Consider the following 57671-nt stretch of genomic DNA (forward strand, 5'->3'; position numbering starts at 1 on the left):
CCATATCGACGGTCATGGCTATGGCAAGGCTGTTGGTGCACGGGTAGCTGGTGCCAGTGCGGCGGCGCAAAAAGGCGCGGTGGCATTTGTCATGCGTTCGGTGGGAACCGACACTAACCGCATTGCTCACACCGGAATGATGCGCTACGAAGATGGCGTTAAAAAAATTCCGGCCGTGGCCCTGTCTAACCCGGATGCTGATTTACTGGAAAATATGCTGCACCGCGAAGAGCCGGTGAAGTTTTCATTAACCACAAACGCCAGCGGACCCACTGGTAAAACCGTGACCATTGCCAATGTTATTGGTGAAGTCACCGGCAGTGAGTCGCCGGACGAACTCATTACGCTGGGGGCACACATCGATAGCTGGGATGTGGGCACCGGTGCAATAGATGACGGTATCGGAATTGGCATTGTGTTGGCGGCCGGACACTACATCGCCAATATGCCAACGCGACCGGCACGGACCATTCGCGTAATCCTATTTGCCGCAGAAGAGATAGGTTTAGTTGGCGTACGCGATTATGTGGCACGGCACAAAGACAATATCAGTAACCATATGATTGGTGCGGAATGGGATTTTGGTAATGGCCGTATTTATCAGTTGGAGCCCGGAGTGGGGCCTTCGGCGTTAAATTCGATCCGCGATTTTGCAACCTATTTAGCACCAATGGGCGTCGCCCTGGCACCAACCAATACCGCCAAAGGTCAGTCAGATATGAGTCTGCTCGGTGCAGCAGGGCAACCGGCTGTGAACTTTGCTCCGGATGGCCTGGATTACTTTGATTATCACCATACTGACAATGACACCCTGGATAAGGTTGATCAGGAAGCACTAAAAGTGAATACCGCCATTTACACACTTTTTGCCTGGTACGCTGCCAGCAGCGAGGTGAATTTTCATCAGTAGCACGGCGTTTACGCAGCACTCACAACCCAGCTGCTAAGCGCCTTTGGCGTTGCTTGCAGTCAGTGAATTTGAACAGATGGTAAAATTCACTGACTGCAATTGCCCAATCGCCTGTCATTACGTAAACTTACGCCCCCAAAGTCAGCCAAAGCAGTGAAACGATGACCCGTATAGCCCTAGGTATTGAATATGATGGTGCCCAGCATTTTGGCTGGCAACGACAGCGTGAAGTGCCCAGTGTGCAGGGCTACCTGGAAAAAGCCCTGTCGACCGTCGCCAATACGCCGGTAGAAGTGCAATGTGCCGGGCGAACGGATGCCGGTGTGCATGCAACCGGTCAGGTGGTGCATTTTAACTGTACTGCAGAGCGCCCGCTCAAAGCCTGGACCATGGGGGTAAATGCAAACCTGCCAGACTCAATTGCGGTAAAATGGTGTACCCCGGTGAGTGATGATTTTCATGCCCGCTTTTCGGCTACCGGCCGGCGCTACCGCTACGTGATTTACAATCATAAAATGCGCCCGGCAATACTGCACCATGGCGTTACCCACGTCCACCGCGACCTTAACGAACAGCGTATGCACGAGGCGGCGCAAGCGTTGCTGGGTGAACAGGATTTTAGTGCGTTCAGAGCGGCATTGTGTCAGTCGAAGAGCCCATTTCGTAATGTCACCCGGGTCACGGTGAGCCGCCAGGGAAACTACGTCGTTGTTGATATTAGTGCCAATGCGTTTTTGCATCATATGGTGCGGAATATTGTTGGCTCTCTGATTGAGGTGGGCAGTGGTCACCAGCCCATTGAATGGATAGCTCAGTTACTGGCCGGGAAAGACCGTACCGTGGCGGCGGCCACATCAAAGCCAAATGGTTTATATCTGGTGGCAGTGGATTATCCTGCTGAGTTTGGCTTGCCTGCACCCACCCTTGGCCCATTGTTTTTACCTGATAACTAAACCGCGTTTAATGGCCGGGTACGGAGGGCTAGGCTAGAGTGGGCAACCCGTCGCCGTATTAACCAAACACAGGTAATTGACCACACGCAGTACAGTGAATAACCAACCTTTGAAGAAACGCTCTAACTCAAGGTTTACAGTTATAAATATTTATACTTCTTAGACCAGTTTTACTTTTCGCTATTACTTTGAATATGCTCTAATATGGGCCACATTGGCAGTCGCCGCAGAACATAATTTTCAATCTTGTTGCCAGCGCACTAACAAACAGTACAAAGCGCTACGGTAAAGATTACTAAAATGAGGATATCTCTGGCATGAGCTGGATTCAAAAAATTCTTCCAAAAAACCAAACGTCTACTAAAGGGAATGTACCTGAAGGGATTTGGACCAAGTGTAACGAATGTCAGGCCATGCTGTATAAGCAAGACCTCGAAAAGCAACTTGAAGTCTGCCCTAAATGCGACAACCATATGCGCATTGGCGCACGTAAACGTCTTGATGCGTTTCTCGACGCCGGGGACCGCCAGGAACTGGCCAGCGAACTGGAACCGCAGGATATACTCAAGTTTAAAGACTCCAAGCGTTATAAAGACCGTATCAGCGCGGCGCAAAAAGCGACTAACGAAAAAGATGCACTGATAGTCATGAAGGGCAAGCTCAAGGGCATGCCGGTTATTGTTGCCAGCTTTGAGTTTGCGTTTATGGGCGGGTCTATGGCATCGGTAGTGGGGGCGCGTTTTGTCGCCGCGGTTAACGCCGCCATTGAGCAAAACTCGCCGCTCATTTGTTTTTCTGCCAGTGGTGGAGCGCGTATGCAGGAAGCGCTGCTGTCGTTAATGCAAATGGCCAAAACCTCTGCCGCCTTGGCAAAACTAACCAAAAAAGGCTTGCCGTATATTTCGGTGATGACCGACCCAACCATGGGCGGCGTGTCAGCCAGCCTGGCGACACTGGGTGACATTAACGTTGCAGAGCCTAAGGCTTTGATTGGCTTTGCCGGCCCACGGGTTATCGAACAAACTGTACGTGAAAAACTGCCGGAAGGTTTCCAGCGCAGTGAGTTTTTACTTGAAAAGGGCGCAATCGATATGATTGTTGACCGCCGCCAAATGCGCGACAAGTTGCACAGCGTGCTGGCCAAACTACACCGCCCTGATTAAATACCAGGGCCAACGGCCTGAATATGTCTAGAAATTTGCAGCAATGGCTCAGTTACCTTGAGTCCATTCACCCCAGTACAATTGATATGGGCCTGGAACGTGTTGCCCGCGTAGCCAGTCAACTCAATATTCACTTTACCAGTCGCGTCATTACGGTTGGCGGCACGAACGGTAAAGGCACCACTTCAGCACTTATTGAAAACGCTTTACTCGCCGAAGGCCTGAGCGTTGGTGTGTATAGCTCGCCACATTTACTTGATTACCGTGAACGAGTGCGGATCAACAATACGCTGCCATCAGAGGCTGTCTTTTGTGCTGCTTTTGAACACGTTGAGACAGCACGCGGTGATACCAGCCTGACGTATTTTGAATTTGGCACCCTGGCAGCTATGTTAATGCTAATGGATGCGGCGGCTGATGTGGTAATTCTGGAAGTGGGGCTGGGAGGCCGGCTGGATGCCACCAACATTATTGCCCCCGATTGCGCTGTTATTACCAGTATTGGTCTTGATCACCAGGATTGGTTAGGCGACACCCGGGAAAAGATCGCCACCGAGAAAGCCGGAATTATCAGGCCCCGAGGTAAAGTAGTGATTGGTGAGCCCGCGCCCCCTGAAACCTTAAACGACGCGGTAAAAAACCTCAATGCCGATGCCCTGTGGGCCGGCCTGCAGTTTAGTATCGCCGCGGCCGCGCAAGGTGTGGTATTTACTCACGGTGATTTCAGTGTTGAACTACCTCACACGGCAATTCCACTGAACAATGTGGCCACTGCAATGGCGGTGCTAAGACATGCTGACTTTGCGGTCAGTGAGGCCAGTATGCAGCGCGCAGTGGCTGCCACCGCGTTACCAGGACGGCGCCAGCTTATTGCCACACAACCGGCTACTTATCTGGATGTGGGGCATAACCCACAGGCGACAGAATCACTGGTGGAATGGCTCAATACCAAAGCGTTTCAACAATTACATATTGTGATTGCTATGCTTAATGATAAAGCGCCGGCGGCATCTCTGGCACCTTTTTTACCCTTTGCCCCACAATGGTATCTGGGCTCTACTCATGGCCCGCGGGGGCTTGGTTCAGAGCATCTGGCAAAAGCGTTGCCAGAGGGTCAGGCAACGCAGTTATTCGCTGATGTCGTCAGTGCTTATGAGACTGCGCGATATGCTGCCAATAACGACGACCTGATTTTAGTGGTTGGCTCTTTTCATACGGTTGCAGATATTCTGGCGTTACCGCACAATACAGAAAACTAACAACGGGAACTCAGACAGTGGCGTCAGCGTTACAAAACAGATTAGTAGGTACGGTTATCCTGGTCGCCGTAGCGGTGATATTTTTACCTGATATGCTCGATGGTAAGAAATCGCGCAGCTCTGATGTGTTCGTTAACGTACCGGCGGCCCCCAATAAGAAACCGATTGTTAATCCGGAGCCCTTTCCGGAGGAGCGGGTTAAAAATACCGCTCAGCGTCCTGTAGAGATTGTTGATGAGCCTGCGTTAGACGATCAGCCCACCGCCAGCGCCGATACCCCGGCTCCTCAGGACGCTGCCGAAGAACAGGACGATCTTGCGTCACAAACAGTAATAGAGGCGCCTGATGAAGCCCGGCAGAGTAATGGCTGGGTAATACAATTAGGTAGCTTTCGGCATTCCAAGAACGTCAAACAGCTGTTAGATAAGCTCGAAAATGCCGGTTACCGGGCATTTAGCCGACCCATTGTGACCAGCTCTGGCCCGCTCACGAAAGTATTTGTAGGGCCTAATCTCAATAAAAATGAGCTGGACGATGCGCTGTCTCACCTGCAGGAAATTACCGGGCTGCGCGGCAAGGTTACGCAGTTCAGTGTGAATGGTTAAGCAGGCACCTGAATAGGTGAGCAATGAATTTTTACAAGGTTTTAATCACCAGGACAGTTAAGTTGACACCAACACACAACACAGGTGTCGAACACTGGTAATCAGTCTGACTTCTGGTAGAATGCGCGCGAATTCCACGCGATGCTGATTTTTTAGCTGTATCGCTAACAGGATGGGTAAGTATCATCAAATGAATTGGCTGGATTACACAATCCTAGGTGTGGTAGCACTTTCCACGCTTATCAGTTTGGTGCGCGGCTTCGTGAAAGAAGCTATATCTCTTGCAGTATGGTTTGCTGCCATGTTTGTCGCCAGTCAATTTTATGCTGACCTCGCTGTTTATTTCACCCGAATCGAAGATGAACTCATACGCAATGGCGCTGCTATCGCCGTGTTGTTTATTGCGACGCTCTTACTGGGTGCATTAATTAGTTACACAATAAGCCAATTAGTTGAGGCAACCGGGTTGTCTGGTACCGACCGTGCCCTTGGGGCCGTTTTTGGCGCATTACGCGGCGTACTTATCGTGAGTGCGCTATTGTTTTTTCTGGATACATTTACACCCTCAGCGTCGTCACAATGGTGGCAGACATCGGTGTTAGTACCAGAGTTTGCAGTAATAATTGAGTGGTTTTTTAGTTATATAAAAGACAGCTCCAGTTTTTTAACTCCCGCTTAAATAGGTAACCTATATGTGTGGTATTGTCGGAATTGTTGGTAAAACACCGGTTGCTCAGTCGCTGTATGACTGTTTAACAGTATTGCAACACCGGGGTCAGGATGCGGCAGGCATAATGACAGTCAATAATGGTGTGTTTAATCTGCGTAAAGACAATGGACTGACCCGGGATGTATTTCATACCCGTCACATGAAACGTCTGACCGGGAATATGGGCATAGGCCATTGCCGGTATCCTACTGCAGGTTCGTCGAGCTCTGCCGAAGCACAGCCGTTTTATGTTAACTCACCGTTTGGTATTGCCTTTGCGCACAATGGTAACCTGACCAACGCCAGTGATTTACAACAAGAAGTGGCGCGTGTTGCCCGTCGTCATATTAATACGACGTCTGACTCAGAAATTCTGATGAATATTTTTGCCCACGAGTTATCGCAGCGCACGTCAGGATTAACCGTGTCACCCAAAGACATTTTTGAAGTGGTTACCAATGTGCATAATAAAGCGCGTGGCGCCTATGCGGTTGTAGCAGCCATCATTGGCTTAGGTATTGTGGCATTTCGTGATCCCAATGGTATTCGTCCGTTGGCGCTGGGTAAGCGCGTTACCGAAATGGGCGAAGAGTACATGGTGGCATCAGAAAGCGTTGCACTGGATGCCGTTGGTTTTCAGTTTATTCGCGATGTGGCACCGGGCGAAGCGGTATTTATCACCGAACAGGGCGAGTTGTTTACCCAGCAATGTTCGCAAAATCCGGTTACTGCACCGTGTATATTTGAGTTTGTTTATTTTGCCCGTCCTGATTCGTTTATCGACGGTATCTCAGTGTATGCCTCGCGCGTTAACATGGGTAAAAAGCTCGGCGCTAAGATAGCCAAAGAGTGGGCCGATTTAGACATCGATGTGGTGATCCCGATCCCCGAAACTTCCATGGATATCGCGCTGCAAATTTCTAATACGCTTAATCTGCCGTATCGTCAGGGCTTTGTGAAGAACCGTTATATTGGTCGTACTTTTATTATGCCGGGTCAAACTCAGCGTAAAAAATCAGTACGCCGGAAACTCAACGCGATTTCCTCTGAGTTTAAAGGTAAAAACGTACTGTTAGTGGATGACTCCATTGTACGCGGTACCACCTCGGGGCAAATCATTGAGATGGCGCGTGAGTCAGGGGCTAAAAAAGTGTATTTTGCCTCGGCGGCACCAGAAATTCGTTTCCCGAATGTGTACGGTATTGATATGCCATCAGCAAACGAACTCATTGCTTACGGACGTGAAATTGACCAAATCTCTGACCTTATTCAGGCAGACGGTCTGATTTTCCAGGATATTGATGATTTGGTCGACGCGGTGCAACAAGAAAACCCGCAGATCAAACGCTTTGAAACGTCGGTATTTGACGGCAACTATATTACCGGCGACGTAGACCAGGCCTACCTGGAACGCATTGATGCAGCGCGCAACGATATGGCACGCCGGGCGCCGGTGGTACAGGCAGAGTTGTCTAATCTGGATATGCACAATTTCGAAGCCTGAGGCAGGCTGCTGATAACGCGCAAGCAAATAAAAAGCCGTGCCCTGTTAAAGTAACAGGTGCACGGCTTTCTGCTTTAAGAATCAACAGTCCCTAACAGGCCTAGTGGCTATAGATAGGGCCTAATCCCATGCTCCATAAAATCACCGAACCGGCCATTAATATCACCAGCAACACCAGACCGCAGGTAACCACTGAGCTTGAATAAATAAAGCCTTTCTCTTCGGGAATGTGCAGCATAATCGGCACACCGGAATACAGCAGATAAACAGAGTACGATAATCCCACCAGGCCTATTGTCATAATAAACCACAGTTCAGGGTAGAGCCCGGCAAATCCAACCATAAACAACGGTGTTGCAGTATAAGCGGCCAGTTCAAGTGACTGCGTGTAAGTGGGCGAGGCGTCGAATGCCTTTGCCAGCTCATTAATCAGTACGGCCAGCGCTACTACGCCGGTCACTAAACCAAAGTACATTGCCAGGCTCATTAATAACGCGCTTTGCTGCGTTAGCCTGATGAGCTCACCTGCACCAATGCTCCAGCCAAGGTGCGCCGCTGAGTAATACCCAACGATCGCCGGAATCAAAGCAATAATCGCGATATGGCTGAACGCATAGAGATAGTTTTCGTGACGCGTATCTATCGTTTGCCATTCTTCTTTAGGATGGGTGTAAATTCCCCACAGGTGGTTCAGGATCATATTGGTTCCTTGAGCATCAAACAGTCAGCAGGATGTTTTTAAATTGTTATTAAATTAACAAATATTAAACAATTTAAGTCTTATCCATCTGCCAGATGAAGTCAATGACTTTTGCATGAAATTTAAACAAAGATACTCATGGCTCAGTTTTGCGTTGCAGGAGGCGCTATTCTCCTTAAGCGATTGATGTCGCGATGCCCGGTAAAGCCGTCTTATTAACTTACTGCCTTTAGGTTTATAACCGAGCAGGTATAATGCCTGCAATTACGCTAACGAGACGCAATTTTGGACGAGTTACTATTGCCTATTCGACAGTTTTTAGGCTGTCAAACCCCCCAGCGCTGGATTGCTGAAGCCATCAAGCCGGAAAATCTGCACGTGGTGCTGCTGGATCACCTGGTGTGTGAGTTGAAGGCAGCCCAGTCAGCCATGTATTTAATTCGTAAATATGCGGTAGATAAACAAAGCGGCGATGCCTTACTGGCATGGCTAAAACCCTTTGAGGATTTTACCTACCGTAAAGTGGGTGACTGGCGGGAGCTGGCTAAGCACGAAAAACTGAATAAAGCCATGCTACCCAAATCCGGCACACCTTACAGCCAGGAGCTTATTGATAAAATGGTGCTGTTGATAAGGGAAGAGCTGCATCATTTTTATCAGGTGCTGGAAATCATGGATGAATATGCCATTGAATACGAATCGGTGGGTTCGAGCCGGTATGCACGCGGTATGCTGCGCCATGTGCGCACTTACGAACCGCAGGCGCTTATCGATAAGCTCATTTGCGGTGCCTATATTGAGGCCCGCTCCTGCGAGCGTTTTGCCGTGCTGGTGCCCTACGTAGATAAACGCCTGTCAGACTTTTATTATTCTCTGTTACGCTCAGAAGCGCGCCATTATCAGGATTATCTCACCCTGGCGGAAAAAATAGCCGGTGAGGATATATCCGCACGCGTCGCATTTTTTTGTGATATCGAAACCGAACTGATATCGTCTCCCGATGAGGACTTTAAGTTTCATAGCGGTATTCCGGCTTAGTGTTTTTGTGACTCATCCAAGGTCAAGAATTTGTAATTATAAAAGTAGACTAAAGGTATATAGCGATTTTTAAATGCTGTGTCATACTTTAGTTGATATTGAACAATTAAAGTACTGTATGTTTTACAAGCAATTAAAAGCCGACTATGCCGAGGCGCTGGCAGAGCTGGCTGAATATAAACAAGCGTATAACGGCCTTAAAAGCGAAATGCTCTATTTTGAGCTGGCTCCGGGTGGCGAGATAGCGAACGTGAGTCAACACGCAGAAAGCGCGCTGAACCTTCGGTCCAATGCCTTAACCGGCAAGCCTTTTACACAATGTGTAGCAGAGAGCATGCGGGCAAGCAGCCATTATAAAGCGCTCGTCGATGCCATTAAAGCGCAGCGACATTGGTCAGGTCTTATCGATTTAAATCAAGGTAATGAGACGTTTTCGCTAATGGTGACATTGCAACCTTTCCTGAATAGCAAAGGGCAGTGTATCCGCTTTGATATCTTCGCTAAAAACCTGACCGCAGAAATGCAAAATTCGCGAAAAAGTGACGATATCATGAAGGCGTTGGATCGCTCTATGGCTATCATAGAGTTTACCCCTACCGGTCACATCATTAATGCGAACACGCCATTTTTGCAGACCATGGGCTATTCACTTAATGAAATAAAAGACAAGCACCACAGTATTTTTTGTACCAGGGCAATGGCAGAAAGTGCTGAGTATAAACACTTTTGGCAAAATCTGGCCCAGGGCAGGTTTTTATCAAACCGGTTTGAACGGGTGGATAAGCACGGCCAGTCTGTGTGGCTGGAAGCAACATACAACCCGGTGTTTGATGGCAAAGGAAAAGTCTACAAGGTGGTTAAGTTCGCCACCAATATTACCGACAAGGTTAAGCAAGAGCAGCGCGTCAATGATGCAGCTAAAATGGCCTCTCAGATGTCTGGCGAAACCGGCATTAATGCGGAGAAAAGCCAGCAGTTGATGAGTAAAATGGTGACAACGCTGGTTGCCCTGACCGAGCAAATGAAACGAGCGTCCAACGAAATTGGCGAGCTGGAACAACAGTCTTCAGCGCTCAATCAAATGGTCAGTGCTATTAGTGCCATTGCTGATCAAACCAACTTACTGGCATTAAACGCTGCTATAGAGGCCGCCCGGGCGGGCGATCAGGGCAGAGGATTCGCGGTGGTGGCCGATGAGGTAAGAGAGTTAGCGTCCAGAACAACGGATTCTACCAAGGAGATCATGACGGTATTTTCGCGTAATGATCAGTCGACCAAAGACGTGGTGGGGACGATAAAGCAGGGCCTGGACATTCTCGACAAGGTCACCACGCAATTAGAAGAAACCAAAATGTCGATTAGTGATATTGAACAAGGATCAGCAAAAGTCATTGCTGCCGTGGAACAACTATCAAATACATAAATGCAGGTCACCAGCAGCCATTGCAGGCTGCTGGTGCTTTACTGGCCGTTAAACATACGCCGTTCCAGGCGGATATCCCCGCTACTTACTCGTAGCACGCTACCCTGGGTATACCAGTCACCCACCACGATACGGTGAGCAGGCTTACCATTTACTACTAACGAATGAATATTAGGGCGGTGTGTATGGCCATGAATTAACTGCTGTACAGTGTGCTTGTTCATGACGTAAACCACTTCCTCCTGTACCACATCCATAATTTCAGCGGTTAGTTGTTGTTGGTTGCTTTGGCTTGTTTTACGGCCTTTGGCGGCGAGTTTGCGGCGCAGCCATAATGGCAGTGCGCCGACTAACCTTGGCCACCACCAGCCACGGGCTTTCTTGCGAAACTTTTGATATTCCACATCCAGCGTGCAGAGCTCGTCGCCGTGCATAATCAAGGTTTTAATACCATATAAATCGATAACATACTGCTCAGGCAGTAATGTCATGCCGGCTTTTTTCGCCCAACCAGAACGAATAGCAAAGTCGCGGTTGCCATGAATAAAATAAACCGGCGTCGTGGCAGACAGTTTCTTAAACGCCCTTGCAACAGTTTCTGATAAGGGGGTTACATCGTCGTCGCCCAGCCAAAACTCAAACAAATCACCAAGCACATACAGGGCTTCTGCTTCGGGCGCGTCGTTGGCAATAAAATCCAGCAGACATTGCGTAATATCTTCTCGCTCAGCGCTTAAATGTATATCTGCAATAAAATAGGTAAATGGCATAGGATACTAGCTAGTGAAGACATGAAAAAGGGAGCCAACGGACTCCCTCCTGAAGCGTGCTGAATGTCTCAACACTGAGTGGTTATTCCGTGATAATCGCTTGCTCAATGACAACCGCCTCAACCGGCACATCCTGGTGATAGCCATAATTACCGGTTTTAACATTCTTGATTTTTTCAACCACGTCCATACCGTCGGTCACTTTACCAAATACGCAGTATCCCCATCCGCTCGCCGATTCGCTTGAGAAGTTCAGGAAATCGTTGTCTTTAACATTAATAAAGAACTGTGCCGTAGCAGAGTGCGGATCGTTAGTACGCGCCATCGCCACAGTGCCTGCTTCATTGGCAACACCGTTATTGGCTTCGTTTTCGATTGGCGCTTTGGTTTCTTTTTGTTCCATGTCTGCGGTCATGCCGCCGCCCTGGATCATAAAGCCATCAATCACTCGGTGAAATATTGTGTTGTCGTAAAAACCGTCTTTCACATAAGACAGAAAATTTTCAACAGTTTTTGGCGCTTTGTCGGCATACAATTCCAGGGTAATGTCGCCGTAGTTAGTTTTAAACGTCACCATAGTGTTTAACCTTCTCTCGATTATTGGCTATCTGAATAAAGCGCCAATAGTAGCCCAAATGAGACAGCGCTAAAACCCCTCAAAACCACCTAATGATGTTTTACTGTAATATCTGACAGATAACTCCGCGCCCGGCGTGGTCAGGATGCATTTACAGTGCTAAACTTCGCCACCGAAAAAGGTTAATGAGGAAATTAGGACTATGTTGCAACTGTTTAACACCAAAACCCGTCAAAAAGAGCGTTTCGAACCGCTGGTCGAAGGGAAGGTGGGACTCTATGTTTGTGGCATAACCGTATACGACCTCAGCCACATGGGTCATGCCCGTACCTATTTAAGCTTTGATGTACTGGTGCGCTATCTACGCCACCTCGACTATGACGTTAACTACGTGCGTAACATCACCGACGTGGACGATAAAATTATTGCCCGCGCCGCACAAAACGGCGAAACCACAGAGGCCCTGACCGAACGCACTATCGCCATGATGCACGAGGATTTTGCCGCGCTTAACCTGATTGAGCCAGACATTGAGCCACGCGTGACCGGTCACATTAACGAAATTATTGATGTTATTCAGCAGCTGATAAACAAAGGCTATGCTTATCAGGCCAGCAGCGGCGATGTATTGTTTGATGTTAGCAAGTTTGCTGACTACGGCAAGTTAAGCCGTCAGAATCTGGAGCAGCTGCAATCCGGCGCCCGGGTCGAAGTTGCGGCAGGCAAAGATGATCCGCTGGATTTTGTGCTATGGAAAATGGCCAAAGCGGGTGAGCCTGCGTGGTCATCTCCCTGGGGCGAGGGCCGTCCGGGCTGGCACATTGAGTGTAGCGCCATGAATCACAAGCACCTTGGTAAACACTTTGATATTCATGGCGGCGGCTCAGATTTAACCTTTCCCCACCACGAAAACGAAGTGGCTCAGTCATGCTGCGCCTTTGACACGCCGTATGTGAATACCTGGATGCACACCGGTATGGTGCAGGTAAACGATGAAAAAATGTCCAAATCATTGGGCAACTTTTTTACCCTGCGCGATGTACTGGCCGAGCATGACGCCGAAATTTTGCGATTTTTCCTGATGTCGGCGCATTACCGCAGCCAGTTAAGCTATTCGCAGGATAACATCGATCAGGCCAAATCAGCGCTGGAACGTTTATATACTGCGTTACGGGGTGTAAAAATCGATAGCGTGACCGATCTCAGCTACGGGGGTTATCTCGAACGCTTCGAGCAAGCCATGAATGATGATCTGAACGTCCCCGAAGCCTACTCAGTATTGTTTGATTTGGCCCGCGATTTAAATAAGTTTAAGTCGCAAGGCGAAGACGGCGCCCTGGAAGCCGGTAAACTGGCGGCTGTGCTCAAGGGGATTGGCGGCATTTTAGGCTTTTTGCAACGCGATCCAGAAGCCTTTTTACAATCAGGCAACGATGGCGAAGTGGCCGAAATCGAAGCGCTCATTAAAGCGCGAAACGATGCCCGTGCAGCCAAAGACTGGAACGCGGCAGACGCGGCCCGCGATAAACTTACGGCAATGGGCATCGTGCTTGAAGACGGAGCTGGTGGCACGAGCTGGCGCCGCCAGTAACGCCATAAGTAATAGTCTCGCAGCAAACAGAAAGTAAAAATACACAAAAAAGCCCCGGCAATGATAAATCCATTGCCGGGGCTTTTTTTTGGCCTTGATGAACTTCGCTGAGACTTTGTCACTGTGTGCAAGGTGGTAAGCCGTTAAACGTCGATAATAAGCAACAAGGTTGCCGCTGTGGCAGCGCCCATGATGAGGTTAAAACCGCGACGTCGGATAGGGTTATTTAGCCAGGTCCGCAATGTGGCGCCGGTACCGGCCCAAACCGAGACAGACGCAAAGCCGATGATGGCAAAGGCCAGCATAATAGTGGCGCCGGACAATGCATAATCCTCGCCGGGCAAACTAAAGGTACTAACGCTGCCCAGCGCCATCATCCAGGCTTTTGGGTTTACAAACTGAAACAGCGCCGCCTGCCACCAGGTCAGAGGTTTACTGTTGCCCTGTTCAGTGGCATCGATAGCCGTTACCGGACCGCTGGCAATTTTATAAGCGAGCCAGAGTAAATAGGCCGCGCCGGCAACATTTAATAGTGAGTACAGGCCCGGGTACAAACTGAATAAGATGCCAAGCCCAAGCAGGACACACAGCATTAGCATGGCCACACCAACCACAATACCAGCAATATGGGGGAGCGTGCGTACATAGCCAAATTGTGCACCGGAGGCCAGTAACATTAAATTGTTTGGCCCGGGAGTCACCGAGGTGATAAATGCAAAGGTCGCAATGCCAAAAAGTAACGAGGTGTCCATTTTATATTCCGTCAGGCTGAGTTATTAGTGTGCCCCAAAAGGCACTGTGTGGTGTCACAGCGATAATATAGGTGATTGCACTGTATGGTTTTAGGGGCAGTGGTTGCAAAAAATTACCATACAGAAATGCCATAGGCTGAACTGTATGGTGATAAATGGCCTTATCTGTATGGTGATGGCGGTACTAATTGTGAGGTATAGTATTTTGTATGGTTGGTGATCGATGGTAGATGGGTGAGTAGCTGATGATTCGATATCTGCATTTGGCCGGGCGGCTTAAGGAACATATTCAGATGGGGCATTTTGCGCCCGGCGATAAACTGCCGTCAGTACGACAGTTAGCTGCTGAGCATGGGGTGAGTTTGTCTACCGTTCAGGAAGCCTACCGTGTGCTAGAGCAGGAAGGCCTGATTGAGGCTCGTGCCCGCTCCGGGTATTTTGTAGCACAGCTACGCGAGCGTATTGCCCGCCCGGCAGAATCGCAGCCGCCGCAACGGCCTATGGATGTGTCGCTGTGGGAAGATGTGCTCGACATGCTAACCGGTTACGGCGGTGAGACGTTTTGTGAGTTTCAGTATGCCATGCCAATTATGACGGCGCCCACATTAAAACCACTGTTAAAGAGCCTGTACGAGCTCAATCGTCATCGTGCCCAGGACGGCATGAGCTACGGCAATATCCAGGGCGATTTGGGCTTACGTGAGCAACTGTCACGTTTAGCCGCCGGGGCAGGGAGTCATCTTGAGGCCGGTGATTTTGTGGTAACCTCCGGTTGTCAGGAGGCCTTGTCGGTGTGTTTACGTTCGGTGGCCGAAAATGGCGATGTTATTGCGGTTGAATCGCCGGGTTTTTATGGTGCCATGCAGGCCATCAAAGCGGCGAATTTAAAAGCGCTGGAGATCCCCACCGATTCGGTTGCCGGCATGAGCATTGAAGCGCTTAAACTGGCCCTTGATCAGTGGCCGGTAAAGGCGATTCTGGTGACACCCACGGTGAATAATCCACAGGGCTATGTGATGCCCCTGGCCAAAAAGCAGGCTCTCTATCAACTTGCCCAGGAGTACGATGTCGCCATCATCGAAGATGACATATACGGTGATATTGCCTTTGATTACCCGCGGCCTAAAACCATAAAATCCTTCGATACGGACGGCCGGGTGCTGTTGTGTTCGTCGTTTTCGAAAAGCCTCGCCCCCGGCTTTCGGGTTGGCTGGATTGCGCCGGGGCGGTACCGGGACAAGGTATTGCATATTAAATACGTGAGCAGTTCAATGTGTCCAACCCTGCCACAATTAGCGATTGCCAGTTTTATTCGCCAGGGCGGTTATGAGCGGCATTTACGCGCCATGCGGGTTTTGTATCGTAAGGCCAGAGACGGCATGCTCAAAGGGATCGAGGCGTGTTTTCCGGAGGGGACGCGGGTAAGCTATCCCGAAGGCGGCTTTGTGTTATGGGTGGCGCTGCCCGACAGGTTTGATGCCACCCGGTTAGCCGAGCAGGCCAAACAACAAGGTATTATTTTAGCGCCGGGCCAGATGTTTTCGGCGACGGGTAAATACCGCAATTGCCTGCGCTTTAACTATATCGATCGTGACCCGGACACGCGCCTGGCCGCATTAAAAACCCTGGGTAATATGATGTCTGCAAACGACACATAGAACCAGGCCCGGCCGCACTTTGCCAGCTGCTTACCTTACTGCTTCAGTCATTACGGCCGTACCAGCGTTTGGTGCGCTGGCAATAGTCGTCAAATTCCTCCCCGAACAACTCCCGCATAGTGCGTTCTTCGGGGATAATCTGAAACCGTTGTAAGTAAATAAAGGTTAGCAAAGCAAAAAGAAAACCGCAGGCTTCACGCAGAATAAAGGCAAAGCCTACAATCGCCACAACTAACCCGAGATACATAGGGTTGCGGCTATAGGCAAAAATGCCACTGTCGACCAAACGACTGGCTTTGTGCGGTGAATAGGGGTTAACCGTGGTGTGATGTTGACGAAAGGCAACCACACCCGTGATACCAATAGCGCCCCCTGCGATAAACAAAACAAAACCCAGCGGTCTCAACGGATGAGGCAGGGGCAGGATATCTAACCAGGCGGCACCGCTGGTTAGCATCAGGGCAATAGTGAATACCACCACCGGTGGAATTTTGAGTTCAAAGCTGGCTAACATCGGTATCGTCTATCACTTGCTTGCGTTTGGCTTTGGCTGCTTTCTTTTGCATTTGTTTTTCAACTAATTGAGATTTCCAGCGTTGTTGGGAAACATGGCCTTTAATGGCTTCGATACATTCATTAACGACCAGTAAAAACTCCTGATCGAGATTTTGCTCCTGCGGGGTAAAATCTTTCAGGCCTGATGATACAAAGTCCTCTACGTCTTTAGCTTCCAGATCGGTGAGTAAATTAACGATAGAGGCGGTAACAATGTCGGTAACCGCGTTTTCCAGGGTAGTTTCAATTGTGCGGCCCACAACCGGCACGTAGGACAGGGTAGAGACCTGAGCATTTTCGCGCACCGCTTTACCCACGCTGTCTTTCACATGGCGGCGAATAACATCGCCATGCTGGCTATCGTTGATGGACTGGCCTAAATGATTGACCATGTTGGATAACCACGAACTGATAACCGGGCGACGCGGGGCCAGTACGTTTTCGGTGATGTCTTCGATTAACGGTGAGCCAGCGGCAATGTCCTGCTGCGCATCGGAGAGTACTTTAACCACAATACGGTCGCTGAGCTCTTCCACAAACACATCGTAGTAAAACGCGAAAAAACGGTAAATGCCAGTATCATTTAAGTCGATGATTTGGTTTTTGTGAAGCCGGTACAAAATGGAAAATATGCGCAAAAACCTGAAAATCCGCGTACCGCCAAGGGGAATACAGCCCACTAAATCATACCAGCGAATAAACGGAAAAAAGTACCAGCGCAGGTATTCTTCGGTTTTTATTGCGACTGCCCAGCGCACAAAAAACTCGGTTAAAAAGATACAAATAAATACAAAGTCGACGAGGATGAAGTTTTTATGAATGGGCTCATAAAACGTCACAAACGCGGGTGACCAGGCGCTGAGTGTGTCGCGGATAAACGCAGTGCCGTACAGGCCGTCAAACAGCAAAAATGCCAGATTCAGCAGTAGCAGGCCCAACATAACCATGTCGAGCAGTAACCAGGGGCCTTCATGACTGTTGCGCAGATTCGTCCGGTTGATTCTGAACATAGGGCCCCTTAGTGATTAGCCGACATTGCGCAGGCGGGTAACATCAACATGCAATGTAAGCTTTTGTCCGGGTTGCAGGTATTTCTTAGGGTTAAGATTATTCCACTTGGTAATGTCGCTGGTGCGCAAGTTAAATTTTTGCGCAATGCGTGCCAGTGAATCGCCCCGTCTTACCGTGTAGGTGAGCGTACGCATAATGGCATCGCGCTTTTGCTCATCGCTGGCTTCATTTACCCATATCACCAGAGTTTTCCCCGGCATCAGCGGATCGGTGGGCGCCATGCCATTCCACTTTGCCAGTGAACGGCTGTTGATTTTGTATTTGCGGCTAATATCCCACAGCGTGTCGCCTGACTTTACTTCATGGGTGAGCTGGTAACTGCCACGCTTTTTATTCTGAGTGGAGGCCAGGCGCTGATCCTGCGACAACGAATAGGCGTCCAGCTTTTTAAGCGCCACCGGTACCATCAGGTGATCGCCCACGCGGATCATGTTGCCTTTGATGTCATTAATGCGCTGAATGACGTCAACGGTGGTGTGGTAATCTTTAGCCAGTTTAAGCAGGCTATCACCGGATTTGACTTCGTGGCGAACCCAGTTGAGCCGCTTTTGGGTGTCGAGGCTGGCCAGTTGGGTGCTGAATAACTCCGCTTTATCTAAGGGTAAGACTAATCGGTGCGGGCCGTCGGGATCGGTAGCCCAGCGATTATAGCCAGGATTAAGCGCATGCAGCGATTGTAAATCCATACCAGCCAGGTCAGCTGCCAGCGCCAGATCGAGCTGTGAGCCTGTATCGACGGTGGCAATAACCGGTGCGTTGTCAATTTCGGGCCACTCAAAAGCATACTGCTCATGATTTTTTAAGATATCGGCCAGGGCTAACAGCTTAGGTACGTAAGCGCGTGTCTCGCGCGGTAGATCCAATGACCAAAAGTCAGTGGGCTTGCCGGCTTTTTGATTGCGTTTAATGGCTTTACCGACACGACCTTCGCCACTGTTATAGGCGGCCAGTGCATGGAGCCAATTGCCGTCAAACATATCATGGAGATAAGTCAGATAGTCGAGGGCGCCTTTGGTTGAGGCTATAACGTCGCGGCGACCGTCGTACCACCAGGTTTGCCCGATGCCAAAGCGTTTAGCGGTTCCCGGAATAAACTGCCACATACCCGCTGCGCGACCATGTGAATAAGCGAAGGGATCAAATGCACTCTCTACAATCGGTAATAATACCAGTTCGAGGGGCATATCCCGGGCTTCGATTTGCTGCACGATATGGTACAAAAATGGTCTGGCGCGTTTTGATACCCGGGCCATATATGCCGGATGCTTAAGATACCAGTTACGCTGCGCTTCGACGCGTCGGTTGTCGGGGATCTCAAAGGTAAACTGATTGCTGGCACGTAACCATAAATTCTCAATAACCACCGGCTCAACGGCTTCTTCGGCCGGGGTAATTTCTACCTCTACCTCTTCGGTAGGGTGCATGACTTCGATGACTCCCTCGTTGGCGAGTTCGCAGTCGGCCTGATCGTTAATATCAGTGTGGGCGATTTCGCAGGTGGAGCGAGTGTCTGCGCGATTTTCAGCAATTTGGGGCTGGGCCTGCTCTGCTGTGTCGGTTAACTGACAACCCGTAAGTAACGTTACTACGAGCAAGGGGAGAGCAGACAACGTAAATTTCATGTAACAACGAACCCTTAGATAATTCAAAAGCCAGTACAGTGTACGCAAATTAGTGCGTTAATGCATCCTGTTGACGCTAATACTGCGGTCGACTTAGCGATAACCGCTGCTCTCTGTGCAGACTAAAAGTTATCTTTCCACTGCCTGAGATGAGTAAAGACGGCAATTTCGTCAGAAAGTTCAGTGCCTGCGTGCGAAATAACCGATGCTTTTACCGCCGCGCTGGTACAGCGTAAAAACGGGTTAATCTCGAGTTGGGTGGAAAGCTGGGTGGGCAGGGTAGGCAACTGCTGCTCGCGAGTGTTTTTTACCCACTGGTTGTATTGCAATAACGCCTGGTTTTCGGGCTCCACCGCCAGCGCAAAGTTAACGTTGGCCTGGGTATATTCGTGGGTACAGTAAATAACGGTAGACGCTGGCAAGCGCTTTATTTTGTTGAGTGAGCGGTGCATTTGCCCGGGCGTGCCCTCGAACAACCGGCCGCAGCCGACAGAAAACAAGGTATCACCACAAAACAGCGCGTTGTGCCCGACAAACGCAATATGATCGAGGGTATGGCCGGGTACCTCCAATACGCTGAACTCACAGTTAATTAAGGCCAGTTTTACCATATCGCCCTGGGCCACAGACTTAGTAATGCCGCTAATGTGGCCGCCGCGCGGGCCAATCACCGGCAGATCGTTGACCGAACTGGTCAGGGTGGAAATGCCACCGGTGTGATCGTGATGGTGATGGGTAATTAATATTGCCGCCAGTTGCAGATTATGGCGCTCACAAAATGCCTGCACCGGCTCGGCCTTCCCAGGGTCGACAACGACCGCATACTGCTCATTATGTAAACACCAAATATAGTTGTCATCGAATGCGGGAATAGGTGTGACCGTTAATTCTGCTGGAAAGCTATTGGTGGGCATTATGTAGTCCGTGAGTTATAGTGAGTTGCTTAGATACTATAAAAGATGTATTGCTGCATGCAACACATGCAGGTCAGTTAATCGATAACAGGCACCTATGAGATCAGCGTTTAATCCGAAACCATTAGCTTACCCTAAAACCTGGTCAGAGTTACCCGGTGGCGAAGAGTTGCAGCAGGCCATTGCGGGGGTGTGCGACGATCTCAGTCAGCGCGTGTTCGGCTACCATATGGTAAAGCTGGGCAGTTTAAGTAGCCAGATTGAACTGCCGTCATGTGCCATTCGTTTGCAGGTACACCAGTCTCCCCTGCAGTCGCCCTTTACCACGCTGATATCGCGTTCGGATAATCTGCCTTATGTAGAAAACAGTATAGACGGTTTTTTACTGGCCAATGAGCTGGATTTTGCCCAGGATCCCCACGAAATTTTACGCGAGATAGACCGCACGATTACCTCTAATGGTTACGTGATCATCAGTGGGTTTAATCCATACAGCTTAACCGGGCTGGCCAAATACCTGCCAATAAAGCGTGGTAACGTGCTGCACCAGGCGCGCTTTTTTTCTGCCGGCAGAATAAAGGACTGGTTACAATTGTTGGGCTTTGAAATTGTCGAGCACCGGCATATTTTGTTTTCGATGCTCTTTAATAGTCATACCGGTGGCCAACCGGCCGCATGGCAACAATGGTGCAGCAAATACTGCCCGTGGTGTTCGTCGGTATACGTCCTGCTGGCTCGCAAGCGCACCCTCAATATGACTACCGTAAAACCCAAATGGAAAATGAAACCGCGATTTTCCACCGTGGGTGCCACGTCGTACTCGTCGTATCAACGTAACCGAAAATCTGATACCTAGCCCGGCACTGGCCAGACAGGGTATCAAACGGACTTAACCTTACCTGCCAGCGCAAATTATTGGTTATTCGAGGCGCAAAAAAGAGGGCGCTAAAAAGGTCGGTAGCATCACGCTTACAAGATAATGCCGGGTATAACACAGGCTGTTGTCACCGGTTCTTCAGGGGACTTTGGTGGCCTGCCAGGCGATGGCTTTCCACTTGCCGCTACGTTTTTGAAAAGTGCCGGTATTTAAGTAAGTGGCAAATACCTTGCCTGCTTGATTGGCAATTAATTTAAACGCCACGATTGCCATGTCGTCATAAAGCCGAATATCCACATCGGTGCCCGAAAACGTCATGCTTGGCGTGTCTTCAGTTTGTTGCGCGTTTTGCTCTTCGCTTGACTTAAAGCCAGCCATAATTTCTGCTTTACCAAATCGCGTGCCATTTGACGAGGTGTACACCAGATCGTCTGCCCAGAATTGCTCATGCAGTGCTTGTGTTTGTCCGGTCAGAAACTCATCCAAAAGGTGTTGCAAATCTGCTTTATCGTCTGCCCGGGCGACCGTCGGTGTTGCCAATACTGCAAAGAGTATTGAGCTTATGAGTATTCTATTGAGCATGGATTTACCTTTTTTGTTTTGCATGTGAATTTACTATATCGTATTGCCAATATTTTGCGCTAATTTCAGGGACGTTAATGAAGCTCTTATCTGTTTTTATTTTTATGCTGTTTTCGCCATGGGTGTTTGCCGAACCCCCCACGCTAACGGGCACAATGGTTGTCTCTGTTAAGCAGGGCACCATCGATGCTGATTTTAAGCTAAGCCACCTGCCCAAGCTGAATAACTACGTTATCCTTATTAATTCGGGGATGAACATCCAGTATTTCAGAAACGAGCAAGATAACGTTAATTATGCTTACCGAAAAAGTTATAACCGCCAATTTTCATTTGAAAGCTTTGGCTACTATCTGCCAGAGGAAACAGGTAAAGGCATGTTTTTGCCTGACACGCTGAATGTAAAATATACCGGTAAATTTCCCGTTATATCCGACATGCAAAAAGCCAGTGATTATGGTGATTGGAAGGGCAATATTGCCTTTAATGGCAAAACCGTAAGAGCCGATGGTTTTCAAGCCGCATGGTATCCGGTGTTGTATGACGTGGAAAATGATAAGTACTACGACTCGTTAACCTATGACATCAATATAAGCTGTGCTGATTGTCAATCTATCTATGTTAACGGCAGTTCGCCAGTGTCGGGTACATCAGGCAATTTTACCAGCCAAACATCAGTACAACTGATGTTGTTTGCCGGCGACTTCGACATTGCTGAATCGAATGGTAGCTTCTTTTTGAATGCAGGCCTCTCTGAGCAGCAGATGGTGGAGTTTGGTAAGTTGACTTCCTCTTTTGAACATTTTTATCAGGACAGGCTTGGCATTCCCTATGGCGAAAACGTTGTTTTTATTCACACCACACCGATCTCAAAAAAGAATAACTGGGCATTTGTCACTTATCCTACCATTGTGACGATAAACCATACCGAGGGAGGGCTGGGAGCTATCATCAGTGATGAAAAGGCAGATTGGTTTAAGCCTTACATCGCCCATGAATTTGGCCATTATTACTTTGGTACTTACCGGGTATTTAACTCTGAGCTGGGGGATATGCTAACAGAGTCCTTTGCCGAATATTTAGCGCTTAAACTTACCAAAGCGCTGATAGGCGAAAGTATTTTTAAAGCGAATGTTGAAAAAAAATTAGCCGCACTGAAGGATACAAGGTTAACGCCTGTTAGCGCGATTACGTCGGCAACAGATTACGGCAACAGGAACCTGTATGTATACACCTATGCGCCGCTTATCTGGTTGCTGGTAGAGCAGAAAATCGGTGAGGAAAAAATGTATTTATGGATGCAACAGTTACTGACAACCGATGCACCGACGACTAACTACGACTTTGTTATAAGTACCTTAGACAGTGTGCTTATGGATAACTCCTTGCTGCATGACATAAAAACGAATGTGTTGGCTAAACTTGACATTATGGAGTCAGCGGAATTGTTTTGATGGGTTAATGCTGAGTGTTGAAAACGGTATGCTGAGAGCTGGCAAAGCGCTGGCACCTTCGGCACAAAAAAAGCGCCAGTCCGGCGCTTTTTATTGTTAACGACAATTATTTGCGCCGCTTTACTTCACCCGCATGCCTGGCTTGGCACCGTCGTGGGGCTCCAGAATGAAAATATCTTTTCCACCCGGACCGGCGGCAATCACCATGCCTTCTGACATACCAAAACGCATTTTACGCGGCGCTAAGTTAGCGACCATTACCGTGTGTTTGCCAATTAAATCTTCTGGCGCATAGGCCGATTTAATACCGGCAAATACCTGGCGGGTTTCACCGCCTAAATCAAGCTCCAGACGCAGCAGTTTATCGGCTTTTTCCACATGCTCTGCCTTGGCGATTCTGGCGACACGGAAGTCGACTTTTGCGAAATCTTCAAAGGTGATTTCCGGGCTAATGGGATCTTGTGCCAGCGGGCTGTTGGGATCGAGCTTAGGCTCGGCCGACAGGCTTTCTTTTGAGTCATCTATCATGGCGTTAATTTTATCCATTTCTACCCGTTGCATCATGGGCTTAAACTTATTGATGGCATGACCGGTTAACACGGTTTGCGCACTGCTCCAGGTGAGTTCGTCATTGAGGAACGCTTCGGTTTTCTCGGCCAGTACCGGCAGTACCGGCTTCAGGTAAACCACCAGAAGGCGGAACATATTAATACCCAGCGAGCACACGTCGTGAGTAAATTGCTGTTTATCTTCCTGTTTTATGGTTACCCAGGGCGCATTGGTATCAATAAACTGATTGGCTTTGTCGGCCAGTGCCATAATTTCGCGAATGGCCTGATGGTATTTACGCTTTTCAAAGAGCTCGGCGATGGGCTCGGCGGCGTTTTGAAACTGCGCCACTAACTCAGGCTCTAATACGTTGTCCGACAACTTGCCGTCGAAGCGCTTGGTAATAAAGCTGGCACAGCGGCTGGCAATGTTGACCACTTTACCCACCAGATCAGAATTCACTTTTTGCGCAAAGTCTTCGAAGTTCAGATCGATATCGTACACACCGTCGCCCAGCTTGGAGGCAAAGTAATAGCGCAGATATTCCGGATCCAGGTGATCCAGGTAGGTACGGCCCTTAATAAAGGTACCGCGCGACTTTGACATTTTTGCGCCATTAACGGTAACAAACCCGTGAATGTTAACCCCTGTTGGCTTACGGTAACCTGCGCCTTCGAGCATGGCCGGCCAAAACAGACAGTGGAAATAAGTAATGTCTTTACCGATAAAGTGGTACAACTCGGCATCGGAATCGGCATTCCAGTAGCTGTCAAAATCCACATCGTTGTTGTCGCAGAAGTTTTTAAAGCTGGCCATGTAACCAACCGGCGCATCTACCCATACATAGAAAAACTTATTGGGCGCCCCCGGAATTTCGAAACCAAAATAGGGCGCATCACGGCTGATATCCCACTGTTGCAGGCCGTCTTCAAACCATTCCTGCAGTTTATTGGCCATTTCTTCCTGAATGGCGCCAGAGCGGATCCAGCTTTTGAGCATGCCTTCAAACTGTGGCAAATCAAAAAAGAAATGTTCAGATTCTTTTAATACCGGGGTAGCGCCCGAGACCACACTGCGGGGGTTTTTAACTTCGGTCGGGCTATAGGTGGCACCACACACATCACAGCTATCGCCGTTTTGATCTTCTGCGTTACAGCTCGGGCAGGTGCCTTTTACAAAGCGATCCGGCAGGAACATTTGCTTTTCAGGGTCGAACAACTGGTTAATGGTGCGCTTGCTGATATAGCCGGCTTTGTCCAGGCGATTATAGATCTCTTCGCAATACTGCTTGTTTTCTGGCGAGTGCGTGACATAGTAATTGTTATAATCAACAAAAAAGTCCTGCAGATCCTGATGATGCTCAGCGCGGGTTCTGGCAACCATCTCTTCTGGCGTAATACCCAGCTCCTGCGCTTTAAGCATTACCGGGGTACCGTGTGCATCATCGGCGCAAACACTGTAACATTCATGACCGCGTAAACGCTGGAAACGGGTCCAGATATCGGTTTGAATATGTTCAAGCAAGTGACCCAGGTGAATAGATCCGTTGGCATAGGGTAACGCGCTGGTTACCAAAATACGGCGCTTGCCGTTAGTCAGCTGACTCTGTTCAGACATAGAATAATTCGTTCGGCTTTTTGCTATTGGAAATGGCGCAAATACTAGCGGATATGCGCATTTTTTGCATTGTTTTTTGCATAAGTTAATCACTCACAAGCGGTAAATTGGCAGGTAAAGTATGTTTTTTTCGCGAAAGTCTCCTAAACCTTCGGCTGCATGGCAGGCCGTTGTCGATTATCTGGCCGATTATTTTGTATTGCCTAAAGACGAGGTTACGCTCTGGTGTAGCGACCATAACACAGATGGCAGTGCATCCGGCATTAGCATTACCTTTCCTTTTGCTAACCAAACTCAGTGGCCGTTTATACAGGCAGGCATCGCCCGCGCGCTTCAAAGCGCCAAGGCTGAAGTTGATGTCACCCTCAAACAACAAATTAATGCCGGGCAAACCGCAAAACCTCCGGTCACCAATATTCGCAATATTATTGCCGTGGCATCGGGTAAAGGCGGTGTGGGGAAGTCGACCACCAGTATTAATATGGCGTTTGCCCTCATGCAGGAAGGGGCCCGGGTAGGTATTTTGGATGCGGACATTTATGGCCCGTCGGTGCCCATTATGCTGGGCAACACCAGCGAACGGCCGTCTACCACCGATAACAAGCATATGCAGCCGCTTGAGGCGCATGGTTTGGTTGCCAACTCTATTGGCTATTTGGTGCCCGCCGACGATGCGGCGGTTTGGCGTGGGCCGATGGCCAGTAAAGCGTTATCGCAGCTGCTAAACGAAACGCGCTGGCCGGTGCTTGATTACCTTATTGTGGATATGCCGCCGGGCACCGGCGATATTCAGCTGACCATGGCCCAGCAAGTACCGCTGACCGCGGCGCTGGTTGTTACCACACCGCAGGATTTAGCCATTGCCGATGCGCAAAAGGGCATTGCCATGTTCAACAAGGTAAATATCCCGGTGCTGGGGCTGGTAGAGAACATGAGTTATTACCAGTGCACCGCCTGCGGCCACAAAGACTATATTTTTGCTAAAGATGGCGGCAACGTGTTAGCTGAGCGCTATGGCCTGCCGTTGCTGGGGGCACTGCCGCTGGATATTCAAATCCGCGAACATGCCGGGAGCGGCAAGCCCTTACTACTTAGTGCGCCAGACGGGCCATTGGCCGAGGCATATCGCGATATGGCAAGGGCGGTGTCGCTTGAACTGGCTACCACAGTGCCGGTTGCCGAGGCGCAAAGTAAGCATATTAAGGGCGACCCTATCGCTTTTAACCCTCTGAAAGACAATTAATTAAAAGATAAATAGTTCATAAACGCGTTGCCTGGCTATGGCTGGCAACGCATAATACGCGCAGCTAAAATTGACACGCGCAGTTAAAAAGAGAAGCCTACCATGCGTTTATGTGACCGCGATATTTACGAATACCTGCAGCAAGGCAAAATTAAAATCGAGCCACAACCGGACTACGATCAAATCAGTGGTTTAACGGTAGATATTCGACTGGGTAATAAATTCCGGGTGTTTGAAGATCACGCCGCGCCTTATATTGATTTAAGCGGGCCGAAAGCCCAGGTGCAGGAAGCGCTGGAATCGGTAATGAGCGACGAAATCGAACTGCCCGACGGCAAAGCGTTTTTCTTACACCCTAAAGAGCTGGCGCTGGCGATTACCCAGGAGTCGGTGACCTTGCCAGACAACATTGTGGGCTGGCTGGACGGGCGCTCGTCACTGGCGCGCTTAGGCTTAATGGTGCACGTGACAGCCCATCGCATCGATCCGGGCTGGTCGGGCAATATTGTGCTGGAGTTTTATAACAGCGGGAAGCTGCCGCTGGCACTGCGGCCCAATATGAAAATTGGCGCACTCAGTTTTGAAGTGCTGAGCCAATCGGCCGAAAAACCGTACAACGCACGTCTGGATGCCAAGTACAAAGGGCAGGACGGTGCAGTTGCCAGCCGTATAAGTGCCGACGGTAAAGACGACGAGTAGCCAGTAAACTGGCTACAGAATCAGCAATTAAACTATTTACGACTATTAAGCGTTGCATTGACTTAAAAAATAAGTACACTTGTCCGCTCTTTCGGTCGGTGTGTAGCGCAGCCTGGTAGCGCACTGTCATGGGGTGTCAGGGGTCGGAGGTTCAAATCCTCTCACACCGACCAACTTCTCTTCCTGATACCTTGAACATTTTCCATTCATACCGAGTTAATTACTCGTTCCCGGGCATCTTCAGATATGCTTACAGAGCCAACTTTCCACCTGTTAAGCTGCTGCTTTATCGGTCAAAAACTCTTTTTATTTTTCTGATTAGTCGCTTTACAACCGCTGGCTTTGTCAATTTCACCAGAACCTTATTGTGTGCCGCTAATGAGGTTTGGATAGAGTTGATCATTCCTGGGGCCTTTCCAAGCTCCTTTTCTACTCTCGTCCTGTCTCTTTCTATTTGGCTAACGTAGGCTTTAAGTGCATCAACCTCAACCCTGTAGTTGGCGTTAGCTTTATTAACCTTAAACTGTTCTTCCCAGTTTCGTCCGCTGCTATAGCAGTTATGGATCAATTCCAGCAGGGCCAGTTGGCATGACTCTGCTATCTCGCTTTCACTGTATGGCGTATAGACAGGGGGCGCCTCATCGCACCTTTGGTTTTCATCGAGTAATCGGTTAAGTTTTTCTCTGTCTTTTTTTCATATGCAATGCCTTTAGCACGCAGTATTGCCATGCTACGCAGACTACAACTGAAATGAATTCTTTGTGCTGCTAACGTACCGTTAACGACCTTATGCACATAATGATTAGTGCACGTCTACGAAGAATAAACGACAACGTTGCGCTATCCAACTAATGCGGCGTCGCGGCTTTGTGATTGGGTTTATCTTAATGCAGTACTCGTTGGCTGCGCAGAATATTACTCAGCTCACGGCTGTTTTTATGTTGGTAAATCAAGGATAAGGAGCAGCGCGGGCCTGTTAGTTTACAACTGGTGATGACCTTGAAGCAGATTAAATGCTGTTTATTTTTGATACAGCGGATGTGTGTTTTATAGGCTAATCAGGCGGTATCGCATCGATAATATTGAAGGAATAATACAATGAAAAAGGTTTTAACATCTCTTGGTTTAAGTGTCTCTGCTCTATTGGCCAGTGCGTCGGTGAGTGCTCAGGAGCTTGATATATATCGCTAATGACACTTACACGATCACCGTTGGTTTGCCTGACGATCCACGCTATGCCAATGCGGGCGAGAATTTGCGCAATGGCGTCGGCGCTATTTTTATTGGCTTTGGTGAGCGAGGGTTTTCTTGTACTGCCACGGCCATTTCTAAAACGCATGTGCTCACTGCTGCGCATTGCGTGAGAGATGGCGAAAACCCGCTGGATACGCTGTTGTTTGTGTTTAGTGCAGGGTTAGAAGTGCCTTTTATTGCCGAAGCAACAGGATTTGTTGTGCATCCTTACTACGATACCTTTTTACCTTCTTATGGCGCGTTTGCACATGGTGACATGGCCGTGCTGGAGCTTGCACAAGCACTGCCTGATAGTGTTGAACCCTATGAGCTCTATCGCGGTAGCGACGAATTTGAAAAGGCTGTCCGCCATAACGGCCATGGGGCATTTGGTACTGGCAATAAAGGCGCTACGGGTGGCTCAGACTTCTTTTACGCGCGTACCGGGCTGAATATGTACGAGTCAACCATGGCACCTTTCTTAGGGGATGGTTTCCCGGATCAGCTGGTCATGGATTTTGACAGCAACGGAACCAAACATAACGCCATGCAGTGGTGGTTCTCCAGTGCATTCGTGAACGGCAATACCGATAATCCCGTAGTGGCACAAAAGAAGCCTCACGTAAAACGGGATCAGTCGGTATTTGCTGATCGCGGCTATGGAAAGCTAGAGGTGGGTACGGCCCGCGGTGACTCAGGAGGCCCTTCATTTATCGATGGCAAAATCGCCGGTGTGCACTCATTTGGCTTTACGCACGGATGTGATACCTATGCTAACGGTACCGACTTTACCTGTGGTCTAGACTCTTCATATGGTGAGATGTCTGGCGATGCCAGGGTGTCATTTTATGCAAGCTGGTGACGCCGCTACCAGCGGGTTGTTAACCATGACGCCCGTTCCTGCGCCCATACCCATGCCAGCGACAGCCACAGCAGAATCGACCGGCGTGAACACTGAGATAGCCGAACAGTTTGAATCGCAGGTGTTGTCGTCGACCTTAAAAATCACCCTGGAGTAAATAATAAAGCGAACAATAGGAGAGCCGCGCGCCAACCGCGTTGGCTCTCACTGAGGCCGCTAAAGGCTTGTTCTCAACCGGTAACGGCGGCCAGTTATCAATAGCGGCGTAACACGGGTGCATGCTTAAAAATATTGGAAGGTTGTTGCTTTATTTGCTGCAGGGTAGTGTCAGTGATGCCTGGATCAAGGGAGGTTACCCCCAGCCAGGTATTGCGATTGTTATTTTTAGCACCATAAAGTGCCGCATCGGCAATGGCAATGGTCGTCTGCCAGCTCAGTGCATCCACTCGTTGCTTGTCGAGCGGGTAGGCCGCAAAGCCCACCGAGCAGGTGACGTCAATTTCGGTGGTTTCATTAATGCTCATTTCACAGGCATTCATTACCTCCACAATGCGCTCAGCCAGCGCTTCGGCCTCTTCTCTGGGGGTTTCGTGAGTAACCACTAAAAACTCTTCTCCGCCCCAGCGGATCAAATAATCCGTCTCACGAAAAATATGCGCTAAACGTTGCTTGGTTTCTACCAGTACGGCATCGCCTGCCTGATGTCCGAAGGTGTCATTGATCACCTTAAAATGGTCCAGATCGATGATAAAAAACAGTATGTCGGCGGTGTCTTTGGGCGCAGTTTGGTGTTGCCGGCAATCGCTGTAGTAACGCTGCAGACGGGTAATGTCACGCTCAATGTTTTGATCTAAAAATCGTCGGTTGTTCAATCCGGTTAACGGATCGGTGAGACTGGCTTGTTTTAGCGCTACCGCTTGTTGGCTCAATTTAATATTGGCGGCCTCAAGCTCGGCGGTGCGGGCTGCAACACGTCGTTCCAATACCGCCTGACGGTAGCGATAATGGCGCAGACCAAGTTGATGCAATGCAAAAATAATAACAAGTACCAACACCACGATGGCCACTTTCGCTGTGTTGGTTTGATACCACGCCGGTTGTACATTAAAGGTTTGCAAGCGAGTGTCTGCCGACCAGTTCTTACCATCAAGAGAATACTGCACCGCCAGGGTATAGTCGCCTGGATCCGGCGTAGTAAGCGTAATAACGCGGTGTTCGGCATCGGTATAAGTCCAGTTTTCGTCTCGCCCCTGTAACCTGTAGCGATACACTACCTGTTCCGGATTGATGTACTGTAATGCCGTAAACTCGAAAGTGATACGTTTGGGAAGGGGCTCTACACTGAAAGGCTGGTTGTGGTTAATCAGTGGCGAATACTGCAGCCCTTCGGCAGTCACAGCATTGATGCGGGTAAACACCAGAGGCAGTGGCTGGTTAACATTTGTGTTATCAATAATTTCGGGGTGAATAATGGTTAACCCGGCACTGCCACCAAAAATAATTGTACCTCGTGGCGTTTGGGTGGCAGCGGCACCTGAATACGGGCTGTTGACCGCTTGCTGCCCGGTCACAACCGAATTTACCTGATGATTGATTGCATGAATGGCCGCGATACCGCGCGACGTACCCACCCAAATAAGCCCGGTACTTTCTCCGCCAATGGCCTTTACCGCATCGCCCGGCAGACCATCGGCACTGGTGAGTTGCTGCCAGTTGCCTGAACGGTCGAGCACAAACAGGCCAGCGCCGCTGGTACTTACCCACAATTGGTTATGTTTATCAACAAATAAATCAGAAATATACTGCTGGCGTAATACCGGCTGGTTAACAAGCGTAATGGAGCGGGTAACCAACTGCCCGGTACTATCAATGTCGCCTCTCATCAGGCCCTGCCAGGTACCAATCCATAAGACTTTGTCGGCCGCCAGCAACGAAGCAATACGACGTTCACCCGACACGTTGGCAAATATTTCGGTGGTGGTTTGCTCGGCTCTGGATATTTGCCACAGGCCATCGGTGCCTCCCAGCCACAAGGTTTGAGAGGTGTCGGCAAAGGCAGAGGTAAACGCATTTGGGGGGCGTCCGGTTATTTGCAATGGCGTTGCTGTGTAGTGGGGCGGGCTCATCTTTACCGTTGCAAAGTTAGCGGAGGCATACAGTGTGGCATTGTGGCCCGCGTATAAAGTTTCGACCGGATCAACCGAGTCGGGCCACAGGTTGCCAATATTGCCATCTTGCGCCGTGAGCACTTCTATACCCTGGGTACCCGATCCCACCACAATTTGGTTGTTGAAGGCCTGTACTGACAAAACCTTACGACGTTGTAAGCTACCAGGCTGCCCGCTACCAGCCAGCACATGTTGCACCCCTGTATTCCCTGCATCGAGTAAGTTGAGGGCTCCGCCTGCACCAATCCATACGCGGCCCCGGGAGTCGGTAAATAAGATCCAGATATTGTTGTCAGTGAGCCGCGCTGGTTGCTGACGATTATGGCGGTAGTATCGCAGCGATGGCTGCGTGGGATCAGCGCTTAAGTTAACTTCAATCAGGCCGTCACCAAAGGTACCAAGCAGCAGCACGTCAGGGCGAATTTCGGTGGTGGCGAATATCCATACCGGCGTTGCAGTATTTAACGCAACGTTTTTAAACGACTGTCCTGGTGGTTTAACAAATAATCCGTCGGCGGCAGTACCTACGGTGAGTAACCCGCTGGTGGTGGTGGAGATTGTGCTAACCCGTGTAGTTGCCGGAAAACCTGATTCTAATTGCAATGGCCCAAACTTAGTATTGTTGGCCCGGGCGCGGTATAAGCCGTGCGAGGTGCCAACCCAAAGCGTATTGGCCGTATCAATATGTATTGCATGAATGCGCTCGCCAGCGGGCAACTCAATAGGCAACATTTGTTGTTGTTTTATATCAAACTGATAAAGCGCCCGGTCGGCGGCAATCACCATTATTTGATGGTTGTTGATGGTGGCGGCTATCCCGCGTTTCACCGAAATTCCGCCTAAAAGTTCAGGCGCCACCGGGCGAAACAACATACTGCCGTGTTGTAGCTGGTATAAACCTTGATTCGTGCCCAGCCAAACCTCACCCTCTGTGCCGGTAAATACCACCTTAGCCTGCGGTGTGGTGTTAAAAAAGGTGTAGGGTTCAATGTTAGCTTTAACCAACGTATGGGAATCCCATCGCCACAACCCATTCGCAGCTACCAGCCAAATGAATCCGCTGTTGTCTTCTGTTACTGAGCCAATCGGCCCCTCGGCTAAGGGGGAGGCTCCCAGGGGCACGTGAAACACAGGCTGGCTAAACTTATGCCAGTCAGGCTCTGCAGCTTGCACACGCCATCCTGCGGTTAGGGAAATACTTAACCACGTTAAACCAATGATCAAACGTATAAACGAAACCGCATTAGTGAACAACGCCGAATACCACTCTTAAAAAACGTATCTGTGGGTAAAATACATTGGCGTAGCCGTTGCAGAACGCTGTTGCAAGTAGCTGTTGCATGCACTGGCAACCAATGAGATACCAAGAGCCCTAAGTATACGATTTAACCCTCACCAGTGCCAATAGGGTAATACAGTGACCCGGCGTTTCCTTTGGGTAAGTCATTGCAATATCTGCAAGGTTTACCGTCTGTCATCGAAGTGATCAGAAAAGGCCACGCCGCTGTACAAATGTTCGTGTTACAAATCAATAAGGTATTGCATGACGAATCAATCTAATTTGGATGAGTTCAACGAATGGATAGAAAACCGCTATCCGCATCAAACTGAATATTTGCAGGCAACCCGCGAGTTAGCCGCAGATGTGATGCCCATTTACAATGCCCATAAAGAATATAAACGCTTAAATGTGCTCAAGCGTCTGGCCGAGCCGGAGCGGGTTGTGCATTTTGCAGTACATTGGATGAATGATAAGGGTGAAGTCGAAGTGAATCGCGGCTGGCGGGTACAGCATAATGGCCTGATTGGTCCTTATAAGGGCGGCTTGCGTTTTCATCCTACGGTCAACGAGTCGGTGCTGAAGTTTTTAGCCTTTGAGCAATCCTTTAAAAATGCCCTGACCGGTCTGCCCATGGGCGGCGCCAAGGGTGGTTCGGAGTTTAATCCCAGAGGGCGCAGCGACAACGAAATTATGCGTTTTTGTCAGGCGTTTATGCAGGAATTGCAGCGCCACATTGGCCCGCGTACCGACGTACCGGCCGGTGACATTAACGTTGGGGCGCGCGAAATTGGTTATTTATACGGCCAGTACCGGCGCATGCACAATGAGTTCGGCGGCAGTCTCACCGGTAAGGATATCGATTTCGGTGGCAGCCATGTGCGTACCGAAGCCACAGGCTTTGGTCTTATTTATATGCTTGAATGTGTACTGGTGCATCACAACGATGACTTCATCGACAAACGAATCGCCATTTCCGGCGCTGGGAATGTGGCGCTTCACGCGGCCCTTAAAGCCATCGAAAAAGGGGCTACCGTCACCAGTTTGTCTAACAGTCGTGGCTGCTTAATTAACGAACAGGGCTTTAGTGAGGCAGCTATCCGCTGGGCCATTGATACCCGCCAGCAACACGAAAATGTGCTTACGGCATTGGGTGATGAACACGGCGGTAGCTGGTTTAAGGGTGAAAAGCCCTGGGGCCAGGTCTGTGATATTGCCTTACCCTGTGCTACCCAAAATGAGCTCGGCGAAGATTCCGCCAAACAACTGAAAGAGAACAACTGCCGCTATGTGCTGGAAGGCGCTAATATGCCCACAACCAGTGAGGCTAAACAGGTGTTGGATGACGCGGGAATCGTGTTTGTACCGGGCAAGGCGGCTAACGCCGGAGGCGTGGCACTGTCGGGCATGGAAATGTCACAAAATGCCTCGTTTCAGAGTAAAACCTTTGCGCACCTGGACGATGAGCTTAAATCGGTAATGGCATATATACATAAGCGCTGTGCTGAAGAGGGCAAACAGGATAATGGCCACGTCAATTATGCCAAAGGTGCCAATATTACTGCCTTCAGGCAACTTGCCAACGCCATGGTGTCGCAGGGCGTTTAATACGCTTAGCCACCGGCAGATACAATAAACCAGCCTCGGTTACCCACCGCAGGCTGGTTTTTTATTTACAGCCGTAACAAGCAGCGCCTTAGCGGCTTGGTACGCGCAGCGGTTATTCAACGCTGAGTGATTGCATATCAATCACATAGCGGTGTGCGAGGTCGCCTTCCGCCAGCTTTTTAAAGGCGTCGTTTATGTCGCTCATTTTAATCATTTCGCATTCGGGATAAATGTTGTGCTCAGCACAAAAATCCACCACCTCCTGGGTTTGCTCAATACCGCCGATCAGGGAGCCGGCAACGCGACGACGACCCACAACTAATGGCACACTCATTAGCTCTTCCAGCGGTCCTACCTGACCGACCACTACCAATGTACCGTCGATATCGAGTAACGGTGTATAAATACTGAGATCGTGTTTTACCGGTGCCGTATCAATAATTAAGTCAAAGGCGTTGGCACTGTCTGCCATGGCGTCTTCGTCGGTAGAGATCAGAATGCCTTTTGCCCCCATCGCCTGGGCTTCTTTTTCTTTCTTGTTGGAACGGCTAATGGCAGTCACTTCCGCGCCCATTGCCACGGCCAGTTTAACGGCCATGTGGCCAAGACCGCCCAGGCCAATTACCCCAACGCGGGTACCTTCCTTCACGCCCCAGGTGCGCAATGGAGAATAGGTGGTAATACCTGCGCATAAAATGGGCGCTGTTTTTGCCAAATCCATGCCGTCGGGAATGTTGAGTACAAACTCTTCGCGCACAACAATGTGTTTGGAATATCCGCCTTGTGTGGTTTCACCGTTGATCCTGTCTTTTGAACCGTATGTCATGGTCATGCCGTTGCGGCAGAACTGTTCTTCATGATTGTGGCACTGATCGCACTCCTGGCAGCTGTCGACCATACAGCCCACTGCCACGTTCTGACCCACTTTGTAGTTTTTCACGTCGTCGCCAATAGCGGTTACCACGCCAACAATTTCGTGGCCTGGAATCAACGGGTACGGCTGCTCGCCCCAGTCGCCATTAACCGTGTGCAGGTCAGAGTGACACACGCCGCAATATAAAATTTCAATGGCAACGTCGTTGTCGCGCAGGCTGCGACGTTCAAAATGATAAGGTTGCATGTGTGCATCGGATGAATGTGCGGCGTAACCGACTGTTTGCATAAAGTATCCTCTGTCTAAAATATTGAAATAATGTATTTTTTGTTTATGAATATTATGCATCAGGCAAAACCGGTTGCGGATGCCTAATCCTATTTTTAGGTTGCCTGATCGTATAAGAATAGTAATGTTGCAGTAATGAATACTCTGAGGGGCTGGGTTTTGATCAGTTGTTTTTCATAGGCGCTTTGGTGTAATTCTGGTTTAATAGCGAGCCTCAAACGCAGTGATACATTTAACCTATTTACCGGAGTGACGATGGCCTTAACCCGCTTAGATGCATTAACCGCCCAGCTTGATAGTGCGCCAGCCACGATAGAATTTAGCCATGTGATTGAGTTAATTGATGCTCATTTTAAGTTCACGCCAACCGCTTTTACCAATGGCAGCGCAGTGAATAAGGCCAACCAGAATAACGGCTCCTGCAAGCTGCTGGCACTAGGTCAGTACCTTAAGTTAACCAACGAACAAACCCTGGCGTTATTCGGAACATTTTACCGCGAGGATGTGCTTGGTCATCCACATGGTAGCGACCACGCCAATATTCGTAATTTTATGCAGAGCGGTCATGCCGGGGTACATTTTGACGTGTTTCCTTTAGCCCTGAAATAATTCAATTAATATAAAAGCTTACCGCTGACACCGCCAACCATTAAAAAATGTTCCGGCGCTCACTTATCATAACCCGCTCTTACAGGTGTTGCCTGCTTAAACCGGGTTACATGATGTCTTGGGAGCTTGCTTTTTTAGACGTGTGCGCACAGTTTTTACCTGCATTACGGTGAGCAACATTAGCGGTAGCATTAGCAGCGCAAACATTAACTCTATGCCCCAAACGGCAGCTTCTAAAATAGTAGCGGCCTCAAGCAGACTGAGCACTAGCAGCTTGGTGTCACAATGTTTCATGATAGTTTCAGATACGTAATTTCGACGGTGAAATTATATACCGGTGAGCCTGGGTGAAAATTATCCGATTAGCCAAACTCCTTGACCCTTCGTCCACGGTAATGGCAGCGGTCCCTGCGTGTCACACTTACCTGACGACATGATCCAGCTCATCCGCGAGTTGTGCAATGTCGTTAACGTTGAAATCAGGCGCATTGGCCAGAGGGTAAAGTGACTGTCCTGGTCGGGCTACAAATGCGGTTTGCATCCCAGCTGCGCTGGCTCCGGCAATGTCCCAGCCGTGGGCGGCCACCATGAGTGCTTCTGCTGGTTTAACATTTAACTGTTCCAGCGCCCAGGCGTAGGCACGTTGATCGGGTTTGTATATTTGCAAGGGTTCAATGCTTAATCGTGCGTCAAAATATTTGGTTAACCCGGCATATTCCAACTGGGTTTTTACGCCCTGTGTAGAGGAGTTCGTCAGGCATGCCAGGGTAAAGCCCTGTTGTTTAAGCGTGGCCAGCGCCGGCTTTACGTCAGGGTGCGCTGGCAGGTTCAGCAGGGCAGGGATAATGGCTTTATGAGCGTCCTCTTTACTCATTGTTATACCATTACTGTGCGCAACCATTTGCAGTGCAGCGACGCCAATGGCACCAAAGTGCGCAAAGCGGCCCGATACAGTACTGACCAGCGAATAATGCAACAGCGTGGAGAACCACAGTGTCAATAAGGCCTGATTACCGTTTAATGCCTTACCCACTGTCTCACGCATGGGCGACAAATCGAGCAGTGTTTCGTTGACATCGAATATGATGACTTTCGGCATTGTTGCTGTAGTCGTAGCGGCAGAGCCGCCCTTACCAGAGAGCTGAGAGTCATGGGCCTGGAGAAGTTGCGGTAAGGTAAACAAAATAATACGCCTCAAAAGAGAATGTAGTTGTAGTATAAGCATTTAATCCGGTTGTACCAATTTACCCACGGCTTAACAGGCCCGCAGCGCTGACTGTGTTACCTTTTAAAGTCACTAAATATGCCAGATAGTCAGGGACTTATAAATTAACAAAAAAATTACACTTGCCAATTCAATGCGAATATCCGATTATTAACTTAATCGATTAAGTTGTTATCAATATTGTGTTTAAGAGTGTATTTATGAGTAGTGCAAAAGGTGTTCAGTTAATTACCTATGTTGATCGGTTGGGCCGGGGCAATATTTCGGGGTTACGTGAGTTGCTTAACGAGCAACTTAAAGACGTTTTTGATGGTGTGCACCTGCTACCGTTTTTTTACCCTATCGATGGCGAAGATGCCGGATTTGATCCTATTGATCACACCATGGTCGACAATCGACTGGGTAACTGGGCCGACATTGGCGCGCTGGGTGCGAATATGGCAATCATGGCCGACATGATTGTTAATCATATGTCGGCGCAAAGCCCGCAGTTTCAGGACGTACTGGCTAAAGGCGAAGCGTCTGAATTCTGGCCTTTGTTCTTAACCCGCGACAAAGTGTTTGCCCCGGACCAGTTAAATCAAATACCTAACATTTACCGGCCGCGTCCAACGCCGTGTTTCAGTGACATCACCTTAAAAAATGGTGATACTGTACCATTCTGGACTACTTTTACCTCCAATCAAATTGATATTGATGTGACCTCAGGGCAGGGGCAGGCATACCTGGAAAAAATACTCAGCGCCTTTGCGCAGAATAATGTCGATCTTATTCGCCTCGATGCCGCGGGTTATGCCATTAAAAAGCCGGGCACCAACTGCTTCATGATTGAAGAAACCTTCGATTTTATTGAGCAGTTGAGTCAGGAGGCGCACCGGCGCAACATGCAATGCCTGGTAGAAATTCACAGCTACTATAAAACCCAGATTGACATCGCTAAACGCTGCGACATGGTGTACGACTTTGCACTGCCTCCTTTGGTGCTGCACAGCCTGTTTACGCAAAACCCCACAGCTCTGGCCAAATGGCTGGCAATAGCACCGCGCAATTGTGTCACGGTACTGGACACCCACGATGGTATTGGCATTGTTGATGTAGGGCCAGAAGGTGACAAACCAGGCCTGCTCAGCGCCGCTGAGATTGATGCCCTTGTTGAGCAAATTCATATCAATAGTAATGGTCAAAGCCGTGAGGCAACTGGCGCGGCCGCCAGTAACGTTGATTTATATCAGGTAAATTGTACCTACTATGATGCGCTGGGGGCCAACGATCAGGCCTATTTGATTGCCCGCGCCATACAGTTTTTCTCGCCCGGCATTCCGCAGGTCTATTACGGAGGCTTGTTTGCTGCGCAAAATGATATGGCACTGCTTAACCAAACCAATGTGGGGCGCGACATTAACCGGCCGTATCTGAGCGACAGCGATATCAATCATGCGCTGCAAAAGCCGGTGGTGAAAGCGCTGATCGCGCTCATTCGGTTACGAAATACCCTTGAGGCGCTGGAAGGTAAGTTTATGGTGTCGGCGACCGGGCAACTCATCACCCTCGAATGGGTCGGGTCTGGTTGTAGAGCAGCATTAGAAATCGACTTCAGCACCCTGTCAGCGGTGATTAATTACAGTCAGCAGGATGCTCAACACAGTGTTGACGTGTCGGTGGCAGGCCTCGCCGGCTAACTGTCTATTGTTGGTTAAATTGGTTGGTTAAATTGCTGTTTTAAGCAAAGTCAGCGCAGGGACCGGTGCTCTGCGCGTTGTTTACTTTCGTGACTATACACGGCCTAGCGTTGCGCGTTTAACTAACGCGTTCATCTGTGCGCAGACGGGTACTCGCTTTTTTGATCTGTTTTTAAGCTCTGGTGGTACAAAATTACAATGTAATGTTGCGTATCGGCTCAACTGCTGCCTAACTTGCGCATCGTTTAACCGCAATGTTAGAGCGAGTGCTTGGCAGGTAAACGCAGCAAAATTTAGTGTAATGGAATGTCACGGAGGCTAAATGCCGGGTTATTTTGCTGTGTTAGTAAACGCGATGTTAGTCACATCACTGTGCGTAGCGATCCCAGGCGTTGCCCAGGAAAACCCCGTCACTGTGAGTGTGGCCTACCCGGTGGCAACGCAGCAGTACCAGTCAGTTACGCTGAGCGGTTCGGTTGAGTCGGCTTTTGACGCCGTGTTAGCGCCCCTTGAAGCCGGCGTTGTGGCTAAGTTGCATGTTGAGGTCGGCGATACTGTCAGCCAGGGACAGCCGCTACTGGAACTAAACAGCCGCCTTGCTGAACTGGCGCAGCAGCAGGCGGAGGCAGAGTTGCAGGTGGGCAAAGTGGCCCTCAGCGAAGCCCGGCGATTACTCGACGAAGTGGATGCGCTCACCCAGCAACAGCTTGCCGCCAAAACCCTGTATCAGCAACGCAGTGCGGCGGTTGCGAATGCTGAAGCACAGTTATCTCAGCTATCATCGACCCTGGCTTTACGTAAAGAGATCGTCTCCAGGCACACCCTGACCGCGCCCTTTGATGGGGTCATTTATCAGCGCAGTGTGGATGTTGGGGAATGGATAGAGCCAACAACCCCTGCGCTGGCGCTGGTTTCGCAAAAACACAAGCGCCTCAGCATAGAAGTACCTCAGGAATATTACCGCTATTTTAATACCCTCGACTCGGCGATTACGGTAACGCCTGATAACACCCGCTTTACCAGTGTTGAGGGGCGTCTTACCCGGCTGGTGGCTGCCTCCGGCAATCAGGGGCGTACCTTTACGGCACATATCAGCTTGCCGGCAGACACCGAACTGCTGGTGGGTATGTCTGCCAGTGCTGAGGTAAACCTGCCCAATGTGGTTAGCAATCAGGCCTGGTTACCCGCCAGTGCCATAAAACAACATCCCGACGGTGGTGCCAGTGTGTTTGCGGTGAAAAACAACCGCGCTGAACGGGTGCTGGTGAATATTGTGCGGCGTCAGGGCGACACCGTACTGCTGGAGAACGTCAGCGAGCAACAACTGTATGTTGCCAAGGGCATATCGCGGCTATCAAATAACACACAAGTAACCATTACCGACGGACCACAGCAATGATTGAGTCTACCGTAAAGCGCGGCATACTGGTTGCTGTGGTAGTCAGTATCAGTTGCATACTGGGGATTGTAGCGGCGCTGAGTATACCGGTACAGATGATCCCCGATCTTGAGGTGCGCACGATTACCGTACAAACCGGCTGGCCGGGGGCAACGCCGCAGGATATCGAAAAAGAAATTCTTATAGAGCAGGAGCGCTACCTGCGCAATGTCACCGGCTTAAAACGGATGATTTCCTTCGCCGAAATGGGCAGTGGCTCGGTGGAACTGGAATTTCCTTTTGGGGTAGATGTAAACCAGGCACTTATCCGCGTTAGCAATGCGCTTAATCAGGTGCCGGATTACCCCGAAAATGTTGATCAGCCGCAGTTGTTCTCAGACTCCTTCTCCAGCAATGCATTTATGTATTTTCAGCTTATCCCTTTGGAAGGCAATCCCATGTCGCTGGATATTGACATGCTCTACGACTTTGCAGACGAGGTTATTCGCCCGCAAATGGAGAGTGTGCCCGGGGTGTCACAAATTGAAATTAGCGGCGGCACTGCGCGGCAGATTCAAATTGACGTGGAGCCTGCCAAGCTGGCCCAGCGTGGTATTAGCTTAATCGACGTGCGCGATGCCATACGCCAGCGAAATCAGGACTCCTCGGCTGGCGATATCGAGTCGGGCAAGAGCCGCTATTTACTGCGAGTGGTAGGGCGCTTTGAGCAGTTGAGCGAACTTGAAAATCTTATTATTAAACGCTTTGAAAACGCGAATGTGTATTTAAAGGACGTTGCCAAGGTGCGCCTTGATCACTTTGAGCGTCGCCAGCTTTCCTATGCCAATGGCGATCGCAATTTAGGGCTGTCGGTGCGGCGCGAAACCGGGTCCAACGTGATTAACATCAAACAGCAAATATTGCCTATAGTGGCCGAGCTGAATGAACAGGTACTGGCCGATAATGGCTTAAAAATGGAGTTGTTCAGCGACGACGTGGTGTATGTGTCGAGCTCACTGCGTAACGTGATGATTAATCTGGCGCTGGGTGCCGGGCTGGCCACACTGGTGATGTTTTATTTTTTGCGTTCGGTGCGCTCTACGCTGATTGGCGTAATGGGCATTCCCTTGTGCACAATCGCCGCGTTCATTGCGCTGCTGGCCTTTGGCCGCACCATCAATGTGATTTCCATGGCAGGGGTAGCCTTTGCCATCGGTATGACAGTTGATAATACCATTGTGGTACTTGAGTCCATTGTGCAGTTTCGCCGTAAGGGCTTAAGCCGTTTTGATGCCGCCGTTGAAGGCGTTAAAGACGTGTGGTCGGCGGTGTTGGCCTCAACCGTTACCACTATTTTGGTGTTTGCGCCCATTTTGTTTATTGAGCAGGAAGCCGGGCAGTTGTATTCCGATGTCGCCATTGCCATTTCCGGTGCCATCTTCGCCTCCATGCTGGCGGCAATTTTTGTGGTGCCGGTGGCCATGGCGCGGCTAAAAAATGTTGGTCCGGCCGATGCCAGCATGCAGCAACGTTTAGCTGACCGTTGTCTGAATATGGTGGCGGCCATCACCCGTTCCAGACCGCGGGCGCTTGGCATCGTCATTGGTGGTGCGGTGCTCATTCTGGGGGCGGCCTGGGCCCTGATGCCGGCAGCCGAATATTTGCCAGAGGGCGAAGAGCCTAAATCCTTTTCTACCATGACGGCGCCGCCGGATTATAACCTCAGCCAGATGCAAAAAATTGGTGACGAACTTCGGGCGTTTTTTACCCCGTTTGTGCAGGCCGATCCTGATGCCTATAGCCGCGGTGAGGCTGAGATGCCAGCGCTGGCGTTTTATAATATGCGCGTGAGTATTGGTAGTATCTGGATGGTCACTATGCCGGTTAATCCCGACGAAGTAGAAGACATGATGGCGGTGATTAATCAAAAGTTTGAAAGTTACGAAGGCATGCGCGCGTTTTCCAGCAAGGGCTCGATTATCTCCAGTAACGATGGCGGCACGCGCGCGGTAGCGGTGGACTTTTCGGGCAGTAATATCCGCGAGTTATATCGCGCTGCCAACGCCTTGTACCGCAAAGCTGAAGCTTATTTTGACAATCCGCAAATCAACTCCGATCCCGGCTCACTCACACTGGAACAGCCGTTTATAGAAATACGCCCCAAATGGCAGCGTCTGGCAGAGCTGGGCATGAGTGCCGATGATTTTGGCTATTCAGTGGCGGCGGTAAGCGATGGGGCCTTTGTGGATGAGTTTTTACTCAACGACGATAAAGTGGATATCTTTTTATTCAGCAGCGCCGGTAACGAGCAAACGATTGGTCAGCTGGCGACTACGCCTATCCTTACGCCACCGGGAACAATTTTACCGTTAAATGCCATTGCCACCCTGCTGGAAAGTAAACGTAGCGACACCGTCCGGCGTATCGACGGTGAGCGAACGGTATCCGTGTATGTGATAGCGCCCAAAGAAATAGCGCTGGAAACCGCGGTGAATACCGTTAAAAACCAGTTATTGCCAGAGCTTCGCGAGGCCGGGGACATTGCTCAGAGTGTCAGCGTGCGTATTACCGGCGCGGCCGATCAGTTAGCGGCTACCCAGGATGCGCTGTCGGTAAACTTTTTGATTGCCGTGGCGCTGTGTTATTTATTGCTGGTGGCGATATTCAGTCACTGGGGATACCCGCTGTTTATTCTTACCATGATCCCACTGGGTATGGCGGGGGGCCTGTTGGGGTTAATTGTTCTTAATGGGGTTAACCAGGTGTTAGGCGGGGCTTATCAGCCCTTTGATATGATCACCATGCTGGGCTTTTTAATTTTGCTTGGTACGGTGGTGAATAATCCCATCCTCATTGTCGATCAGACCCGGCGCCTGCTGGACAAGGGGGAGGCGCTGGCCGATGCGGTGAAACACGCTGTCGAGGTGCGATTACGGCCCATTATGATGTCGACCTGTACAACTTTGTTTGGCCTGGCACCCTTGGTGTTAATTCCCGGTGAGGGCACTGAGCTGTACCGTGGCGTAGGGATTATCGTACTAAGTGGTATCTTTGTGTCAACGGTATTGAGCCTGACGTTTTTGCCAGCCTTGTTAGTATCGGTACTGAGTAGTAAGCACGATGTGAATAACGAGCAGGCAGCATAATGTTTCGTTGCCAGGGCTTATGGAACGGCTGCGGCCTAAGGGCGATGGAGCGGGCGTCGGCCAGGGGATGCCTGGCTCGGCATTGTGGGGCGTTTAAGCGCCCCAACGATATTGTACAATAACCTGGCACAACAAGGTTGCACCAGCAGTTATTAGAGTCCTAAATGGGCCTGAAACTCTTCGTAAGTACCGTCGAAATGAGTGAGCTTTTGATCTTTAATCTCGATGACCTGGGTAGCCAGAGACTCAACAAACTCGCGGTCGTGGCTGACAAAAATCACCGTGCCTTCAAACGCCAGCAGGGCGTTGTTCAGCGCTTCGATAGATTCCATGTCCAGGTGGTTGGTAGGTTCGTCCATGACCAGCACGTTGATGTCCTGCAACATGATTTTGCCGAACAACAAACGGTTTTTCTCACCCCCTGAACACACGCTGACCTTCTTGTTAAAGTCGTCAGAGCCAAACAACAGGCGCCCCAGCATGGCTTTAATTTGCAGATCGTCGTGGCGCGGCTGACGCCATTGTGACATCCATTCAAACAGGGTCAGATCATTAGCAAAATCGGCAGAGCTGTCTTGCGGAACATAGCCCACCGCGGCGTTTTCGGCCCATTTTACGCTGCCCTGATTAGCACTTTGGTTAATCAAGCATTTAAGCAGGGTGGTTTTACCGGCACCGTTCTCGCCAATAATGGCCAGCTTTGAGCCTGCTTCGAGCAGCAGATTGCCGCCACTGAAAAGAGGTTCATCGTAACCATGACCCAGATCTTCAAGGGTAATGGCAAGGCGGTGCAACTTTTTATGCTGTTTAAACTGTATGTAGGGCTTACGACGGCTCGACGCTTTAATATCATTGAGTTCGATTTTTTCCAGCCGCTTGGCCCGCGAAGTCGCCTGTTTGGCTTTAGACGCGTTGGCAGAAAAGCGCGCCACAAAGCTTTGCAGTTCTTCTATTTCGGCACTCTTTTTGGCGTTTTCGGTGTGCAACTGCTCCTGCACCAGGCTTGAAGCCTCAATAAAGGCTTCGTAGTTACCCGGGTAAATACGCAGTTCACCGTAATCTATGTCGGCCATGTGCGTGCATACCTGGTTTAAAAAGTGGCGATCGTGAGAAATGATGATCATGGTAGACTTACGCTTGTTAAGCTCTTCAGCCAGCCAGTGAATAGTGTAAATATCCAGGTTGTTGGTGGGCTCATCGAGCAGCAACACGTCGGGTTCGGCAAACAGCGCCTGTGCCAGTAACACCCGTACTTTGCGGCCGGGGGCAACTTCGCGCATTAAACCAAAATGATAACGCTCTTCAATGCTGGCCGAGCTGAGAATGTCACCGGCACGCGACTCGGCGGTGTAACCGTCCATTTCGGCAAACTGCACTTCCAGTTCGGCGACTTCCATGCCTTCGGCTTCGGTCATTTCAGCTTTGGCGTAAATTTCGTCACGGCGCTGTTTTACTTCCCAGAGCTCGCGATCGCCCATGATGACTGCATCCACTACGCTCATGTCTTCAAAGGCAAACTGATCCTGATTCAGGATACCCAGTTTGGTGCCGGGTGCTAAGGACACATTGCCTGCCGTAGGAGTGAGTTTGCCGCTGAGAATTTTCATTAGCGTGGACTTACCACAACCGTTGGCACCAATCAGGCCATAGCGGTTGCCGTTACCAAATTTGGCTGAAATATTTTCGAACAATGGCTCAGAGCCAAATTGCATAGTGATATTGGCGGTAGTAATCAAAACAGTTCCCGGGAAGTCATAAAAGTAGGCAAACAGCCCATTGCTAAATGCGAGCTGCATAAAAGCGGCGTAAGCGCGCGCAATATAAAGAATGAAAGCCGCTGTGTAAAGCAAAGCAGCTCGAAGGGCCATGTTTCGCGACGCATAGCGCCTAATTGGAAGGGGTTTCTTACACTTTAGCCGATTTGTTTACGTTGTCGTCACAATTATACAGGTTACCTGCCGCCAGCAATGAAACCGTGAGCCGGGCTTTACGTTAAACGTGAGGGGGAGCATCGGCGGCCAGTGCCAGCTGTACAGATTGCTTTATCAGCGCAAGCGCATGGGTTTCAAACCAGGGGTTACGGGCTTGCCAGCGATTATTGCGTCCGGAAGGGTGTGGCAGCACATAGCGCCGGTTCGGGGCCGCTGTGGTGGCCTTCACCGCGTCAGTAAGCGTGCGGTATTCGGGCAGGTAATATTGCTGTGAATACCTGCCTATGTGCAGGATGAGCGCCGGCTCCAATAGATTAATCACCTTGGCGTGCCAGGTTGGCGCGCAGATTTTTGGCGGCGGTGCATCAGCGCCGTTTTTATAGCCGGGAAAACACAGAGCCATGGGCAGATGGGCAAATACCGGAGAATAAAACTGCGCGCGGCTAACGGCTAACCAACTGCGCAGTTTATCGCCACTGGCATCGTTCCATGGCGTGGCACTGTCGTGGGCTTTTATGCCCGGAGCCTGGCCAATAATGAGTATCCGCGCTGCACTGCTAGCGTGCACGACCGGTCTTGGCGGCTGGGGCAAATGACCAGCACACAGGCGGCAGGCGCGGATATCTGTCAGTAAGGTGGGTAACTCATCGCTGGGTGAGTTGTTGTCGTTGGTGCTCATCATGCAGCCTTGCTGTTGCCCGGTGGGCGTTGCTTTTAATTATTGCGATTGGCCAGGCCCAGTGTACTGACTTTGCGTACCACGCAAAAGCGGTATTTTGCAGACTGGCAGTTGGCCGGTACGGCAATCTGCACGCTTTACAACCGAGTTAAAATAAACCATATTGGTGCTTTAGGGTATGGAGTTCAGGAATGCAATTAGACAGTATCAGTTTTGCCCAGCGCCAGCGTTTGGCTTATATCGATTTTTGTTTGCTGTTTAAAGGGGCTATACATCGACAGGATCTTATCAACCGTTTTGAGGTAGGGTTATCGGCCGGCTCGCGGGACTTTAATTTGTATAAAGATCTGGTGCCCGCCAACCTCGAATACGACGCCCGCGAAAAGCGCTATTTTCAAACCGCGCAGTTTAAACCCTTATTTGAGCACGACGCTCAACGCACCCTGACCAAACTGGCCAACGACATCTCCGACGGTTTTGATGCGATCGGCGATATTCACTTTCCGGTAGAGGCACCGTCGAGCCTGAATATTCCTGACATCTTTATCGTGGCACGTCTGGTACAGGCGATACTCAACAACAAAGCGGTGAGCGTGATTTATACGTCATTGAGCAGCGGGTCGGGGGCGCGTGAGTTAGTACCTCATTCCATTGTCGATAACGGCCTGCGCTGGCACGTTCGGGCGTTCGACCGAAAAAGCCAGAGCTTTCGGGATTTTGTACTCACCCGCATGAGCAAGGTCACCATCAAAACCAGTCCTGATACTCACGAATTGGCCGCGCAAGATGCCGAATGGCACCGGCTTATTCCACTGCAACTGGTGCCGCACCCCAAAAATGTCAGTTTTCCCACCGCTATCGAAATGGACTACGGCATGGAAAACAGTCAGTTGCTCATTAATGTGCGCGCCGCTATGGCCGGTTATCTGCTGCGCCGCTGGAACGTAGATTGTACTGAGCGGGGCACGCTGAAAGGGGCAGAGTACCAATTATGGTTACAAAACCGCTTTACTCTGCGCAACGTAGACAACCTGGCGATAGCGCCGGGGTATGATAACGTCTAATGCAGGGGGACTTTGTAGAGGCTCGGTTTTTTATCGTGTAAATGACGGTCCATGCTTTGTATCTGCAACTCCTGCCGCCCCTCAGAAATCTGCTTTATCATGGCGCGAATGAAGTAGTCTATGGCATAGGAAGTTTAATGTTATCGAGCAAATAACGAACCCGTAGCACGGCCGTTGGAGTTCTTATAACAAGAGCGTTTTTATTCGCTAAGCCATCAGAGAGGTGGCAGGTCAACGTCTTCACAGCAGTCATTATTCGGCGCTTGGGATTTACTATGGCTAACCTTCGGCCGAGGAGATCATGGGAAGGCCCTCTAACTTTGCAAGTATTTACATGACAATGACCTACTACTCTCATCGTATGTCGGCGGCGATGTCCAGCAAACCGGGTTGCGTTGAGCAAGTTGAGAATGACATTGAAGACTTACACGATGTTTGCTTACAAGGTGCCGACGCTCTGACAGGCGCGTGGACGGTTTATTTCGGCCTTTATGTCGGCGCAACTGCTGGACTAATCTCATCAGCAGCATGTATTTACGGAAGTAGGGATTCTTTATCTCAGGATGATAGTTTTTGCGAAGCCGCCGTTGATGAACTGCGTGACGAATGTAATGATAAATACTACGGAAGTTAACTGGATGCTCATGGAGGCCGGGGCAGTGTCCCGGAAAATGATATGAATACTAAATTGATAGCATATTGTGTGTTTTGTGTCGTACTACTTGCCAGTAAGTTGTTTTTAGAACCCAAAGAATTTGATTATATTGTAATCATTGCCTTAATTTATTTAGCGGGCACAAATTATCATGAACAGAAAAAGGATTCAGATGACTGAATATTGAGCAATAAAACGATTTATTGCGATATGCGTCATCGTGCTGACAATATTACTGTTGCACGTTTTTAAAATTACCGCCGCGCAGCGCTGTTTTGCTATTTTGAACTATTCAATGTAAACCGCTAACTGGCTATTTCTTATTTTCATTGTACTGTTTCATTTGCTCTTCGGCATAGCCTTTAGGCGGCGGGGTCCAGCCGCGACGCTTGGAATGGTTATCATGTAAATCAGTATTCAGTGCCTCTTCGATGAGTTGTTCTAATTCCATCAGTAAGTCGAGGTAATTGTTGTCTACCCGCTCGCCGCTGGCGTTGTCTTTCCAGGCGTTGTAGAGCACGTCGTTTTGCTGCGCTTCGATATCTTTGTAGGCATGCTTTTGCCGTTCAGCCTGGAAGGGGTGAACGCCTAGCGAGCGTAATGCTTCGGCACCCATTTCTAACGCTGAATGGTAGGTTTCCGAGATAATGTAGTCAGCACCGGCCTGACGTAACCGGTAGCCATGGCCGCGATCAAATGCCCTGGCCAGCACTTTGAGGTGCGGGTGGGCGTGTTTGGCAAACTTAACCATATCGATGGCCGTTTCACGATCGTCGATGGCAATCACCATCAGGTTAGCATCGGCAATGCCGGCGGTATCGAGCATGGCCGGTTTCGACGCATCGCCAAAGTAAGCTTTGGTGCCAATCCGGCGCATCAAATCGACCTGCGCCGAGCGGATATCAAGAATTACGGTGGTGATATCATTGGCAATCAGCAGGCGGTTAACGATTTGCCCGAAGCGGCCAATGCCGGCAATCACCACATTGCCTTTATGCTCGACGTTATCGGGCTGGCGGTGGTGTGAGCCGCGCATATAGCGTGGCATGATAAGTTTATCAAATGCAATAAACAGCCCCGGTGTCAGGAACATCGACAGCGCTACCACCAACTGCAAAATGGCAATCAGATCGCCCGGCAGTACGTTGTTTTGCGTGGCAAAGCTAATCAGTACAAAACCAAATTCACCGGCCTGAGCCAGGCTTAATGTGAGTAACCAGCGGTTGCTGCCGCTAAGACCAAATACTAACGCGACGCCAAGCAGTACCGCAGCCTTTAACACCATTACCGCAAGGGTAATCAGAACAATAAGACTGGCATTGCTGAGTAAGGTGTCAAAGTGAATGCCCGCTCCAACGGTTATAAAAAACAGCCCCAGCAATAAGCCTTTAAAGGGTTCAATATTCGCTTTGAGTTCGTGTCTGAACTCACTGTTGGCCATTACCACACCGGCTAAAAAGGCACCGAGCGCGGGTGATAACCCCACCATACCCATTAATGCGGCAATCCCTATCACCAGCATCAATGCAGTGGCAGTAAAAATCTCCCGCAATCCGGAGGCAGCAACAAACCTAAACAGTGGCCTGCTCAGGTAATGACCGCCAACCGTTACCACAGCAATAGAGCCCATAATGACCATGGCGTGCAGCCAGCCGGGCAGGCTACTGATAAAATCCTCGCTGTCATGCTGTGCAGTGATGGTGTGCGCCGACGCCGTATCTGCTAATTCGGGCAGTGCCAGCAGGGGGATCAGCGCTAACATCGGGATAACCGCGATATCCTGAAACAACAGCACCGAGAAAGCGCTTTTAGCCCCTTCGGTTTGCTGCAGACCCTTTTCCTGAAAAGTCTGCAGCACAATTGCCGTGGACGATAAGCCCAAAATTAACCCCACGGTGAGGGCGACACTCCAGCTCAACCCACAGGCCATAGCAATAGCAAAAATGGCGGTCACGGTGAGGGTAAGCTGCATTCCGCCCAGGCCCAGCAGGCGTATTTTCATATTCCACAGCGCTTGGGGCTCCAGTTCCATGCCGACTAAAAACAGCATCATGACCACGCCAAACTCAGCAAAATGCTGAATAGCTGTGGTTTCTTCGCCTACCAGGCCAAGCAGCGGACCAATAATTAAGCCGGCAAGCAGATAGCCCAGCACGGAGCCGAGCCCCAGTCTTTTGGCTATGGGGACAGCCACCACCGCGGCCAGTAAATACACAAATGCCTGTAAAAAATAACCGGTCATGGCGTGTCATCCGCAGTGGAAAAATAGCTGGTAAGATTCTCAAGCTCAGCGGCGCGCTGAATATCAATCTCACCGTCGGCCAGACTATCGAGCAACTGTGACCACAGCGCCGTATGCCGGGTAACGCGATGTTCTTCTTTAGCCGTTCGCGAGCCAAACAACGCAAAGGGCGCTAAGTAAACCATGCGGGTTATATCAGCCATTTGCTCCAGGGGCTGCAGGAGTTCGCGCAACGTAAAGTGATTAAAACCGTCACTCTGAAAGGCTTCCTCGCGACCGCCGGCCGACAGTGCGCATAAAAACCGTTTGCCGGCTAAGGCGGTGCCATCGGTGCCGTAGGCAAAGCCATATTCGAGCACCAGATCCTGCCATTCTTTGAGGATTGATGGAGTGGAGTACCAGTACATGGGAAACTGAAACACAATAATATCGTGGGCTAATAAGCGTTCCTGCTCTTTGCCGATATTAATATTGAAGTCAGGGTACTCAGCGTATAAATCGATAGCCGTAACGGCATCGTGTTGTTGCGCCGCGGCGAACATGGCGACGTTGACTTCCGACTGTGCCTGGGAAGGATGGGCGAACAGCACCAGTATTTTGTGTTGCGAATTTTTTTGTTGCTCTGCAGGCATTAATCCTATCCGAAAAAAATAATTCGATATGCGTTACTCTATCGACACTTGCATGTTATTCAAGGGCGCAGCTCTACTAAACGGCGACAACGCAATCGTGTTAGCCCGAGGCTGGCAAACAGTCTGACACACTCGGCGGTTAATTTCGTTAATAAAATGCCAATGTGTTGGTAAACGAAGTTGTAAGATTTGGTTAATAGCTGGTAACGCTGGCAAATTTGCTTGCCGCACTGTCTGCAAGGAGGTGTGTTACGCAGTACAACAAGGCTGACATAGCGTATAATCGCTTTTCAATATTTTGCTTATACACACTGAGAGGGGATCGGGTTCACGATAACCCCGATCATGTTTTAAAGGATGTTTATGTCTGCAACACCCACTAATCAGCGCGCGTCTGCCTGGGCTATTTTAGTCATGGCGCTTGGCACCTTTGTACTGGGACTCACTGAGTTTTCGTCTATGTCGATGCTGCCGCTGATTGCCGAAACCTATAATGTGACGCCCGCACTGGCCGGCAATGCCATTAGTGGTTACGCCATTGGTGTTGTGATTGGTGCGCCGCTGTTTATGCTGCTCACTAATAAAACCAATCGACGGACATCCTTGATGTTGTTTGTGGTGATGATGTTTGTTGCCAATGCCTTAAGTGCAATTGCCTCAAGCTTACCGGAACTGGTGTTTTATCGCGTGTTGTCGGGCTTGCCTCATGGCGCTTATTTTGGCACAGCGTTATTAGTTGCCGCCAATATGGCGCCCAAAGGCAAGCGCGCCAGCTATATGGCTAAAGTGTTTGCCGGGCTCACCATCGCCACTATCGTAGGCGTGCCCATGGCCACCCTCATTGGCCAGAACATGAGCTGGCGCGTGTGCATGGCTATTGTTGCGGTGCTGGCTTTGATTACCATTGTACTGATTTATTTGCTGGTACCGAGCAGCCCGGTAACTAACCCAACGCGTCTGAGAGAAGAGTTTGGCGTGCTCAAAAACAAACTGGTGTGGTCAATTTCGGGGATCATTTTCGTGGGGTTTGGCGGCGTGTTTTGTATTTACACCTACCTCGCTGACACCATATTAACCGTGACCAAAACCCCGGAAGTTACCATTTCTGTGGCCATGATGATGTTTGGTATAGGCACCACTATCGGCAACTGGTTTATCAGTAAAATGGCGGATCATTCGCCCATTAGTACCACCGGGATTGCCCTGTTGTGCAGTATTGGTATTGCCATAATGTATGTGTTTGCCGCCACGAATATCTGGTGGTTATACATTACGGTATTCCTGCTTGGCGCCAGTGTTGGCATTGCCGCAGTCATACAGTCGATGTTGCTGGATGTGTCACCTACCGGCCATGCCATGATTGGTGCGCTGGTGCAGTGCGCCTTTAATACGGCCAACGCCATTGGCCCGATGGTAGGCGGTGCCATGCTGGCCTCGGGAGCGAGCTTTAATCAAACCGGTTACGCTGCGGCACTGCTGTTTTTAGGCGGTCTCGTTATGTGGGCGGTGAGTTATTTTCAAATGCGTCAACGTGACCTGCTGCCTGCAACGAGTTAAGTGATAAACGTTTTTCAATAGAAATAAGAAAGAAAATTGTCATTGGAAAGTCAGTGTGATTGTTGAATTGCACAAATGCACAGCGGGAATACAGTCTAAAACAACTCCCGATAGCTTTGATAAACGTATGACTGCTCATGGAAACACACTGCGTATACACTACCCACACGAAGTGAAGTGGTGTATAGCAGCGTTATGATTAAGAGATTGATCAAGCTTTAGTACAACAGATTAGCTTTGAGTTGTCCGGGTTGAGCTTCAGAAACACCCAGTTCCTCGCGGGTAAAGGCATCAATTGACCCCGATTGCGCAATCATTTCTTCACACGCGGCATTGAGGTAACTCTCCCGTATGCCCATCAGTGCGCCACTAGCAGACTTTGGCAGTCTGGCCAGCATTAAATAGCTGATATCAAGGCTATCGATAGCGATTTGGTGCGAGTTAAGGTTTTGTAACGGCAATAAATAATGGGTGTGGGTAAGCGGATCCTTTACCAGGCCAATTCGGCGGGTGTTAAGCGTACTAAAGTCGATAGGACTGCATAACAGACCGCACAGTCCGCTGCGGTTTACTTAACCTCACGGCCTGTGAGTGACAGCCGGTTAGAAGGCGCTGGGGTTTAATCCGCCATCCAACAGGATATTCTGGCCGGTAATGTAGCCGCCGTACTGGCTGCACAAAAAAGCGCAGGTATTACCAAATTCTTGTGGATCGCCAAACCGGTTGGCCGGTATTTTAGCCGTCAACTCGCGGGTGACTGTGTCTTTGTCGTTGCCGGTGCGGGCCATGCCGGCACTAATGACGCCATCCAGGCGGTCGGTGCTAAAGTAGCCGGGCAGAATATTATTGATAGTGACGTTTTTATCGGCCACGGTACGCGCAATACCGGCTAAAAATGCGGTTAAGCCAGCCCGCGCACCGCTGGATAAATCAAGCCCCGCAACGGGCATTTTGACGGTCATGGAAGTAATGTTAATGATCCGGCCAAAGCCTCGCTCTGCCATGCCATCGATTACCCGCTGTACCAGATTGATAGGGGTTAGCATATTCATATTGATGCCATCGACCATGGCGTGGTTATCCAACTCGCGAAAATCCCTGAGTGGCGGGCCGCCATTATTATTAACTAAAATATCCGGTGCAGGGCAGGCGGCAAGTAACGCGGCCTGGCCTTCGGCGGTGCTGACATCGCAAGCCACCGGCGTTACCTTAATGCCGTAGGTTGCCGCGATGTCACTGGCCACCGCTGCGAGCCGCTCAGCATTCAAGCCGTTGATAACGAGGTTGACACCCGCCTTGGCAAGCGCTTCAGCGCACGCCCGGCCTAACCCGCGGCCAGACGCGCAAACAATGGCTTGCTTACCGTTGAGTCCTAAATCCATGTTCATTCCTGTATTCTTATAATGCGCAGACAGATGACAGTTATACTAAAAAATAAACAGCGCCAGAGCCAGTGAACTGCCTGGGCAGGCCGGCGTTTTTAGTGGTTAATTAGAGGCGCTGATCAATTGTTATCATCACCCTGCCGGGTTAACAACCACTGGTAGTCGAACCACGTAGGGCCATTTTGCATTGCTACTATCGGCTTGGCAGCTTCTGGCGTTGTGACAGATGCGTATAACAATGGGTAAATTTGATGTTGAAGGGCAGTATCGGGCGCTATTTGCGCAAACTGCGTCATGCTTTTTTGCCACTTCAACTGTTCGACCGGCGGCTGTGGCAGAGCAAGTAGTGCAGCTGCCAGGTGATGGTTGTGTATGGTTACCATTGTGGCAGGACCATGTTGCAATCGCGTTGTAAAAAACGCCTGTGCCGCGTCAGTATTGCCAAGCTGTAAATAGGTGTTAAACAACACGGGCACCAGACTGAAAATGGTATTGTCCAGCGACGGCAAATTAACTAACAGTTGCTGGGCTATGTCGGCAGCTTGCCGGTCCAGAGTAAAGCGTTGAAAGCCTTGCCAGAAGCGCGCGTGAGGCGTGTCGCCAAGCAAGCGTGCGGTGCGCTGAAACCACTTATCGGCTTCTTCAGGTTGACCAGACTCAAAATAAAGTAAACCCAAATAAGCGTTGTTCACGGGTGAGGCCGTATCAATGCGGTTGGACGCGAGCATTGTCTCGATGGCGGCAGCTAACTCACCGCGGCGGTGATGTATTTTGGCCCGCCACACATAGGCCCAGGTATAGCTGTCGTCGATTTCAATAGCCTGCTGCGCCGCTTGCAAGGCGGCCTTATAGTCACCCCGCCAAAACTGCACAATAGCAAGGTTAACGTTGATCCAGGGGGATAAGGGATCCTGCTTATGCGCCTGGCGGGCGAACGAGAGGGCTGCGTCAAACTGATTTGTTGCCAGCGCCAGTTCAGAGAATATGTACAACGCCGTCGCATCCTGCGGGTTGCGTTCAAGCACATCGTTAAGGGTGGCCTCGGCGCGGTTAAAATCGCCGCTGTCAATGGCTAAAATGGTGCGCGCCAGCAGTGCATTTTGCTCGGTTGGATCATGCTGTAACGCAGTCGTAATGGCTTGCTGGGCTTTTTGGTGAGCGATATCGCGTGGTAAATAGGTATCGTGAAAATTATAGCGGGCATAGATAAAGGCCAATTTGCCATGGGCGGCGGCAAAATCGGGAGCCAGGCTGACGGCCTTTTGTAATGCTGTCTCAGTCTGATAATACCATTCGCTGGTTTTACCGTTCATCAGCCAGTAGTTACCTTTAAGGTAATATTGATAGGCTTCAACGTTGCTGACTGACCCGGTTTGTTGGGTTGTGCTATTCACAGTGCGCTGCGGCAGCAATACCTGCTTTATGGCTGCTGCAATACTTTGCTGGATAGCATAAAGGCTGCTGGCCGAATTGGTATAGCTTTGCGACCACTCCACGCGATCACTTTTGGCATCAATAAGGCGCACAGATATTTTAAACTCGTCATTAATTCGCCGCACACTGCCTTCTACCAGGTAGCGCACATCCAGTTCGGCTGCAACCTGGGTCAGGGATTTATCGGCAGTGTTAACTGCCAGTGTGGAGTAACGCGACGGGACATTGAGTTCAGCGGTGCTGGCCAGCGCATCAATGAGTTCTTCTGTCATACCCTCCGCCAGGTAGAGGGTAGACTCATCTTTGCTTAATTGCCGTAATGGCATGACTGCCACGGAGGTACTTAACGCTGCAGGAGTGTCTGATGCTGTGGGCTGACCTGTGCTGACATAGCGCCATATACCAAGCCCCATCGCTAACATTGCCAGCAGGGTAAAAGTGAATAACCATCGCCCTTTTATTGCCCGGTATGGCGATGCTGGCGGGTGAGCTTCATCCCGGGCAACATTTTGTGGTGTCGATGACGCTGGTTGTGGTGCCGGTGCAGGCGGTGTTGCTAATGTGGGCTGTTCGGCGCTTACCGTGTCTGCGCCATCTGTGTGAGAGGATGTCGCTGCTGGCTTTTCCTGCCAGACGACCTGACCGCGTAATCGATACCCTTTTTTCGGTACGGTCTGAATCAACCGGCGCTGGCTGCTGTCATCAAGGACCTGACGCAACTGCGAAATAATTCTGGTCAGTGCCTCCTCAACCACGATACGGCCGTGCCAGACCTCGCGCAGCAGGGCCTGACGCTCTACCGTATCTCCGGCGTCACAGGCCAGAATGTATAATACGTGCATCGCTTTGGGTTCGACACGCTTTACCGATTTGCCACGACTAACGGTGTGATCGCCAATATCGACAACAAAATCATTGATGGTAAAACACCCTCTGCCGGGCGGCGGATTAAAAGACAACCTTATTTGCTCCGAGGATTCATTAGGTTTTTCTATAACTAATTATAAAGTAAAGAATTAGTTTATCTATTAGTAATTCGTTAGGTTTTAATTACTTGTTCATCAGGCGCATTTACGCTTAATGGCACATACTCGGTCTCAACAAAAATTTTAACAAGTAGTGGCTTTTTGTTAACAAGTCTCTTGTGAACGGCAAAGCCTAACAGAAAACATGTTCGTTGAGGAAAATACTATGTCTTTTACACGTCACATTACAAAATCACTTGTCGCTGCTGCTTGCTGTACGTTAACGCTCGGTAGCGCCATAGCAGGTAGCACTGCAAGTCCTGTTACTGCCGACACCTATCGCCTTAAAACCAGCATTGATGATGTAAACGGAGTGCGCGAAATCGAGTCTGGTGATTATGCTAAAGGTATTGCACGTTCTAAAGCGGCCCTGGCAAAAACTTCAGTCAGTGGCCAGCGCAGCCCGTTACATAACAACCTGTGCGTGGCCTATGTCGCTACCGGCGAGTTAGACGCCGCTAAACAACATTGTGATGCCGCTGTTGAAACCAGCAAAAATAACGTGTTTGCGTTAAACAACCGCGCAGTGATGCACTGCCTGACTGACAACCACTCGGCCTGCATTGCGGATTTGACCTGGGCACAGCAAAAGTCGAAAAGTCAGCGCATCGTAAAACAAAATCTGTCTCTTGCTAAACAGCACGACTTACTGAGTAAAAACTAAGTCTGAGACGGCGCTTTAGCTTCGTAATAGTAGCTAAAGCGCTGATGTTTTGAGCTGTAACCCTTGCTATAAGGGTCTTTTAGCCCCGATTATTTCGGGGCTTATTTTTTTCTCAGAAAATACCAGTTGCGCCGCTGATGGCAGTGACTTACCCGTTTGAGCGCGGCATCGCCATCGGAATGTCGATAGCGTGGCACTGGCGGCAGGTGTGCTGGCATGCAAGCCTGACGCCCTGATTTATAGCCTGCTCTGACAGATGCGCAGACTCCACGGGTGTCACCGGTAGTGACGTATCGGTAACAATCTGGCATTTACCACAGGTGCCTGCGCCATGACATTCTGAGGGCAGACTGACGTTGTGAGCAAGTAACGCATGGTACAGGCTGTCATTCAGGTGCTGAGTAAACGTCAGCGAATGAGTATCACCCTGATTGTCACGTATTGTAAGGGTGTGTTCAGCCAGTGGGGCTTTCTCTGCTGTTGCAGAGCGGGCTAACACATGCCTGCAAAACAACAAATACGCGCCACTGAAGCTCAGCAGACAAGTCGCAATGGCAAAAACAATAATGATCCAATGATTAAAGCTACCGGTGCCTGCATAGTCCATGAAATGCAGGGTAAACATGAGTACTTTTAAGCGCGTATCGTCATTCACAAAGGTAACAACGTGGCCCGTGAGGGCGTCCAGATAAATGCTGGTGTTTAACGCATCGTCAACATTTACCCGCCACAGGGGGTTTTGCTGTTTGTTAATATCACTGAAGGGCGGCGATAGTAAAACCGGTTGTGACATGACGGTATCCGTGGCATTGCGGTAGGCTCGTTGAGCAATGCTGGCTACCTGTGAGGCACCGATCTGCCATGGCTGACCAGTCCGGGCATCATAAACTCGACGTTGTAAGGGAAAATAACGGTGCGCCGGCTCGTTATACCACAGCACATAGTAGGGGTTGCCCAGACTCCAGATAAGTTCAACTTTGCGCGGGGCCGGTGCCTTCAGCTGTGCCAGGGGAAACAGGGTAACGCTGGCAACATCACCACCATGGCTGACCGGCTGGCGCACCTCACGAACAGTCTCTGTGCTGCCTTCCGTGAAATTAAAATACAGCCCGGTGCCCAGCCAGATAAGCACTTGCACTGCAACCAGTAGCGCCAGCCATTTATGCCAGAATGAAAATAAAACACGCTGCTTCATTCGCTTGCCCGCCATTTTGCGGTTAAACGAAACGCCAGCAGCAACACTCCGCTGAGCGCTGCCAGCA

The 57671-nt window shown here is 49.9% G+C and carries 48 protein-coding genes and 1 tRNA gene (2 of these 49 running past the window's edge); 27 read left to right on the forward strand and 22 right to left on the reverse strand.

All coding sequences use genetic code 11. The annotated features are described in order from the left end of the window. From OIK42_RS07680 to purF, 7 genes are all read left to right on the forward strand, one after another. Positions 1–910: the 3' portion of a M28 family peptidase gene (locus OIK42_RS07680; protein WP_273639560.1), read on the forward strand. The gene continues 521 nt to the left of window position 1, outside the view; only the last 910 of its 1431 coding nucleotides appear in the window; its start codon lies off the left edge, out of view; the stop codon is at positions 908–910. A 161-nt stretch (positions 911–1071) separates the two neighbouring features. Then, positions 1072–1863 carry a tRNA pseudouridine(38-40) synthase TruA gene (gene truA / locus OIK42_RS07685; RefSeq protein WP_273639561.1) on the forward strand — a complete coding sequence of 264 codons (792 nt, stop codon included), beginning with the start codon at positions 1072–1074 and terminating at the stop codon, positions 1861–1863. A gap of 317 nt (positions 1864–2180) precedes the next feature. Further along, positions 2181–3026 carry an acetyl-CoA carboxylase, carboxyltransferase subunit beta gene (gene accD, locus OIK42_RS07690; protein ID WP_273639562.1) on the forward strand — a complete coding sequence of 282 codons (846 nt, stop codon included), beginning with the start codon at positions 2181–2183 and terminating at the stop codon, positions 3024–3026. A gap of 23 nt (positions 3027–3049) precedes the next feature. Next, positions 3050–4285: a bifunctional tetrahydrofolate synthase/dihydrofolate synthase gene (gene folC / locus OIK42_RS07695; protein ID WP_273639564.1), complete on the forward strand. Its 1236-nt coding sequence runs from the start codon at positions 3050–3052 to the stop codon at positions 4283–4285. A 17-nt stretch (positions 4286–4302) separates the two neighbouring features. Continuing rightward, a complete protein-coding gene (locus OIK42_RS07700) occupies positions 4303–4890 on the forward strand; it encodes an SPOR domain-containing protein (RefSeq protein WP_273639565.1) in 588 nt (195 codons plus the stop codon). A gap of 190 nt (positions 4891–5080) precedes the next feature. Further along, positions 5081–5569 carry a CvpA family protein gene (locus tag OIK42_RS07705; RefSeq protein WP_273639566.1) on the forward strand — a complete coding sequence of 163 codons (489 nt, stop codon included), beginning with the start codon at positions 5081–5083 and terminating at the stop codon, positions 5567–5569. Positions 5570–5582: 13 nt separating this feature from the next. Next, positions 5583–7103, forward strand: a complete 1521-nt coding sequence (gene purF / locus OIK42_RS07710) for an amidophosphoribosyltransferase (RefSeq protein WP_273639567.1) — start codon at positions 5583–5585, stop codon at positions 7101–7103. 100 nt (positions 7104–7203) lie between these two features. Here purF and OIK42_RS07715 read toward each other — a convergent pair whose 3' ends face one another. Then, positions 7204–7803, reverse strand: coding sequence for a Yip1 family protein (locus OIK42_RS07715; RefSeq protein WP_273639568.1), 600 nt, complete (start codon positions 7801–7803; stop codon positions 7204–7206). A 285-nt stretch (positions 7804–8088) separates the two neighbouring features. On the opposite strand from OIK42_RS07715, the gene miaE reads away from it, so the two are divergent. Both miaE and OIK42_RS07725 read left to right on the forward strand, forming a co-directional pair. Next, the gene (gene miaE, locus OIK42_RS07720; protein WP_273639569.1) at positions 8089–8841 is read left to right on the forward strand and encodes a tRNA isopentenyl-2-thiomethyl-A-37 hydroxylase MiaE; all 753 of its coding nucleotides are present in this window, start codon (positions 8089–8091) and stop codon (positions 8839–8841) included. Positions 8842–8959: 118 nt separating this feature from the next. Beyond that, on the forward strand, positions 8960–10264 hold the full coding sequence (locus OIK42_RS07725; protein WP_273639570.1) for a methyl-accepting chemotaxis protein: 1305 nt from the start codon (positions 8960–8962) through the stop codon (positions 10262–10264). A 38-nt stretch (positions 10265–10302) separates the two neighbouring features. On the opposite strand, the gene lpxH is transcribed toward OIK42_RS07725, so the two are convergent. Beyond that, complete coding sequence (gene lpxH, locus OIK42_RS07730) at positions 10303–11034, reverse strand: UDP-2,3-diacylglucosamine diphosphatase (RefSeq protein ID WP_273639571.1); 732 nt, start codon at positions 11032–11034, stop codon at positions 10303–10305. Between the two features lie 82 nt (positions 11035–11116). Further along, a complete protein-coding gene (locus OIK42_RS07735) occupies positions 11117–11611 on the reverse strand; it encodes a peptidylprolyl isomerase (protein WP_273639572.1) in 495 nt (164 codons plus the stop codon). Between the two features lie 202 nt (positions 11612–11813). On the opposite strand from OIK42_RS07735, the gene cysS reads away from it, so the two are divergent. Then, entirely contained in the window at positions 11814–13202 is a 1389-nt protein-coding gene (gene cysS, locus OIK42_RS07740; protein WP_273639573.1) for a cysteine--tRNA ligase, read from the forward strand. Between the two features lie 143 nt (positions 13203–13345). Here cysS and OIK42_RS07745 read toward each other — a convergent pair whose 3' ends face one another. Then, positions 13346–13954, reverse strand: coding sequence for a LysE family translocator (locus tag OIK42_RS07745; protein WP_273639574.1), 609 nt, complete (start codon positions 13952–13954; stop codon positions 13346–13348). A gap of 245 nt (positions 13955–14199) precedes the next feature. Here OIK42_RS07745 and OIK42_RS07750 point away from each other — a divergent pair, with 245 nt between their 5' ends. After that, a complete protein-coding gene (locus tag OIK42_RS07750) occupies positions 14200–15612 on the forward strand; it encodes an aminotransferase-like domain-containing protein (RefSeq protein WP_273639575.1) in 1413 nt (470 codons plus the stop codon). A gap of 43 nt (positions 15613–15655) precedes the next feature. Here OIK42_RS07750 and OIK42_RS07755 read toward each other — a convergent pair whose 3' ends face one another. The 4 genes from OIK42_RS07755 to gloB all read right to left on the reverse strand — a co-directional run bounded on the left by OIK42_RS07755 (position 15656) and on the right by gloB (position 19774). Then, positions 15656–16126 carry a methyltransferase family protein gene (locus OIK42_RS07755; RefSeq protein ID WP_273639576.1) on the reverse strand — a complete coding sequence of 157 codons (471 nt, stop codon included), beginning with the start codon at positions 16124–16126 and terminating at the stop codon, positions 15656–15658. Continuing rightward, positions 16110–17177: an ion transporter gene (locus tag OIK42_RS07760; protein ID WP_273639577.1), complete on the reverse strand. Its 1068-nt coding sequence runs from the start codon at positions 17175–17177 to the stop codon at positions 16110–16112. Before OIK42_RS07760 ends, OIK42_RS07755 begins: the two co-directional genes overlap by 17 nt. Positions 17178–17192: 15 nt before the next feature. Next, positions 17193–18860 carry a LysM peptidoglycan-binding domain-containing protein gene (locus tag OIK42_RS07765; RefSeq protein ID WP_273639578.1) on the reverse strand — a complete coding sequence of 556 codons (1668 nt, stop codon included), beginning with the start codon at positions 18858–18860 and terminating at the stop codon, positions 17193–17195. 122 nt (positions 18861–18982) lie between these two features. Continuing rightward, positions 18983–19774: a hydroxyacylglutathione hydrolase gene (gloB, locus tag OIK42_RS07770; RefSeq protein WP_273639579.1), complete on the reverse strand. Its 792-nt coding sequence runs from the start codon at positions 19772–19774 to the stop codon at positions 18983–18985. 97 nt (positions 19775–19871) lie between these two features. Here gloB and OIK42_RS07775 point away from each other — a divergent pair, with 97 nt between their 5' ends. Further along, positions 19872–20630: a methyltransferase domain-containing protein gene (locus OIK42_RS07775; RefSeq protein WP_273639580.1), complete on the forward strand. Its 759-nt coding sequence runs from the start codon at positions 19872–19874 to the stop codon at positions 20628–20630. A 159-nt stretch (positions 20631–20789) separates the two neighbouring features. Here the strand turns inward: OIK42_RS07775 and OIK42_RS07780 are convergent, their stop codons facing one another. Beyond that, the gene (locus tag OIK42_RS07780) at positions 20790–21257 is read right to left on the reverse strand and encodes a nuclear transport factor 2 family protein (protein ID WP_273639581.1); all 468 of its coding nucleotides are present in this window, start codon (positions 21255–21257) and stop codon (positions 20790–20792) included. A gap of 53 nt (positions 21258–21310) precedes the next feature. Here OIK42_RS07780 and OIK42_RS07785 point away from each other — a divergent pair, with 53 nt between their 5' ends. After that, the gene (locus OIK42_RS07785) at positions 21311–22684 is read left to right on the forward strand and encodes a gluzincin family metallopeptidase (protein ID WP_273639582.1); all 1374 of its coding nucleotides are present in this window, start codon (positions 21311–21313) and stop codon (positions 22682–22684) included. Positions 22685–22804: 120 nt separating this feature from the next. On the opposite strand, the gene metG is transcribed toward OIK42_RS07785, so the two are convergent. Next, positions 22805–24850: a methionine--tRNA ligase gene (gene metG, locus OIK42_RS07790; protein ID WP_273639583.1), complete on the reverse strand. Its 2046-nt coding sequence runs from the start codon at positions 24848–24850 to the stop codon at positions 22805–22807. Positions 24851–24971: 121 nt separating this feature from the next. Here metG and apbC point away from each other — a divergent pair, with 121 nt between their 5' ends. The 5 genes from apbC (at position 24972) to OIK42_RS07815 (ending at position 29044) form a co-directional block, all read left to right on the forward strand. Next, positions 24972–26093, forward strand: a complete 1122-nt coding sequence (gene apbC / locus OIK42_RS07795) for an iron-sulfur cluster carrier protein ApbC (protein ID WP_273639584.1) — start codon at positions 24972–24974, stop codon at positions 26091–26093. Positions 26094–26195: 102 nt separating this feature from the next. Next, a complete protein-coding gene (gene dcd / locus OIK42_RS07800; protein ID WP_273639585.1) occupies positions 26196–26792 on the forward strand; it encodes a dCTP deaminase in 597 nt (198 codons plus the stop codon). A 96-nt stretch (positions 26793–26888) separates the two neighbouring features. Next, positions 26889–26965: transfer RNA gene (locus OIK42_RS07805), tRNA-Pro, on the forward strand. Positions 26966–27966: 1001 nt separating this feature from the next. After that, positions 27967–28887: a trypsin-like serine protease gene (locus OIK42_RS07810; protein WP_273639586.1), complete on the forward strand. Its 921-nt coding sequence runs from the start codon at positions 27967–27969 to the stop codon at positions 28885–28887. Then, positions 28874–29044, forward strand: a complete 171-nt coding sequence (locus OIK42_RS07815) for a hypothetical protein (RefSeq protein WP_273639587.1) — start codon at positions 28874–28876, stop codon at positions 29042–29044. The genes OIK42_RS07810 and OIK42_RS07815 overlap by 14 nt, the downstream gene beginning before the upstream one ends. Before the next feature lie 97 nt (positions 29045–29141). Here OIK42_RS07815 and OIK42_RS07820 read toward each other — a convergent pair whose 3' ends face one another. Next, positions 29142–32228: a ligand-binding sensor domain-containing diguanylate cyclase gene (locus OIK42_RS07820; RefSeq protein WP_273639588.1), complete on the reverse strand. Its 3087-nt coding sequence runs from the start codon at positions 32226–32228 to the stop codon at positions 29142–29144. A gap of 370 nt (positions 32229–32598) precedes the next feature. Between OIK42_RS07820 and gdhA the strand changes: the two genes are divergently transcribed. Continuing rightward, a complete protein-coding gene (gdhA, locus tag OIK42_RS07825) occupies positions 32599–33942 on the forward strand; it encodes an NADP-specific glutamate dehydrogenase (RefSeq protein WP_273639589.1) in 1344 nt (447 codons plus the stop codon). Between the two features lie 112 nt (positions 33943–34054). Here the strand turns inward: gdhA and OIK42_RS07830 are convergent, their stop codons facing one another. Beyond that, on the reverse strand, positions 34055–35104 hold the full coding sequence (locus OIK42_RS07830) for an NAD(P)-dependent alcohol dehydrogenase (RefSeq protein WP_273639590.1): 1050 nt from the start codon (positions 35102–35104) through the stop codon (positions 34055–34057). A gap of 255 nt (positions 35105–35359) precedes the next feature. Here OIK42_RS07830 and OIK42_RS07835 point away from each other — a divergent pair, with 255 nt between their 5' ends. After that, complete coding sequence (locus OIK42_RS07835) at positions 35360–35713, forward strand: HopJ type III effector protein (protein WP_273639591.1); 354 nt, start codon at positions 35360–35362, stop codon at positions 35711–35713. A gap of 421 nt (positions 35714–36134) precedes the next feature. Here the strand turns inward: OIK42_RS07835 and OIK42_RS07840 are convergent, their stop codons facing one another. Further along, positions 36135–36812 carry a haloacid dehalogenase type II gene (locus OIK42_RS07840; protein WP_273641435.1) on the reverse strand — a complete coding sequence of 226 codons (678 nt, stop codon included), beginning with the start codon at positions 36810–36812 and terminating at the stop codon, positions 36135–36137. Between the two features lie 326 nt (positions 36813–37138). Here OIK42_RS07840 and gtfA point away from each other — a divergent pair, with 326 nt between their 5' ends. The 3 genes from gtfA (at position 37139) to OIK42_RS07855 (ending at position 43141) form a co-directional block, all read left to right on the forward strand. Then, a complete protein-coding gene (gene gtfA, locus OIK42_RS07845) occupies positions 37139–38617 on the forward strand; it encodes a sucrose phosphorylase (RefSeq protein ID WP_273639592.1) in 1479 nt (492 codons plus the stop codon). Positions 38618–38939: 322 nt separating this feature from the next. Beyond that, on the forward strand, positions 38940–40016 hold the full coding sequence (locus OIK42_RS07850) for an efflux RND transporter periplasmic adaptor subunit (RefSeq protein WP_273639593.1): 1077 nt from the start codon (positions 38940–38942) through the stop codon (positions 40014–40016). Beyond that, positions 40013–43141 (forward strand): efflux RND transporter permease subunit, encoded by a 3129-nt coding sequence (locus OIK42_RS07855; RefSeq protein WP_273639594.1) that lies wholly within the window; start codon positions 40013–40015, stop codon positions 43139–43141. The genes OIK42_RS07850 and OIK42_RS07855 overlap by 4 nt, the downstream gene beginning before the upstream one ends. Before the next feature lie 152 nt (positions 43142–43293). On the opposite strand, the gene OIK42_RS07860 is transcribed toward OIK42_RS07855, so the two are convergent. Then, positions 43294–44877: an ABC-F family ATPase gene (locus tag OIK42_RS07860; protein ID WP_273641437.1), complete on the reverse strand. Its 1584-nt coding sequence runs from the start codon at positions 44875–44877 to the stop codon at positions 43294–43296. Positions 44878–45133: 256 nt separating this feature from the next. Continuing rightward, positions 45134–45754, reverse strand: a complete 621-nt coding sequence (locus OIK42_RS07865) for a uracil-DNA glycosylase family protein (protein ID WP_309568756.1) — start codon at positions 45752–45754, stop codon at positions 45134–45136. Positions 45755–45942: 188 nt separating this feature from the next. On the opposite strand from OIK42_RS07865, the gene OIK42_RS07870 reads away from it, so the two are divergent. Next, positions 45943–46815: a WYL domain-containing protein gene (locus OIK42_RS07870; protein WP_273639595.1), complete on the forward strand. Its 873-nt coding sequence runs from the start codon at positions 45943–45945 to the stop codon at positions 46813–46815. A gap of 301 nt (positions 46816–47116) precedes the next feature. Beyond that, on the forward strand, positions 47117–47449 hold the full coding sequence (locus tag OIK42_RS07875) for a hypothetical protein (RefSeq protein WP_273639596.1): 333 nt from the start codon (positions 47117–47119) through the stop codon (positions 47447–47449). A gap of 334 nt (positions 47450–47783) precedes the next feature. Here the strand turns inward: OIK42_RS07875 and OIK42_RS07880 are convergent, their stop codons facing one another. Continuing rightward, the gene (locus OIK42_RS07880; protein ID WP_273639597.1) at positions 47784–49712 is read right to left on the reverse strand and encodes a cation:proton antiporter domain-containing protein; all 1929 of its coding nucleotides are present in this window, start codon (positions 49710–49712) and stop codon (positions 47784–47786) included. Next, positions 49709–50344, reverse strand: a complete 636-nt coding sequence (locus OIK42_RS07885; protein WP_273639598.1) for an NAD(P)H-dependent oxidoreductase — start codon at positions 50342–50344, stop codon at positions 49709–49711. Before OIK42_RS07885 ends, OIK42_RS07880 begins: the two co-directional genes overlap by 4 nt. Positions 50345–50707: 363 nt before the next feature. Between OIK42_RS07885 and OIK42_RS07890 the strand changes: the two genes are divergently transcribed. Then, positions 50708–51901, forward strand: coding sequence for an MFS transporter (locus OIK42_RS07890; protein ID WP_273639599.1), 1194 nt, complete (start codon positions 50708–50710; stop codon positions 51899–51901). 218 nt (positions 51902–52119) lie between these two features. Here OIK42_RS07890 and OIK42_RS07895 read toward each other — a convergent pair whose 3' ends face one another. The 3 genes from OIK42_RS07895 to OIK42_RS07905 form a co-directional block, all read right to left on the reverse strand. Further along, positions 52120–52362: a tyrosine-protein phosphatase gene (locus tag OIK42_RS07895; RefSeq protein WP_273639600.1), complete on the reverse strand. Its 243-nt coding sequence runs from the start codon at positions 52360–52362 to the stop codon at positions 52120–52122. A gap of 141 nt (positions 52363–52503) precedes the next feature. Next, positions 52504–53283, reverse strand: a complete 780-nt coding sequence (locus OIK42_RS07900; protein ID WP_273639601.1) for an SDR family oxidoreductase — start codon at positions 53281–53283, stop codon at positions 52504–52506. 122 nt (positions 53284–53405) lie between these two features. Beyond that, positions 53406–55679 carry a tetratricopeptide repeat protein gene (locus OIK42_RS07905; RefSeq protein ID WP_273639602.1) on the reverse strand — a complete coding sequence of 758 codons (2274 nt, stop codon included), beginning with the start codon at positions 55677–55679 and terminating at the stop codon, positions 53406–53408. A gap of 232 nt (positions 55680–55911) precedes the next feature. Here OIK42_RS07905 and OIK42_RS07910 point away from each other — a divergent pair, with 232 nt between their 5' ends. Then, on the forward strand, positions 55912–56409 hold the full coding sequence (locus tag OIK42_RS07910) for a tetratricopeptide repeat protein (RefSeq protein WP_273639603.1): 498 nt from the start codon (positions 55912–55914) through the stop codon (positions 56407–56409). Between the two features lie 148 nt (positions 56410–56557). On the opposite strand, the gene OIK42_RS07915 is transcribed toward OIK42_RS07910, so the two are convergent. Continuing rightward, positions 56558–57604 (reverse strand): PepSY domain-containing protein, encoded by a 1047-nt coding sequence (locus tag OIK42_RS07915; RefSeq protein WP_273639604.1) that lies wholly within the window; start codon positions 57602–57604, stop codon positions 56558–56560. Then, positions 57601–57671, reverse strand: the 3' portion of a protein-coding gene (locus tag OIK42_RS07920) for a PepSY-associated transmembrane domain-containing protein (RefSeq protein WP_273639605.1). The gene runs 634 nt beyond the window's last position; 71 of the gene's 705 nt are visible here — the last part of the coding sequence; the start codon falls outside the window, past its right edge; its stop codon occupies positions 57601–57603. The genes OIK42_RS07915 and OIK42_RS07920 overlap by 4 nt, the downstream gene beginning before the upstream one ends.

The sequence above is a fragment of the Alteromonas gilva genome (genome assembly GCF_028595265.1).
GTDB lineage: Bacteria > Pseudomonadota > Gammaproteobacteria > Enterobacterales > Alteromonadaceae > Alteromonas > Alteromonas gilva.

What these genes read in the sequence shown, in the direction of transcription:
- OIK42_RS07880 (WP_273639597.1), bottom strand. Translation starts at nt 49,712, where the DNA reads ATGACCGGTTATTTTTTACAGGCATTTGTGTATTTACTGGCCGCGGTG.
- folC (WP_273639564.1), top strand. Translation starts at nt 3,050, where the DNA reads ATGTCTAGAAATTTGCAGCAATGGCTCAGTTACCTTGAGTCCATTCAC.
- metG (WP_273639583.1), bottom strand. Translation starts at nt 24,850, where the DNA reads ATGTCTGAACAGAGTCAGCTGACTAACGGCAAGCGCCGTATTTTGGTA.
- OIK42_RS07865 (WP_309568756.1), bottom strand. Translation starts at nt 45,754, where the DNA reads ATGATGAGCACCAACGACAACAACTCACCCAGCGATGAGTTACCCACC.
- OIK42_RS07745 (WP_273639574.1), bottom strand. Translation starts at nt 13,954, where the DNA reads ATGGACACCTCGTTACTTTTTGGCATTGCGACCTTTGCATTTATCACC.
- lpxH (WP_273639571.1), bottom strand. Translation starts at nt 11,034, where the DNA reads ATGCCATTTACCTATTTTATTGCAGATATACATTTAAGCGCTGAGCGA.
- OIK42_RS07850 (WP_273639593.1), top strand. Translation starts at nt 38,940, where the DNA reads ATGCCGGGTTATTTTGCTGTGTTAGTAAACGCGATGTTAGTCACATCA.
- OIK42_RS07830 (WP_273639590.1), bottom strand. Translation starts at nt 35,104, where the DNA reads ATGCAAACAGTCGGTTACGCCGCACATTCATCCGATGCACACATGCAA.
- gtfA (WP_273639592.1), top strand. Translation starts at nt 37,139, where the DNA reads ATGAGTAGTGCAAAAGGTGTTCAGTTAATTACCTATGTTGATCGGTTG.
- OIK42_RS07765 (WP_273639578.1), bottom strand. Translation starts at nt 18,860, where the DNA reads ATGAAATTTACGTTGTCTGCTCTCCCCTTGCTCGTAGTAACGTTACTT.
- OIK42_RS07705 (WP_273639566.1), top strand. Translation starts at nt 5,081, where the DNA reads ATGAATTGGCTGGATTACACAATCCTAGGTGTGGTAGCACTTTCCACG.
- OIK42_RS07775 (WP_273639580.1), top strand. Translation starts at nt 19,872, where the DNA reads ATGAGATCAGCGTTTAATCCGAAACCATTAGCTTACCCTAAAACCTGG.
- OIK42_RS07885 (WP_273639598.1), bottom strand. Translation starts at nt 50,344, where the DNA reads ATGCCTGCAGAGCAACAAAAAAATTCGCAACACAAAATACTGGTGCTG.
- OIK42_RS07725 (WP_273639570.1), top strand. Translation starts at nt 8,960, where the DNA reads ATGTTTTACAAGCAATTAAAAGCCGACTATGCCGAGGCGCTGGCAGAG.
- OIK42_RS07890 (WP_273639599.1), top strand. Translation starts at nt 50,708, where the DNA reads ATGTCTGCAACACCCACTAATCAGCGCGCGTCTGCCTGGGCTATTTTA.
- OIK42_RS07715 (WP_273639568.1), bottom strand. Translation starts at nt 7,803, where the DNA reads ATGATCCTGAACCACCTGTGGGGAATTTACACCCATCCTAAAGAAGAA.
- OIK42_RS07900 (WP_273639601.1), bottom strand. Translation starts at nt 53,283, where the DNA reads ATGGATTTAGGACTCAACGGTAAGCAAGCCATTGTTTGCGCGTCTGGC.
- cysS (WP_273639573.1), top strand. Translation starts at nt 11,814, where the DNA reads ATGTTGCAACTGTTTAACACCAAAACCCGTCAAAAAGAGCGTTTCGAA.
- OIK42_RS07735 (WP_273639572.1), bottom strand. Translation starts at nt 11,611, where the DNA reads ATGGTGACGTTTAAAACTAACTACGGCGACATTACCCTGGAATTGTAT.
- purF (WP_273639567.1), top strand. Translation starts at nt 5,583, where the DNA reads ATGTGTGGTATTGTCGGAATTGTTGGTAAAACACCGGTTGCTCAGTCG.
- OIK42_RS07910 (WP_273639603.1), top strand. Translation starts at nt 55,912, where the DNA reads ATGTCTTTTACACGTCACATTACAAAATCACTTGTCGCTGCTGCTTGC.
- gdhA (WP_273639589.1), top strand. Translation starts at nt 32,599, where the DNA reads ATGACGAATCAATCTAATTTGGATGAGTTCAACGAATGGATAGAAAAC.
- OIK42_RS07870 (WP_273639595.1), top strand. Translation starts at nt 45,943, where the DNA reads ATGCAATTAGACAGTATCAGTTTTGCCCAGCGCCAGCGTTTGGCTTAT.
- OIK42_RS07760 (WP_273639577.1), bottom strand. Translation starts at nt 17,177, where the DNA reads ATGTTCAGAATCAACCGGACGAATCTGCGCAACAGTCATGAAGGCCCC.
- OIK42_RS07755 (WP_273639576.1), bottom strand. Translation starts at nt 16,126, where the DNA reads ATGTTAGCCAGCTTTGAACTCAAAATTCCACCGGTGGTGGTATTCACT.
- OIK42_RS07835 (WP_273639591.1), top strand. Translation starts at nt 35,360, where the DNA reads ATGGCCTTAACCCGCTTAGATGCATTAACCGCCCAGCTTGATAGTGCG.
- dcd (WP_273639585.1), top strand. Translation starts at nt 26,196, where the DNA reads ATGCGTTTATGTGACCGCGATATTTACGAATACCTGCAGCAAGGCAAA.
- OIK42_RS07780 (WP_273639581.1), bottom strand. Translation starts at nt 21,257, where the DNA reads ATGCAAAACAAAAAAGGTAAATCCATGCTCAATAGAATACTCATAAGC.
- truA (WP_273639561.1), top strand. Translation starts at nt 1,072, where the DNA reads ATGACCCGTATAGCCCTAGGTATTGAATATGATGGTGCCCAGCATTTT.
- OIK42_RS07915 (WP_273639604.1), bottom strand. Translation starts at nt 57,604, where the DNA reads ATGAAGCAGCGTGTTTTATTTTCATTCTGGCATAAATGGCTGGCGCTA.
- OIK42_RS07875 (WP_273639596.1), top strand. Translation starts at nt 47,117, where the DNA reads ATGGGAAGGCCCTCTAACTTTGCAAGTATTTACATGACAATGACCTAC.
- OIK42_RS07815 (WP_273639587.1), top strand. Translation starts at nt 28,874, where the DNA reads ATGCAAGCTGGTGACGCCGCTACCAGCGGGTTGTTAACCATGACGCCC.
- gloB (WP_273639579.1), bottom strand. Translation starts at nt 19,774, where the DNA reads ATGCCCACCAATAGCTTTCCAGCAGAATTAACGGTCACACCTATTCCC.
- OIK42_RS07750 (WP_273639575.1), top strand. Translation starts at nt 14,200, where the DNA reads ATGATTCGATATCTGCATTTGGCCGGGCGGCTTAAGGAACATATTCAG.
- accD (WP_273639562.1), top strand. Translation starts at nt 2,181, where the DNA reads ATGAGCTGGATTCAAAAAATTCTTCCAAAAAACCAAACGTCTACTAAA.
- OIK42_RS07840 (WP_273641435.1), bottom strand. Translation starts at nt 36,812, where the DNA reads ATGCCGAAAGTCATCATATTCGATGTCAACGAAACACTGCTCGATTTG.
- OIK42_RS07785 (WP_273639582.1), top strand. Translation starts at nt 21,311, where the DNA reads ATGAAGCTCTTATCTGTTTTTATTTTTATGCTGTTTTCGCCATGGGTG.
- OIK42_RS07855 (WP_273639594.1), top strand. Translation starts at nt 40,013, where the DNA reads ATGATTGAGTCTACCGTAAAGCGCGGCATACTGGTTGCTGTGGTAGTC.
- apbC (WP_273639584.1), top strand. Translation starts at nt 24,972, where the DNA reads ATGTTTTTTTCGCGAAAGTCTCCTAAACCTTCGGCTGCATGGCAGGCC.